General features: G+C 35.7%; 39 protein-coding genes and 3 pseudogenes. 27 read left to right on the top strand and 15 right to left on the bottom strand.

All coding sequences use genetic code 11. From position 1 onward, the window contains the following. Window positions 1–287 precede the first annotated feature (287 nt). Window positions 288–476, top strand: a complete 189-nt coding sequence (gene psbZ, locus IGQ45_09675; protein ID MBF2057472.1) for a photosystem II reaction center protein PsbZ — start codon at window positions 288–290, stop codon at window positions 474–476. A gap of 121 nt (window positions 477–597) precedes the next feature. Continuing rightward, the gene (locus tag IGQ45_09670) at window positions 598–1,080 is read left to right on the top strand and encodes a 6,7-dimethyl-8-ribityllumazine synthase (GenBank protein MBF2057471.1); all 483 of its coding nucleotides are present in this window, start codon (window positions 598–600) and stop codon (window positions 1,078–1,080) included. Window positions 1,081–1,301: 221 nt separating this feature from the next. Here the strand turns inward: IGQ45_09670 and IGQ45_09665 are convergent, their stop codons facing one another. After that, window positions 1,302–1,661, bottom strand: a complete 360-nt coding sequence (locus tag IGQ45_09665; GenBank protein ID MBF2057470.1) for a DUF1823 family protein — start codon at window positions 1,659–1,661, stop codon at window positions 1,302–1,304. A gap of 66 nt (window positions 1,662–1,727) precedes the next feature. Between IGQ45_09665 and IGQ45_09660 the strand changes: the two are divergent. Both IGQ45_09660 and IGQ45_09655 read left to right on the top strand, forming a co-directional pair. Further along, window positions 1,728–1,865 (top strand): annotated as a pseudogene (locus IGQ45_09660) (agmatinase). Between the two features lie 115 nt (window positions 1,866–1,980). Next, a pseudogene (locus tag IGQ45_09655) lies at window positions 1,981–2,055 on the top strand (hydrogenase accessory protein HypB). A gap of 419 nt (window positions 2,056–2,474) precedes the next feature. On the opposite strand, the gene IGQ45_09650 reads toward IGQ45_09655, so the two are convergent. After that, window positions 2,475–3,467, bottom strand: a complete 993-nt coding sequence (locus IGQ45_09650) for a DnaJ domain-containing protein (GenBank protein MBF2057469.1) — start codon at window positions 3,465–3,467, stop codon at window positions 2,475–2,477. Window positions 3,468–3,965: 498 nt separating this feature from the next. On the opposite strand from IGQ45_09650, the gene IGQ45_09645 reads away from it, so the two are divergent. Then, on the top strand, window positions 3,966–5,084 hold the full coding sequence (locus IGQ45_09645; GenBank protein ID MBF2057468.1) for an FAD-dependent oxidoreductase: 1,119 nt from the start codon (window positions 3,966–3,968) through the stop codon (window positions 5,082–5,084). A gap of 516 nt (window positions 5,085–5,600) precedes the next feature. On the opposite strand, the gene IGQ45_09640 is transcribed toward IGQ45_09645, so the two are convergent. Further along, window positions 5,601–6,389 (bottom strand): glutathione S-transferase family protein, encoded by a 789-nt coding sequence (locus IGQ45_09640; protein MBF2057467.1) that lies wholly within the window; start codon window positions 6,387–6,389, stop codon window positions 5,601–5,603. A 79-nt stretch (window positions 6,390–6,468) separates the two neighbouring features. Further along, complete coding sequence (locus tag IGQ45_09635) at window positions 6,469–6,930, bottom strand: DUF29 domain-containing protein (protein MBF2057466.1); 462 nt, start codon at window positions 6,928–6,930, stop codon at window positions 6,469–6,471. A gap of 149 nt (window positions 6,931–7,079) precedes the next feature. Here IGQ45_09635 and sufB point away from each other — a divergent pair, with 149 nt between their 5' ends. After that, window positions 7,080–8,519 carry a Fe-S cluster assembly protein SufB gene (sufB, locus tag IGQ45_09630; protein ID MBF2057465.1) on the top strand — a complete coding sequence of 480 codons (1,440 nt, stop codon included), beginning with the start codon at window positions 7,080–7,082 and terminating at the stop codon, window positions 8,517–8,519. A gap of 139 nt (window positions 8,520–8,658) precedes the next feature. Beyond that, window positions 8,659–8,805: pseudogene (locus IGQ45_09625) on the top strand (IS607 family transposase). A gap of 80 nt (window positions 8,806–8,885) precedes the next feature. Here IGQ45_09625 and rimK read toward each other — a convergent pair. Continuing rightward, window positions 8,886–9,788 carry a 30S ribosomal protein S6--L-glutamate ligase gene (gene rimK, locus IGQ45_09620; GenBank protein MBF2057464.1) on the bottom strand — a complete coding sequence of 301 codons (903 nt, stop codon included), beginning with the start codon at window positions 9,786–9,788 and terminating at the stop codon, window positions 8,886–8,888. A 195-nt stretch (window positions 9,789–9,983) separates the two neighbouring features. Here rimK and IGQ45_09615 point away from each other — a divergent pair, with 195 nt between their 5' ends. From IGQ45_09615 to IGQ45_09585, 7 genes are all read left to right on the top strand, one after another. Further along, the gene (locus tag IGQ45_09615) at window positions 9,984–12,245 is read left to right on the top strand and encodes a copper-translocating P-type ATPase (GenBank protein MBF2057463.1); all 2,262 of its coding nucleotides are present in this window, start codon (window positions 9,984–9,986) and stop codon (window positions 12,243–12,245) included. Window positions 12,246–12,448: 203 nt separating this feature from the next. Beyond that, a complete protein-coding gene (locus tag IGQ45_09610) occupies window positions 12,449–14,350 on the top strand; it encodes an AAA family ATPase (protein MBF2057462.1) in 1,902 nt (633 codons plus the stop codon). Between the two features lie 95 nt (window positions 14,351–14,445). Continuing rightward, window positions 14,446–15,189, top strand: a complete 744-nt coding sequence (gene fabG, locus IGQ45_09605; GenBank protein MBF2057461.1) for a 3-oxoacyl-[acyl-carrier-protein] reductase — start codon at window positions 14,446–14,448, stop codon at window positions 15,187–15,189. Window positions 15,190–15,379: 190 nt separating this feature from the next. Further along, window positions 15,380–20,368 carry an AMP-binding protein gene (locus IGQ45_09600; GenBank protein MBF2057460.1) on the top strand — a complete coding sequence of 1,663 codons (4,989 nt, stop codon included), beginning with the start codon at window positions 15,380–15,382 and terminating at the stop codon, window positions 20,366–20,368. A 347-nt stretch (window positions 20,369–20,715) separates the two neighbouring features. Then, complete coding sequence (locus tag IGQ45_09595; GenBank protein ID MBF2057459.1) at window positions 20,716–22,314, top strand: 2,3-bisphosphoglycerate-independent phosphoglycerate mutase; 1,599 nt, start codon at window positions 20,716–20,718, stop codon at window positions 22,312–22,314. A gap of 180 nt (window positions 22,315–22,494) precedes the next feature. Then, window positions 22,495–24,015, top strand: coding sequence for a cryptochrome/photolyase family protein (locus IGQ45_09590; GenBank protein ID MBF2057458.1), 1,521 nt, complete (start codon window positions 22,495–22,497; stop codon window positions 24,013–24,015). 299 nt (window positions 24,016–24,314) lie between these two features. Continuing rightward, window positions 24,315–25,688 (top strand): NAD(P)/FAD-dependent oxidoreductase, encoded by a 1,374-nt coding sequence (locus IGQ45_09585; protein ID MBF2057457.1) that lies wholly within the window; start codon window positions 24,315–24,317, stop codon window positions 25,686–25,688. Window positions 25,689–25,793: 105 nt separating this feature from the next. Here IGQ45_09585 and IGQ45_09580 read toward each other — a convergent pair whose 3' ends face one another. The 3 genes from IGQ45_09580 to IGQ45_09570 form a co-directional block, all read right to left on the bottom strand. Beyond that, window positions 25,794–27,008: a DUF790 family protein gene (locus IGQ45_09580; protein MBF2057456.1), complete on the bottom strand. Its 1,215-nt coding sequence runs from the start codon at window positions 27,006–27,008 to the stop codon at window positions 25,794–25,796. A gap of 128 nt (window positions 27,009–27,136) precedes the next feature. Continuing rightward, window positions 27,137–27,358 carry a DNA cytosine methyltransferase gene (locus IGQ45_09575; protein MBF2057455.1) on the bottom strand — a complete coding sequence of 74 codons (222 nt, stop codon included), beginning with the start codon at window positions 27,356–27,358 and terminating at the stop codon, window positions 27,137–27,139. Between the two features lie 307 nt (window positions 27,359–27,665). Beyond that, on the bottom strand, window positions 27,666–27,875 hold the full coding sequence (locus tag IGQ45_09570) for an AbrB/MazE/SpoVT family DNA-binding domain-containing protein (GenBank protein ID MBF2057454.1): 210 nt from the start codon (window positions 27,873–27,875) through the stop codon (window positions 27,666–27,668). A gap of 205 nt (window positions 27,876–28,080) precedes the next feature. Between IGQ45_09570 and IGQ45_09565 the strand changes: the two genes are divergently transcribed. From IGQ45_09565 to IGQ45_09550, 4 genes are all read left to right on the top strand, one after another. Continuing rightward, a complete protein-coding gene (locus IGQ45_09565) occupies window positions 28,081–29,040 on the top strand; it encodes an orange carotenoid-binding protein (GenBank protein ID MBF2057453.1) in 960 nt (319 codons plus the stop codon). Between the two features lie 167 nt (window positions 29,041–29,207). Continuing rightward, on the top strand, window positions 29,208–29,540 hold the full coding sequence (locus tag IGQ45_09560) for a hypothetical protein (GenBank protein MBF2057452.1): 333 nt from the start codon (window positions 29,208–29,210) through the stop codon (window positions 29,538–29,540). A gap of 522 nt (window positions 29,541–30,062) precedes the next feature. Next, complete coding sequence (locus tag IGQ45_09555; protein ID MBF2057451.1) at window positions 30,063–31,193, top strand: beta-ketoacyl-ACP synthase; 1,131 nt, start codon at window positions 30,063–30,065, stop codon at window positions 31,191–31,193. 296 nt (window positions 31,194–31,489) lie between these two features. Then, window positions 31,490–32,398: a zinc ABC transporter substrate-binding protein gene (locus IGQ45_09550; GenBank protein ID MBF2057450.1), complete on the top strand. Its 909-nt coding sequence runs from the start codon at window positions 31,490–31,492 to the stop codon at window positions 32,396–32,398. 435 nt (window positions 32,399–32,833) lie between these two features. On the opposite strand, the gene IGQ45_09545 is transcribed toward IGQ45_09550, so the two are convergent. Together IGQ45_09545 and plsX are read right to left on the bottom strand one after the other, a co-directional pair. After that, window positions 32,834–33,829, bottom strand: coding sequence for a ketoacyl-ACP synthase III (locus IGQ45_09545; protein ID MBF2057449.1), 996 nt, complete (start codon window positions 33,827–33,829; stop codon window positions 32,834–32,836). A 52-nt stretch (window positions 33,830–33,881) separates the two neighbouring features. Beyond that, on the bottom strand, window positions 33,882–34,946 hold the full coding sequence (plsX, locus tag IGQ45_09540) for a phosphate acyltransferase PlsX (protein ID MBF2057448.1): 1,065 nt from the start codon (window positions 34,944–34,946) through the stop codon (window positions 33,882–33,884). 708 nt (window positions 34,947–35,654) lie between these two features. On the opposite strand from plsX, the gene IGQ45_09535 reads away from it, so the two are divergent. From IGQ45_09535 to IGQ45_09525, 3 genes are all read left to right on the top strand, one after another. Continuing rightward, entirely contained in the window at window positions 35,655–35,879 is a 225-nt protein-coding gene (locus tag IGQ45_09535) for a hypothetical protein (GenBank protein MBF2057447.1), read from the top strand. Window positions 35,880–36,291: 412 nt separating this feature from the next. Beyond that, on the top strand, window positions 36,292–39,267 hold the full coding sequence (locus IGQ45_09530) for a hybrid sensor histidine kinase/response regulator (GenBank protein ID MBF2057446.1): 2,976 nt from the start codon (window positions 36,292–36,294) through the stop codon (window positions 39,265–39,267). Between the two features lie 378 nt (window positions 39,268–39,645). Next, a complete protein-coding gene (locus IGQ45_09525) occupies window positions 39,646–40,938 on the top strand; it encodes a response regulator (GenBank protein MBF2057445.1) in 1,293 nt (430 codons plus the stop codon). 418 nt (window positions 40,939–41,356) lie between these two features. On the opposite strand, the gene IGQ45_09520 is transcribed toward IGQ45_09525, so the two are convergent. Continuing rightward, window positions 41,357–43,516 (bottom strand): RNA-binding transcriptional accessory protein, encoded by a 2,160-nt coding sequence (locus IGQ45_09520; protein ID MBF2057444.1) that lies wholly within the window; start codon window positions 43,514–43,516, stop codon window positions 41,357–41,359. 452 nt (window positions 43,517–43,968) lie between these two features. Here IGQ45_09520 and IGQ45_09515 point away from each other — a divergent pair, with 452 nt between their 5' ends. Beyond that, on the top strand, window positions 43,969–45,450 hold the full coding sequence (locus IGQ45_09515; GenBank protein ID MBF2057443.1) for a DNA helicase: 1,482 nt from the start codon (window positions 43,969–43,971) through the stop codon (window positions 45,448–45,450). 341 nt (window positions 45,451–45,791) lie between these two features. Beyond that, complete coding sequence (locus tag IGQ45_09510) at window positions 45,792–46,517, top strand: FHA domain-containing protein (GenBank protein ID MBF2057442.1); 726 nt, start codon at window positions 45,792–45,794, stop codon at window positions 46,515–46,517. A gap of 232 nt (window positions 46,518–46,749) precedes the next feature. Here IGQ45_09510 and IGQ45_09505 read toward each other — a convergent pair whose 3' ends face one another. Beyond that, window positions 46,750–48,390 (bottom strand): CocE/NonD family hydrolase, encoded by a 1,641-nt coding sequence (locus tag IGQ45_09505; GenBank protein ID MBF2057441.1) that lies wholly within the window; start codon window positions 48,388–48,390, stop codon window positions 46,750–46,752. 377 nt (window positions 48,391–48,767) lie between these two features. On the opposite strand from IGQ45_09505, the gene IGQ45_09500 reads away from it, so the two are divergent. Beyond that, a complete protein-coding gene (locus IGQ45_09500) occupies window positions 48,768–49,034 on the top strand; it encodes a hypothetical protein (protein ID MBF2057440.1) in 267 nt (88 codons plus the stop codon). A gap of 409 nt (window positions 49,035–49,443) precedes the next feature. Here the strand turns inward: IGQ45_09500 and IGQ45_09495 are convergent, their stop codons facing one another. Then, a complete protein-coding gene (locus IGQ45_09495; GenBank protein MBF2057439.1) occupies window positions 49,444–50,100 on the bottom strand; it encodes a ComF family protein in 657 nt (218 codons plus the stop codon). A gap of 213 nt (window positions 50,101–50,313) precedes the next feature. Beyond that, on the bottom strand, window positions 50,314–51,381 hold the full coding sequence (gene lpxD, locus IGQ45_09490) for a UDP-3-O-(3-hydroxymyristoyl)glucosamine N-acyltransferase (GenBank protein MBF2057438.1): 1,068 nt from the start codon (window positions 51,379–51,381) through the stop codon (window positions 50,314–50,316). Between the two features lie 10 nt (window positions 51,382–51,391). Here lpxD and IGQ45_09485 point away from each other — a divergent pair, with 10 nt between their 5' ends. Continuing rightward, window positions 51,392–51,967 carry a TerD family protein gene (locus IGQ45_09485; protein MBF2057437.1) on the top strand — a complete coding sequence of 192 codons (576 nt, stop codon included), beginning with the start codon at window positions 51,392–51,394 and terminating at the stop codon, window positions 51,965–51,967. A 446-nt stretch (window positions 51,968–52,413) separates the two neighbouring features. Here the strand turns inward: IGQ45_09485 and gnd are convergent, their stop codons facing one another. Continuing rightward, complete coding sequence (gene gnd / locus IGQ45_09480) at window positions 52,414–53,835, bottom strand: decarboxylating NADP(+)-dependent phosphogluconate dehydrogenase (GenBank protein ID MBF2057436.1); 1,422 nt, start codon at window positions 53,833–53,835, stop codon at window positions 52,414–52,416. A gap of 363 nt (window positions 53,836–54,198) precedes the next feature. On the opposite strand from gnd, the gene ilvN reads away from it, so the two are divergent. Continuing rightward, the gene (gene ilvN / locus IGQ45_09475) at window positions 54,199–54,717 is read left to right on the top strand and encodes an acetolactate synthase small subunit (protein ID MBF2057435.1); all 519 of its coding nucleotides are present in this window, start codon (window positions 54,199–54,201) and stop codon (window positions 54,715–54,717) included. A gap of 3 nt (window positions 54,718–54,720) precedes the next feature. Then, complete coding sequence (locus IGQ45_09470; protein MBF2057434.1) at window positions 54,721–55,761, top strand: HlyC/CorC family transporter; 1,041 nt, start codon at window positions 54,721–54,723, stop codon at window positions 55,759–55,761. The last annotated feature ends 61 nt before the right edge of the window (window positions 55,762–55,822 follow it).

Here is a 55,822-nt window from a genome sequence, read left to right as displayed (position 1 = left end):
CGATTTTTTTGTTGGTTCGTTTACATCCCCCGTTGATTTCAGTGGGTATTTTTTTTGTTGAGAAATTCAACGGGGGTCTTTCACTCACATTTCAAGATAATATACCCTTTCTTGAGGCTTCTATTATGTCTTAACCCTTACGAATCAACATTTCTGAATTATTCAGCAAACCCTATTTAAAAATTTATAATCGTCGAGGGTTTGCTGTACAGAATGACCCAAATTACCCTAAACTAATCTAAGATAGATTGTTTAGTAAAAATATTTATATTCAAGGAGATAAAAAAATGGGAGTTATTTTCCAACTACTTTTAACAGCACTTGTGCTTTTTTCATTTATTATGATCGTTTATGTTCCTGTCGCCTACGCCTCTCCCCAAAATTGGCAACAGTCCAAATCATTACTCTATATTGGTTCAGGCATTTGGGTTGCCCTAGTGTTAGCCGTAGCAGTACTTAACTTTTTTGTAGTTTAAAATCAACTATTTGTAACAAAAGTTAATATTTGTTACTATCAAGAAAGCAGAAAAAAAGAAGAAAGGGCTTATCATTAAGCCCTGTTTTGAAACCAGAAAAAACATTTTGATTACATAAGATATGGCAGTTTTTGAAGGAAATTTCACAGAAGATATAACAAGTTTACGATTTGCCCTCGTCATTGGGCGCTTTAACGATTTAATCACCAATAAATTATTAACTGCCTGTCAAGACTGCTTAAAAAGACACGGTGTAGATGTGAACCCAGACGGAGAACAAGTGGACTATGCTTGGGTGCCGGGTAGTTTTGAAATTCCCCTCGTCACCCGAAAACTGGCAGAAAGTAAACGTTATGACGCTATAATTTGTCTAGGAGCAATAATCCGAGGTGACACTCCCCATTTTGACTACGTTGCCAATGAAGTTGCGAAAGGAGTTGCTGCCACTGCCACCCAAACGGGAGTGCCTGTTATTTTTGGTGTTTTGACGACAGATACTATGCAACAGGCTTTAGAAAGGGCTGGTATTAAGAGTAATCACGGTTGGGGTTATGCTATGAATGCCATTGAAATGGCAACCCTTATGAAAAAAATTAAAAATTAATAAGTAAAGAGTTTTTAATTGGTAGGCAATGGGTTTAAACCCATTGTTATCAGTGCTTTTGTCGTGAATTTTTTTGATTTTCAAACCGAAATTATTGATACAAATGAGCCATTTATGAAAAATAATATTTGGCTTAAATCTTTGATTTATAAGCATTTCACCTACAACCTGACACCCGAAACCTGAAACCTCCCCTCACCAAAATACTTTTTCAGCAACCCTTAGTTATGATCATGGAGATAACTTAATAACCAACTAGCCACAGTAGCGCGCCTCGTCTCCCTTGGACTAAATTCGCCAATTTTATAACCCTTAAATCCCAAATCCTCTTTGAGTAACTGCTTATTTTCTTTTGGAATAGAGCGAGTTAGTTTTACAGTGGGAGGACGATTAGCGATAAAATCAGGGGGTTGAGGGTATTCAGCGCGCCAAGAATCCTCCACGTTGGAATTATCCCAGCGCCCTTCACCGTCGTCATAACGATAACCGAGATAATACCATACCAATTGATTAACCGTAGCATCATCAATTTCCTGATTTAAAATTGCCCAAATAGTATTTTTATCCAGAGGTGGTAACATCCCATTAACTCTAATTTGTTCATCGTCAATTATCCATTGTCAATTATCCATTGTCAATTACTTTTAAGTATTAAAGATCGCACCATTTCCACCTTTTCCAGAGGTGAATTGCCCCACTACGCAGGAATTAATACATTTCTCAAAGCGCCCTACCTCGAAGACGTGAAAAAGGTCGGGGAATACGATGTGGCCATTGTCGGTGTACATTTGTGATACCATGGCGCACCTCGTCGTATCAGGACAATTACCTCGTAAGACTAAACCAGACTATATCCATGAAGAAGCCCAAGTGGTGGATGAGCCTTGGAGTTAGCATATTATGCACCAAACCTTTGACGTTGCCTTAGAAATCAACTTACTTCATGCTAATCAGGAGGGCGCTGATCACAATAGAGCGCAGGGATTAGACATTTGGTTTGATTGGCTACATTCTCAAGTTCAGAAATCAGTGACAATAGCTCAATAATTGTTATCAATATCTTCCATTTCTCTAGGTAGATAAAACAGGGTTTAACTTTACAAACCAATCAATCCTAACATCTCCATACTTGTCGCAACAGTTACAAAAAATAAGTCAAATTTCTTATTTTTCAAGAATTTTAACCAAAAACTCTAACATTACCATTTAAAAATATGAAACTGCCTTCGCATTTATCCTATATAATATCTTTTTTTATCACCCTTAGCCTTGTTGTCGCTTGTAGCAACCCTGCCAGTAATATTCAAACCGCTAATCAAGGGGAAGCAGCTAACTAACAACTAACCAACTAGCCAGATGCGAATAGCTTACTTTTGGGTAAGTTGTTCGCATTTTTAGTTTATAAAAAAGTTTAAAGCCAAATTATCAATTTGAGAGGAGTTACGGTTATTATTTTGAGAATCATTACCTAATCTAGCTACGGCAAAGGCAAAAGAAAGAATTAACATCACAGGAATTAATATTTGCCATTGGTAGAGAGAAGTATTTTTCTTGGAGATTGGATTATTATAGTTATTGACACGATACTGACGGGGTAACGGTGAAGGGCGCTGGTATTTTCTCCCTTTACGCACTACCATATTATCTTCATAGTTACCCATAAAAGAGTTATTTTCTTCCACTATTTCGATATTTTCCTGTACAGAATAATTATTTTCTTCCATCGTTTCGATATTTTCCTGTACAGAATAATTATTTTCTTTCACCGTTTCGATGTTTTCCTTTACAGAATAATTATTTTCTTTCACCGTTTCGATGTTTTCCTTTACAGAATAATTATTTTCTTTCACCGTTTCGATGTTTTCCTTTACAGAATAATTATTTTCTTTCACCGTTTCGATGTTTTCATCAACAAAAGAAATATTCTCCTTTCTGTATTTAATATTTTCAGCAGTAGCTAAATCTGCCCTAGCGCGTATCTCAAAACCTTGTTTTTCCAAAACTGCGGCGCGATAATAATAAGCATTTAGAAAATCAGGATTAATTTTAATAGCTTTCGTAAAATAAAAAATCGCTTCCTGCCAATGTTCATCTTCCGCTTCCAGCGCCCCTAACCGATAAAATAAATCAGCCTTACTTTCCTTCGTCGAATCAATAAAAATTTCTGTTTCTATAGAACCGTTATTTTCTAAATTAGCTTTAATGTGATCATAAGCATTAGTAATCTCTTGAAATTTCGCTTCAGCTTCCCTTTGTTGCTGAGGACTTTGCTCTGCATAATCAGGGTGATATTTTTTCGCTAACTGACGATAAGCCTTTTTAACTTGATCTAGGTCAGCATTAATATCCACCCCCAAAATTTTATAATACTTATCAATATGTGCCATAGTTGACAATCATTTGTGAGAGTTTTTTCTATTTTAACAACATTAATAAATAAGTAAGCAAAATTAATCGAGTATTTCATTATCAATGTAGAAACTTTGCATCCAACGCCAAGTATTAAGACGAGTATCTAAACCATGTATTCTTTTATTGATTTATTCATTTTAGGTGTTGAATTTTTCAACATCAATTTTTATTTCTAAACGATTAAGAACATCTATTAAGTTTACTTCAATTGTTTGACTCATGATAATATTTAATTAATTAAGAAAAGTAATCAATAGTTGATCCTATGCTGACTTTCCTAGTCTATATTTTTCCAAGTCTACGGTGGAGGGTGCTGGATTTAAGTAATAAGTAAGAAGTAAAAAGTAAGAGATTTTAAGGTGGGGTAAAAGGCGCTATAATTTAGGATGTAATGAATTACACAGAACCAATAATATCTTGTTCTATGAATTGAACTAAGACCATTTTAAAATTTACATTTGCCTTTTTTATTTATGAATAAATTAGTTTTATTAGGGGGGGGGCATAGTCATGTAGTCGCTCTAAAATTATGGTATCAAAAACCCTTAGAAAATATCGAAATAATTTTAATTAGTGATGTAGAAAAAACTCCTTATTCGGGAATGTTACCAGCGCACCTCGCCAATTATTACACTTTTGATGAAACTCATATTAATCTAGTAAAATTGGCTAAAAAATATGGTTTTAAATTAATTATTGATACTGTGATTAATATTGATGCTATTAATCAACAAGTTATTGTTAAATCTGGACAAAAAATTAACTATAATTTACTATCTATTGATATTGGCTGTACACCAGAAAAAAGTCATATTATGATCGCAGATAATTGTGCTATTCCGGCTAAACCAGTGCCACAGTTACTGCAAAAATGGCAAGAAATTATTAATTATTGTCAAAAAAATCCTACTCAAAAGCTAATTATTAATATTGTGGGGGGGGGCGCTGGGGGAGTAGAATTAGCTTTAAATATGCACCATCGCTTTAATCAAATTACTGATAATTTTAGTATTAATTTACTAACAAAAGGAGATAAGTTAGTAAAAATTCATAATGATTATGCTAGTTATAAATTAACTGAAACTTTACGAGAAAAGAGAATTAATATTTATTTTAATAGTGAAGTAAATAGTATTTTTGCTGACCATATTACTACAACATCAGGCTTAGTTCTATCTTGCAATTATACATTTTTAGTAACTAATGGGGTGGGGGCGCAATGGCTCAAACAAACTGATATTACCACCGATGAAAAAGGGTTTATTTTAATTAAAGATACCCTGCAAAGTATTTCCCACAGTAATATTTTTGCCACTGGTGATATTGCCACTATGGTTAATTATTCCTATCCTAAAGCGGGAGTATTTGCCGTCAGACAAGGAAAATCCCTTGCTCAAAATTGGCGTAATTGGTGGCAAAATAAGCCTTTAAAATCTGACCAGCCTCAATCTCTTTATCTCAGTTTAATTGGTTTGGGGGGGCGGAGGGCGCTGATGATTTGGGGATATTTAGGGTTTGATTCTCCTTTACTATGGTATTGGAAAGAATTTTTGGATCGGCGATTTATTCGTGTTTATTCTGATTCCAGATAAGGTCACTTTCTGGTAGTCTTTCATAAAAAGATTCTATTTTCGCCTTATACCCACTATGTAGGGTTTGCTGAATAAATCAAAACCCTCTTAAAACAAAGGTTTCAAGCATAGCTGTAAAAGTGTTGGGTATCGGGTGTTAGGTATTAGGTTTGAAAATTACACCTGAAACCAGCAACCTGAAGCCTGAAACCTTACCATTGCACTTTTTCGGCAACCCCTATGTAATGAATTATATCAAGTCAGCATACTTAGTTCTCTCCTGTTTTTAAAGGGGATTTAGGGAGATTGTCTTTTGCCTAATCTTCACCATAATTGCTTTGACACTCTCCACGAATAAATTCGGGGGATTCTAACTTCTGCCACCCAACTTATCAATTAAGCTCTCGCTCAACTGACAGAGGGTAATAATATGTCGCAATTAAAAACCCACCATTGATGATTTATACAACCATCACTAATGATGGATTACTTTACCCGTTTCAATCTCAACCCAATACCTAACACTTGTCCCCATATTTATTCGATTTCGATGGATGTCGGTTTATTCTCGTCTTTAGTTTGATTAGGTGATTTAGACGGAGAAGCTGGTTGACGATATTCGCTATAAATACGATCTCGCCAAGCAAAGAAAGGCTCATAACTGCTATTATCGGCTAAACCCGGAATACCTTTACCTTGTAGGTTGACGGGCGCTTCAAAATATTGAATGTCAGGAAATTTAATGATGGTAGTTAAAGCAGCTACGGTTAAATCAGCTAAAGTAGGCTCATCTCCAATTAGATAAGGTTGATTTTGTAAAATTAAGGTTAAAGCTTCTAGGTTCTGTTTTAAGCCTTTCTCTGCTTTTTTGAACACTTCAGCGCCCAACCCCCCTAATAACTCTGCAGGAATTGCACCTAAAGCGGTTTTCAATAAATCTGGAGTATCACTGGGTAAAAAGGAAGTACGGAAGTTAGGATATTGATTCAGCGCCCCTAAAAATGCCTTGCGCCCTTTCATGCCCAATGATTCATCTGCCCATTCTTCCATTAATAGACATCTACCTCTTGCCACTGCATCGCTAGGTATAAGTGGTTTTTCGGGATATTTACGATCTAAATATAGAGCAATTTCGGTGGAATCAGCAATGACAGTCTCACCATCTTTTAATACTGGCACTTGTCTTTGTCCTGAAATTTTGAATACTTCTAATTGTCCAAGACCGGGAGTAACTTCGATTTTTTTATATTCTAATCCTTTGTAATCGAGGATTAAACGGACTTTTTCGGAAAACTGAGATAGTTCAAACTGGTATAGTTCTAACATGACAAGACCTAATACTTAATAAAAGTTAACAACTATACTTTAACATACCTCTTGAGAATCTCGAATAATACTGATAAGGTTACGGAAGCCAATTTTCATCTAAAATCTGTGCTAAATCAGCCAGAGGAGTTTTGGGAAAAGTATTAAGAGGTAATTTGGAGCGATCTGAAGCAATTTTTGCTCCGTTTTGATAAGATTCCTCAAAAATATCTTGAAGATATGATTTTAAACTGGGACTATCTTTTAAAAGTCTTTTAATTTGTAGTCGAAAATTACGAATTTCTCCTTGCCAATGACCTTGATTTTTTTCTCTTTCTAATTCCCAATAAGATAGTTTTAGTAGATGCTCACATAGTCTTATCAATAAACTTTCTAATTTTCTTTTGTCTCTGCGACTCAAGTCTAATACCTCTTCAATTAAGTTATCCAAATCTAAATGAGTAAAATTTTTTGTTTCTAATTTTTTAACGGTTTCTAACACCCAAAGATTATAGTCAGTATCGTATAAATTTTTTGTTTCAGTTTTTAATTGAGCTACCATATATTCAATTCCTACCGAAGTGATAATCTTCATTGTAATTTTTTTTGTTGAAAACTGAGATTATAGTGAACAAAATCCTTTACAATGGACTTTAGCAACCAAAATGTTGTTAAACTATCTAGTAGTGAGTATAGAAAAAGAAATTTAATATGAGCGCCACCGTAAAAACTCTAGTCAATCAACCCTATAAATACGGTTTTATCACCGATATTGAAACCGATAGCATTCCCAAAGGTTTAAGTGAAGATGTCGTGCGATTAATTTCGGCGAAAAAAAACGAACCAGAATTTATGTTAGAGTTTCGCCTCAAAGCATATCGTCAATGGTTGAAAATGACTGAACCAGAGTGGGCTCATGTGGATTATCCTACCATTGATTATCAAAATATTATCTATTATTCTGCTCCTAAACAAAAGAAAGAAAAGTTAAAAAGTTTAGATGACGTTGATCCTACTTTATTAGAAACTTTTGAAAAATTGGGCATTTCTCTTTCCGAGCAAAAAAGATTAAGTAATGTTGCGGTAGATGCCATTTTTGATAGTGTTTCTATTGGTACTACTTTTAAGGAAAAATTAGCAGAAGATGGTGTGATTTTTTGTTCCATTTCCGAAGCCTTAGAAGAACATCCCTATTTAGTACAAAAATATTTAGGCTCTGTTGTACCTACTGCGGATAATTATTTTGCAGCGCTAAATTCGGCGGTATTTAGTGATGGTTCATTTGTATTTATCCCGAAAGGGGTAAAATGTCCTATGGAATTGTCCACTTATTTCCGCATTAATAACGGTGATACCGGGCAGTTTGAACGCACTTTAATCGTGGCGGAGGAGGGCGCTTCTGTTAGTTACCTAGAAGGTTGTACAGCACCTATGTACGACAGCAATCAGCTCCATGCTGCGGTGGTGGAGTTAGTGGCTTTAGACAATGCGGACATTAAATATTCTACAGTACAAAATTGGTACGCTGGAGATGAAAAAGGCAAGGGCGGTATTTATAATTTTGTGACGAAGCGCGGTTTATGTAAGGGAGTTAACTCCAAAATTTCTTGGACTCAAGTAGAAACTGGCTCGGCGATTACTTGGAAGTATCCTAGTTGTGTGTTAGTGGGTGATAATTCTGTGGGTGAGTTTTACTCAATCGCTTTGACTAATAATATGCAACAAGCTGATACGGGTACGAAAATGATTCATATCGGCAAAAATACCCGTAGTACGATTATTTCTAAAGGTATTTCGGCTGGTAACTCGAAAAATAGTTATCGTGGTTTAGTCAAAATGGGTAATAAGGCGAAGGGCGCTCGTAATTATTCTCAATGTGATTCTATGTTAATTGGAGATAATGCACAAGCCAATACTTTTCCTTATATCCAAGTGGATAATAATACCGCAACCTTAGAGCATGAGGCATCCACTTCTAAAATTGGCGAAGATCAACTGTTCTATTTTGCCCAACGGGGTATTGCGGAAGAAGATGCCATTTCTATGTTAGTAAGTGGTTTTTGTAAGGATGTTTTAAATGAGTTGCCCATGGAATTTGCGGCGGAAGCTGACAAGTTGCTTAGTTTGAAGTTGGAGGGCGCTGTGGGTTAATTTTCTTTATAACTTTCGGGTGGGCAATATCCACCCTAAGTCATGAACATGGGCATAATTTTGATAGTTGAAAAAATACATTAGTAAACTATAAAATTATGATTTAAACAATGATAGTATTAAGTGACAAAAGACAATTTTATCTCCATCAGAAGAAATGGTTGAAGATATACTCGCCATCCTCCACTGCTTCTCTAGCAGATTGTACGGACTCCGAAAATACAAGACTCAGATCCAAAAAGATACAAATTTATCCGAGTCTCGAATTGAAGAAAATGTGGAATAAATGGATGAGTGATAAAAAGACTAGATTTTGTTGGGTTTAGTTACTTCAACCCAACATACAAAGTATTGATTTTTTAATCCCTAAACAGGAATACGGTCTTTTATTTTAGTATCTACATTTTTTTCAATAAATTCAATGATTTTATCAGCCACGTCAACTCCAGTGGCTTTTTCAATACCTTCTAAACCGGGAGAAGAATTAACCTCCATTACCACAGGTCCATGATTGGATCGTAGCAGATCAACTCCAGCAATTCTTAAACCCATTGCCTTGGCTGAACGAATGGCTGTACTTCTTTCTTCGGGGGTGAGTTTGATTTTCTCAGCTTTTCCGCCACGATGAAGATTAGAGCGAAATTCTCCTTCTGGTCCTTGTCTTTTCATGGCAGCTACGACTTTATTTCCTACCACAAAACAACGAATATCAGCGCCCCCCGCCTCTTTTATAAACTCTTGCACGAGAATATTCGCATTTAGTCCTCGAAATGCCTGTATAACAGATTTTGCCGCTTGATAGGTTTCCGCTAAAACTACGCCGATACCTTGAGTACCTTCTAATAATTTAATCACAAGAGGAGCGCCCCCCACCGTTTCAATTAAACCGTCAATATCTTCCGTATCATGGGCAAAGCCTGTCACAGGTAAACCGATACCTTCTTTGGCTAAAATCTGCACACAACGTAACTTGTCACGAGAGCGAGAAATAGCTTGAGATTCATTGGCGCTGAATACTCCCATCACCTCAAACTGTCTAACTACTGCCATACCATAAAAAGTTTTGGAAGCACCGATGCGAGGGATAACAGCATCAAAATTTTCTAGGACTTTACTACCATATACCACCGAAGGCTTATGGGAAGTAATATTCATGTAACATCTCAGGTAGTTGACTACTTTGATTTCATGACCTCTTTGTTGTCCTGCCTCTCTTATTCTTCGGGTAGAATAAAGGTTACTATCTTGAGACAAGATGGCAATTTTCATCAAGCATTCCTCTTGGTTATTAATAACATTGTTTATTGTTCATTATTCCCGTTAAATTGTCCATTATTTTTTGGGCGTTGGTGAAAAATTGCAATGGTGAGAGTGATAAATTATGAATTATGAATTATGAATTATGAATTATGAATTATGAATGATTAACTATCAATTATCAATTATCAATTTAATGAATTAGTCATGGCACAAAAAATACTAGAAAAAGAACGATTCAAATTAAAAGGCATGAGTTGTGCAGGATGCGCTAATAGTATTCAAAATGCCATCGGTAAAGTTAATGGGGTAGAAGAATCTCTAGTTAATTTTGCTATGGCTGAAGCTACGGTGACTTATAATCCCCAAAAAACCACCCATCAAGCCATTATTGATGCGGTGAAGGGCGCTGGTTATCATGCTTTTGTATTACCACCAGAAGGGTTAAACCCTGAAGATGAAGCGAGGGAAAGTAAACGGGAAGAAAAGGCATTGTTAAGACGTTTTCAGTTTGGCGCCCTCATCAGCAGTTTTTTGATCATCACTTCCTTACCGATGATGACGGGTTTAAATATTCCGTTTATTCCCATGTGGTCACATCATCCTATTTTACAATTAATTTTAACTACCCCCGTGTTATTTTGGTCAGGGCGATCCTTTTGGCGAGGGGCGCTTAATTCCTTGCGCCATGGTAGTGCTACTATGGACACTTTAGTATCTTTGGGGACGGGCGCTGCTTACTTTTATTCAATTGTAATTACTTTTTTCCCTCAACTGGTGGCAAATGTAGAAGGTTTTGATGGCATGGTTTACTATGAAACTGCTTCAGTTATCATCACTTTACTACTGTTGGGGCGTTTACTAGAACATCGCGCCAAGCGTCAAACATCAGAAGCTATCACCAAATTACTACAGTTAGGAGCAAAAACCGCTAGAGTTATCAAAAATGGGCAACCTCAAGATATTCCCATGGAAGAGGTAATGGTGGATGATATTATTGTCGTGCGCCCGGGTGAAAAAATCCCTGTGGATGGGGTAATTATTGACGGGGAATCTTCCCTTGATGAAAGTATGGTGACGGGAGAATCTGAACCTGTCAAACGTGGCATTGGTGATGAGGTAATCGGTGCGACTATTAATCAAAGAGGTAGTTTTCAATTTCGCGCCACGAGAGTTGGTAAAGATACGGTATTGGCACAAATTGTGGAGTTGGTGAAACAGGCGCAGGGTAGCAAAGCGCCCATCCAAAAATTAGCGGATCAAATTACCAGTTGGTTTGTACCAGTAGTGATGGTTATCGCTTTAATTACTTTCCTTGGGTGGTGGTTAATCGGCAATAATTTTACCCTTGCTTTAGTGGCTTCGGTGACTGTTTTAATTATCGCTTGTCCTTGCGCTTTAGGGTTAGCTACTCCCACATCAATTATGGTGGGTACTGGATTAGGGGCTAGTCATGGTATTTTGGTGAAGGGCGCTGATAGTTTGGAGTTGGCACATCGTCTCAAAACTATTGTTTTAGATAAAACTGGCACTTTAACGGTAGGGAAGCCAGTGGTAACGAATTTTATCACGGTAAAAGGCACAGCGCACGAAGCCGAGGTTTTAAGATTAATGGCTAGTTTAGAACAAAATTCAGAACATCCTTTGGCACAAGCTATGGTTGATTATGCCCAACAACAGGAAATTAAACCCACTGCCACGGTAAGTAATTTTGAATCGGTGTCGGGTTGTGGGGTAAAAGGTAATGTTGACGGTAAATTAGTTCATATTGGTACGCAAAAATGGTTCAATGAATTGGGTATTAATACCACTGCTTTAGAGAAAATTTGCCCTGCGGATGTGTTTAGCAAAACTAACGCTTGGATTGCCATTGACAATGAAATTGAGGGGTTAGGGGCGCTGTCTGATGCTCTCAAACCCACATCTCTCGAAGCGGTAAAACAGTTACAAAAACAAGGTTTAGAAGTCATCATGTTAACCGGTGACAATTATCAAACCGCCGAAAAGATCGCCTCTGAAGTGGGTATAAGACGTTTTTACGCTGGAGTGCGCCCGGCGGACAAAACTGACAAAATTAAGGAAATACAGGCACAAACGAGGCATCTCGTCGGGATGGTGGGCGATGGCATCAATGATGCTCCGGCTTTAGCTCAAGCGGATGTGGGTTTTGCCATTGGCACTGGTACAGATGTTGCCATTGCTTCTAGTGATATTACTTTAATTTCGGGGGATTTGCGTACTATTTCCAGCGCCCTTCGCCTCAGTAAAGCAACCATGAATAATATTAAACAAAATCTCTTTTTCGCTTATATTTATAACGTTATTGGTATTCCCGTGGCGGCTGGAGTGTTTTATCCTTTCTTTGGTTTACTACTAAATCCGATGATGGCGGGGGGCGCTATGGCTTTTAGTTCTGTATCAGTAGTGACAAACGCGCTACGGTTAAGAAAATTGAAAATTGATCAGTAAAGTTTGTTTACAGCGCATTTCAAATGAATAAACCACGTTTTTTGTGTCTCGCCTCGATGCGCAAAGACGCAAAGATAGTATTTGTAATAATCCAAAGTGTGGTTTAAGGAAATGAAAACTGCTGTAAGTAAGTTAATTCAATTCTGCATATTTTTGCTCATCTTTTCTGATATGTAAATAGAAACCTTGAGTCTGATAAAACTATGGCACAATTATTTCCTTCTTTAGAACAATTCCCTAATCTTCGTCAAAAACCAACGGAAGGAGAATTACATTTAATCAATTTTTTGGTTGATAATTTTGATGATTCCTATGAAATCTATTTTCAACCTTTTCTTAATGGCGATCGCCCTGATATTGTTTTGATGAGGAAAAATTCAGGAGTGATAATTATTGAGGTTAAAGATTGGCATTTAAAACACTATAGACTTAATCACAAAAAACAATGGGAAGTCACTCAAAATGGGCATGATTGGCACGGTATAAAATCACCTATTGATCAGGCTTTAGCCTATAAACAAAACCTTTATGACTTACATATTGAGAATTTATTAGAAAAAAATATCAGAGAGCCAAAATATTGGGCAATTGTAACTTGTGCCGTCTATTTTCACTGTGCAAATGAAGCAGAGATCAATGATTTTTTAACCGCTAACTTCCAAGAAGAAAAAGGATATTTAAAATTTTTAAATCATCAAATAATTTTAGGTCATGATTCTTTAACAAAACAAAATTTTAATAATATATTTTACAAATATTATTTCAGTCGTAAATCAAAATATTTTGACGAGGAATTATATAACAATTTTAAACGTCATTTACAACCCCCCTATCATACAAAAGAAGAAGGAAAAGAATTAAATTATAGCCCTAAACAACAAGAATTAATCATTAGCAAAAGTGGTCAGCAAAAGGCGAAGGGCGCTGCTGGTTCTGGCAAAACTTGTGTATTAGCTAAAAGGGCAGTAAATGCTTTAAAAAGAATAGAAAATGACTATTTTCATCAACCAAAAATAATCATACTTACATACAATATTACTCTTAAAAATTATATCCATGATCGAATTAGTGAAGTGAGGGAAGATTTTAATTGGGGCAATTTTTATATTACCAATTACCATGATTTTATTACTCAAGAATTAAATAACTTAGGGATAAAAATAGAAATTCCTGATGATTTTGATAATTGGGATAGTGAAAGTCGCTCAAAATATTTTGAAACGAATTATTATAGTAATGTTGATTTATTTAATAAAAATATAAAGAAAATTAATCAATATCCTGTAATTTTTATAGATGAAATTCAAGATTATAAAAAAGAATGGGTAGAAATAATAAAAAAGATTTATTTACAAGAAAACGGAGAGTATGTAGTTTTTGGAGATGAAAAACAAAATGTTTATGAAAGAAAAATGGAAGAAGATAAAAAACCTTATACAGGAATCGGAGGTGCTTGGAATTTATTAAAACAGTCTTTTCGTTTACCATCAAATATTGCTAGTTTAGCGAGTAATTTTCAACAGGAATTTTTTGTGAATAAATATGAAATCGAGAAAGTCGAAGTTACTGACAATAATTTATTTTCTTCCCAAGAACATATTGAGTATATTTCTATGTTTACATTCTCCATCGAAGAGATAGTTAATTTGATAAAAAAACAGGTAGATAAACATAATATCCATCCTAATGATATTTGTATTCAAGGCTCAAAAGTTGAAGTTTTAAGAGCCATAGATTACTATTTTAGAAATAATCAAAAACTAAAGACAACTACCATGTTTGAAACTCAAGAAATGTATAAAAATTTAGCAAATAGTAATAAAAATCAATTAAAAATTGTTATTGAACAAATAAGAAAAAATAAAAAATACAACTTTTGGATGAATAGTGGTAACACTAAATTCTCAACAATTCACAGTTTTAAAGGTTGGGAAGTTGATACTTTATTTTTATTAATTGAAAAAGAATCAAAAGATGATCGTTTTATGACTGATGAATTAATTTATACTGCCATTACTCGTTGCCGTCACAGGTTATTTATTATAGATTTAGATGCTACCCGTTATGGGAAGTTTTTTGAATCTTTTTTATCATTAACTTATTAGACATCTCCAAAAGATAATATTTTTTCACAGTATTTCCGTTGATAAATGAGTAATTTAAGATAAACTAATCCATGCAGTATGAAAGATACAAAGACATGGAAAAGAGATTAAAAGGTCAAGTAGCGATAATTACAGGGGCATCAAGAGGTATTGGGAAAGCCAGCGCCCTTGCCCTAGCAGAAGAAGGGGCAAAAGTAGTGGTAAACTATGCTAGTAATAGTCAGTCAGCAGAAGCAGTAGTCAAAGAAATCACTGAAGCTGGGGGAGAAGCTATTGCCATCCAAGCTGATGTTTCCCAAGGGGAAGCGGTGGATAATTTAATCAAAGAAACTATCAAAACATGGGGCAAAATTGATATATTGATCAATAATGCAGGAATTACGAGGGATACTTTACTATTGCGCATGAAGTTGGAAGACTGGCAAAAGGTAATTGATTTAAACTTGACGGGGGTTTTTCTCTGTTGTAAAGCCGTGAGTAAAACTATGTTAAAGCAGAGAAGCGGTAAAATTATTAATATATCGTCAGTAGCAGGGCAAATGGGGAATCCCGGACAAGCCAATTATAGCGCCGCTAAAGCCGGAGTGATTGGTTTAACCAAAACCCTCGCTAAAGAATTTGCACCTCGTGGAGTTACTGTCAATGCTGTAGCGCCCGGTTTTATTGAAACTGATATGACAAGTGGATTACAAGCAGAAGAAATCTTGAAAATGATTCCCCTCGGGCGCTATGGTAAACCAGAAGAAGTTGCTTCTATGATTCTTTTTCTTTGTGCGTCGGAGGGCGCTGATTACATCACAGGGCAAGTGTTTAACGTTGATGGCGGTATGGTAATGTAATTAATAATTGATAATTAATTATTTTCTCACTACCCATTACCTAAAATCTCCCTTTCTCCCCTTCCCCCTCTGCTTCCCCTGCTTCCAAACCAGCGCCCTCCACCGAATATGGTATGATCTATAAATTCACCATTGTGAATTGTAAAAGATTGTTACATAATTATACAAACACTTAATAATTTCGATATACATGGGATACGTTAGATACTCTAGTTTCGTCAATCTTCTGCAAGAACGTGCAATTTCGCACCCCAACCATGTAGTATTTACATTTCTGGGAGATGGTGAAACAGAGTCTAATTCCTTGACATATCAGCAATTAGACCAACAGGCAAAAGCCATCGCTTCTTATCTGCAAGAGCATAACGCTATAGGGGCAAGGGCGCTGTTACTATATCAACCGGGCTTAGAATTTGTCAGCGCCTTTCTCGGTTGTCTTTACGCTGGAGTCATTGCCACTCCTGCTTATCCTCCCCGTGCCAATCGCTCTTATACTCGTTTGGCTACCATTATCAATGATGCCCAAGCGCACTTCGCCCTCACCACAGAAGCAGTAAAAAATAAAATTGAGCAGAAATTAACTAAAAATAATGCTATTATTGTAATACCTACTGATATAATACCTATATCCTTGGCAAAATCATGGCAACCTCTACAAATTACCGCCGATGATACTGCCTTCCTACAATATACTAGCGGTTCGACGGGCGCTCCCAAAGGGGTTATCGTTAGTCATGGTAATTTGATTCACAATTCTCAATTAATTAAAGACTTTTTTGAGCATGAAGCTAATTGTCGAGTAGCCACATGGCTTCCCCCCTATCATGATATGGGCTTAATTGGTGGAATTTTACAACCAATTTACTCTCGTCTTAATGCCATCATGCTTCCCCCCGTTACCTTTCTCCAGCGCCCCATTCGTTGGCTACGCGCTATCAGTAAGTATAAAATAAATACCAGTGGAGGTCCTAATTTTGCTTATGAAATGTGCGTTAATTCTGTCACAGCAAAGCAAAAAAAAGATTTAGATTTGAGTAGCTGGAATGTAGCTTTTAGCGGTGCAGAGCCTGTAAGGGCAGAAACTTTAGCAAAATTTAGTGATTATTTTGCCGATTGTGGCTTTAATCCCCAAGCCTTTTATCCCTGTTATGGCATGGCGGAAACTACCCTCATTGTTTCTGGTAGTAATAAACATCAATCTCCTACTGTTAAGAAAATTTCTGCTTCTGCTTTGCAAGATAACCGCATTAGTTTTAACCCCGATGATGAGGATAGTCAACAAGTAGTAAGTAGTGGGAAAGTTGCCACTGATTTTGATTGTCTCATTGTCAATCCTAATACACTGCTGGAGGGCGCTGAAAATACTGTTGGAGAAATTTGGTTAAAAGGAAAAAGCGTTACTCAAGGTTACTGGCATAAACCTGAATTAACCCAAAATATCTTTTTTGCTAAAACCGAAGATGGAGAAAATCAAGGTTATTTGCGCACTGGTGATTTAGGTTTTATTAGTAATGGAGAATTATTTGTTACAGGAAGATTAAAAGATTTAATTATTATCAGAGGTAGAAATCATTATCCCCAAGATATAGAGGAAACCGTTGGCAATTGTCATGAAGCTATTAACTCGGAAAGTGGTGCTAGTTTTGCCATCGAAAAAAATGAGCAAGAAGAATTAGTAGTTGTATTTGAAGTAAAAAGAACTTTTTTACAAAGAATTAATCAAGATGAAAAACTAACTAATGAAATATTTAATAGCATTCGTCAAGCTATCGCTGAAAATCACGAATTACAAATTTATAGTATCGTTTTAATTCGCCCCGGTAGTCTTCCCAAAACATCTAGCGGCAAAATCGCGCGCTATGCCTGTCGTCAAGAATTTCTCGCCGATAACTTAGCCGTAGTTAATCAATGGAATTTAACCTCAGGTTTAAGCAGAAAAAATAATTTTCAACAAGATAATTTGCAATTTTCAAAACATCTAAACCAAGAAAATAAACAATTTAAAAATATTGTAAATTGGTTAAAAGATAACCTTGCTAAAAGATTAAATATAAATCCGCAACAAATCAATATCAGACAGCCTTTTGTAAATTATGGGCTTGATTCTGTTCAAGCTGTACAACTTACTGCTGACCTTGAAGACTATTTAGAAGTCAAATTAGCGCCCACCCTCGCTTATGATTATCCTGACATTGAGAGCTTAACAAATTATTTAATAGGCAATAAAAGTGAGGTTATTTTAACAGAAGAAAAAAAAGAAACCAGCGCCCTCCACCGTCAGCAAATGGCAATCGTGGGGGTAGCTTGTCGCTTCCCTAATGCTAATAATCATGATGAATATTGGGATTTGTTATCAAAACAAAAATTAGCTGTTAAAAAAACTTATCTGCACCCAGCATCAGAAAGTTGGGGGGGATACATAGAAGATTATGATAAATTTGATGCACAATTTTTTGGCATATCACCAAGAGAAGCAGAAAATATCGATCCGCAACAACGGTTATTATTAGAGGTAGCCTATGAAGCCTTAGAAGATGCCAATATCAGCTTAGAAAAAATTGCAGGTAGTAAAACTGGGGTATTTATTGGTATCAGTAGCCAAGACTATGCGCAGTTGCAAATGAAACACGGTTGGGAAGTAAATGTTTATTCAGGCACAAGTAACTCTAGCGCCATTGCTTCTAATCGTATCTCTTATAGCTTTAATTTAACAGGTCCTTCATTAAGTGTCGATACCGCTTGTTCATCATCTTTAGTTGCCATACACTTAGCAGTAAATAGCCTCAGAAATAGTGAATGTGATACCGCTATCGTGGGGGGAGTTAATTTGATTTTGTTACCCGAATTAACGGAAACTTTCCAAAAAGCAGGAATGATGGCAGAAGATGGTAGATGTAAAACCTTTAGTGAAGATGCTGACGGTTATGTTAGGGGTGAAGGTTGTGGGGTGGTTATCCTTAAACCAGTAGAAAAAGCCATAGAAGATGGAGATAATATTTGGGGAGTAATTTATGGTAGCGCCATTAATCAGGATGGGCGCAGTAATGGCTTAACGGCGCCTTCGGGGAAAGCGCAACAGCAGGTTATTCAATCCGCATGGCAAAACGCTTCTATTACCCCTGATAAAATTAATTATATCGAAACTCATGGCACGGGAACGCCTTTAGGTGATCCCATTGAAGTTAATTCTTTAAGTGCTTTATTTCCTGTGATTCCTGCTGATGATGTTTTGATGCATTCCCAAAATTCTCATAGGAATACAGAAAAAAATCAAGGGAATGTTTTAGATAGTGATAAGCAAGGGAATGTTGTGGGCGATGATAAACAAGAAGATAAATTGACAGAAAAAGAGAATATTTGTTGGATTGGTAGCGCGAAAACAAATATAGGGCATTTAGAAGCGGCGGCTGGCATAGCAGGGTTAATTAAAACGCTGTTAATGTTGCGTCATAATACCATACCACCGATTATTAATTTTTCTCGTCTCAATCCTTATATTAACTTAACTGATAGTCGTTTAAAAATTGCTACAGAAATGGTTAAATGGCATTCTAATTCCCCTCGTTTTGCAGGTGTTAGTTCTTTTGGTTTCGGTGGCACTAATGCCCATGTTATTGTAGGAGATATGATATTGTCAGGCAATAGGCAAGAGGCAAAAGGCAATGATTTAGACAAAAGGCAAGATGTTAATTTTAGTAGTCAAGAGGTAACAGGGGAGAATGAAGAAAATAACCCTCCTGATTCTCTCCTTGAAAGGGGGGAGGTTAGAGAAAATATTCATAAATCATACTTGCTAACATTGTCAGCAACAACTCCATTAGCCTTAAAAGACTTAGTTACAAAATATCTTGATTATTTAGAGACAAAAACCGATGATGACATAGGTAATATTTGTTATACCACGCAACAAGGGCGCACTCCCTTTCCTCAGCGCGCGTCAGTGGTAGCTAATAGTATTGCTGATTTGCGAGAAAATTTAAGTAATCTATCTATCCCTGAAAATAGTCAGACGATTAGTAATAAAGAGATAGTCTTTTTATTTACAGGACAAGGATCACAATATCACGGCATGGGCGCTGGATTATATCAAACCTGCGCCAGTTTTCGAGATACTGTCAATTATTGTAGTGAAGTTTTAAAACAATATTTAGATATTCCTCTCACAGAGGTAATTTTTCAGGAAGACAAAAAAGATTTACTCAATCAAACTATTTATACTCAATCAGCTATTTTTGTTATTGAATATGCTTTGGCGAAATTATGGCTATCTTGGGGTATCAAACCTAGCTTAATGATAGGGCATAGTATCGGGGAATATGTCGCTGCCACTTTAGCCGGAGTTTTTAGCTTAGAAGATGCTTTAAAATTAGTTGCCCACCGTGGCAAGTTAATGCAACAATTACCTCTAAACGGTGGCATGGTATGTTTATTCACTAATATTCTTCAAGTGAATGAATTAATTAAACATACAAATTTAGCTTTAGAAGTCTCTGCCATTAATAGTGATAATAATATTGTGGTGTCTGGTTTATTGGAAGATTTAGAGATATTAGAAAGTAAAGCCAGTTTAGCAAGTATTAAATATCGTCGTTTGAAAGTGTCTCATGGTTTTCATTCTTCTTTAATGCAACCGATACTAGAAGATTTCCGTAAAATTGCTAGTGAAATTACTTACTATCCCGCTGATAATCATATTATTTCTAATGTTACCGCAACGGTGGAGGGCGCCCTCCTCACCACCCCTGATTATTGGGTGCAACATATCATTAAACCTGTTAGATTTGCAGAAAGTATTGAAATATTAAAACAACAAGGCTATCAAATCTTTTTAGAAATCGGTGCGAAACCAACTTTATTAGCAATGACAAGATTAATTATTGAAAATCAAGCCAATGATTATCTTTGGTTGCCGAGTTTGCGTAAAAATGAATCTGATTGGCAAATGTTGCTTACCAGCCTAGGCAGTCTCTATCAGCAAGGCATTAGCATTAATTGGCATGGTTTTCATCAAGATGACGTTAATTTAACTAAAGTTTCTTTACCTAACTATGCTTGGCAACATCAAAGTTATTGGCATGGGGAAAACTATCGAGGCTTACTTAACAATCCCAGTGATAATTGGTTATACGAGATTACTTGGGAAAAAGATACTAATTTTGCTATAACTATTGATAATTAGGTGTTGCTGAAAAAGTCTTTCGATGACGATAGGTGTTAGGCATGAGGTGTCAGGTTTCAGGTTAAAGAAAGAAAAATCAAGGTTTTGAAGCGTTATATTTTCAACAAAAACACAAGTGTATTGTGAATAATTAGATTTGAAATGCTCAATCTTAAGTCAAAATTGCCAAAAATGTACACTTTTTTGTAAATTGTGTCTAAATCTTTGATTTTAATAGCTTTCCGATTTATTCAGGAGACCCTAAGTAGTGAAAACATGACCAAAAAATGTTCACCATTAACTGTTTGAATGTTATTATCAAGGGGCAGATTCACAGACAATCAATATAGAGAAGACTAGAAAGTATTATGAGTAAAGGGATAGTTTCTCCAGTAGTTTTAGTTATATTAGATGGGTGGGGTTATCGAGAAAATGAGAGAGCAAATGCCATCGCTTTAGGCAAAACCCCAGTAATGGATAGTTTAACGAAAGTATATCCTTATACCCTAATCAATGCTTCTGGGAAGGCTGTGGGCTTACCCCAAGGGCAAATGGGTAATTCGGAAGTAGGACATTTAAATATTGGTGCAGGTAGGGTAGTGCCTCAAGAATTGGTGAGAATTTCCGATGCGGTGGAAGATGGTTCAATTTTTAGTAATCCTGCCCTTGAGTCAGTATGTCAAGATGTCATAAAATCCCAAGGTAAGTTGCATTTAATTGGTTTATGCTCTGATGGTGGTGTCCATTCCCATGTCGATCATCTTCTCGGTTTATTAGACATGGCTAAAATACAGGGCATTAGTGATGTCTGTGTTCATGTTATCACTGATGGTCGTGATACCAACCCCACTGATGGTATTAACTATATAAAAGTCATTCAAGAGCATATCAGTAAAATAGGTATCGGTAAAATTGTTACGGTTTGCGGGCGCTATTATGCCATGGACAGAGATAGGCGCTGGGATCGTACGGAAAAAGCCTATAATCTTTACACTCAGGATGGAGAAATTGACGGTAGAGATATAATTCAAGTTGTGACGGATTCTTATGAGCAAAATATTAATGATGAATTTATCGAACCAACTCGCATTGCGGAGGGCGCTGTAAAGCCAGAAGATGGGGTAATATTTTATAATTTTCGACCAGACCGCGCCCGTCAGTTGTGTTACGCTTTGACTATGCCCGATTTTTCAGGATTTAAGCGAGAATTGATTACACCCCTTCACTTTACTACTTTCACTCAATACGATCCTAATTTACCTGTAAAAGTTGCTTTTGAGCCTGAAACGTTAACCAACTTACTAGGGGAAGTGATTGCCAAAGCTGGTTTAAAACAGTTTCGCACTTCAGAAACGGAAAAATATCCCCATGTTACCTATTTTTTCAATGGCGGTTTAGAGCAACCTTATGAGGGAGAAGATCGTCAATTAGTACAAAGCCCCATGGTTTCTACCTATGATAAAGCGCCCGCCATGTCAGCAATAGAATTAACGCAAATTGCCTCAGAAGCTATCACCAAAGGAGTTTATTCTTTTGTGGTGTTAAACTATGCTAATCCTGATATGGTAGGGCATACAGGAATGTTGGATAAAGCCATCGAAGCCATTGAAACCGTAGATACTTGTCTAGGTAAATTATTAGCTAGTGTTAATCAAGTTAGTGGTACAGTGATTATTACGGCGGATCATGGTAATGCTGAGTATATGAGTGATGAGGAAAATAATCCTTGGACAGCGCACACCACCAATCAAGTACCATTTATCCTTATTGAAGGGGAAAAACGAAAAATACCGGGTCACGGCGGTGAAGTTCAGTTGAGAGAAAATGGTAAACTGGCGGATATTGCCCCCACCATTTTAGAAATTTTACAGCTACCTCAACCCCGTGAAATGACTGGACAATCTTTGATTAGTAAGGCGGAATATGATGTTAAAATTAGTCGTACCCCTGTGAGTATTTCTATGTAGGGGTTGCTGAAAAAGTATATTGGGTGTTGGTAGGGAAGAGGGAAAACAGAATTATTAAATAATAATCCATAAACTTTTAACTTTTATTTTGCTGTAAGTCTTATTCAGTAATAATTATAAGCATTGTTTTTTATTAATTTATCATAACCACTGTAGAATAACCATTATTTTGAGTAAAAAATGACTGTTGGAATTTGGCTTTTAGGAGACCAATTAAATAAAAATAATTCTGCTTTATCGAGTTGTATAACAGCAAAAAAAGATACAGTTATTTTATTAATTGAATCATTAAATCTAGCGCCCCTCACCGTTTACCATGCCCAAAAATTGACCTTAATTTGGTCAGCAATGCGTCATTTTGCTGAAGATTTACGCAGTGAGGGATGGCGAGTTACTTATGCCATTAACGATGATACTGAAATGGTTTTTCAGCAGTGGATTAAGGATAATCAAATTGATGAATTAAAACTTATTAATTCTAGTGATAGGGGAGGGGCGCTGGATTTTCAACAGACAGTCAATAATACTAATTTTACGGGTAAAATTAATTACTATCATAACGATAACTTTCTTTGGCAAAAAGATGATTTTGAAGAATGGGCAAAGGGCAGAAAAAAGTTAATTTTAGAAGACTTTTATCGCCTCAGTCGTAAAAAATTTAATATTTTATTAGAAAATGAAAAAACTCCAGTAGGAGGAAAATGGAATTTAGATCAAGAAAACCGTAAACCACCGAAAAAAAATATTATCACTCCTCCTGTTTTAACTTTTTCTCCTGATCAAATTACCACTGAAGTTATGCAAAAAGTGGCTAAAATGTCAAGTAATACCTATGGCAATTTAAATAACTTTAATTGGGCAGTTACTCGTCAAGACGCATTGAAAGTATTAGATCACTTTATCGCCCATCGTTTAAAAGAATTCGGAACTTATCAAGATGCCATGATAACGAATGAAGAATTTATGTGGCATGGTTTAATTTCTCCTTATATAAATATTGGTTTATTGCAACCATTAGAAGTAATAAAAGCTGTGGAAAATGCTTATTATAATAGTGAAGAAATTCCCTTAAATTCAGCAGAAGGTTTTATTCGTCAGGTGTTGGGGTGGCGAGAATATATGCACGGTATTTATCATCATGTGAATGATGATTATGGGGAATTAAATTACTTTAACCACCAGCGCCCTCTACCAGAGTTTTTTTGGAATAATAGTAAAACGGACATGAATTGTTTAAAACAAGTGTTAAAACAAACAGAAAATACTGGTTATGCGCATCATATTCAACGGTTGATGATTTTAAGTAACTATGGTTTGATTGCCGGAATTTCTCCCCAAGCACTAAAAAGCTGGTTTCATAGCGCCTTTATTGATGCTTACGATTGGGTAATGCAAACAAATGTACTAGGAATGGGACAATTTGCTGACGGGGGTATTTTAGCATCAAAACCTTACGCATCTTCGGCAAATTATGTCAATAAAATGAGCGATTATTGTAAAAATTGTCGTTATAATTATAAAGAAAGAAGTACAGAAAATGCTTGTCCTTTTAATTATTTATATTGGGATTTTTTAGGTAGAAATGAGGAAAAATTACGCTCTCAAGGGCGCATGAATTTAGTTTTAAAACATCTCGAAAAAATTACCCCAGAGGAATGGCAAAAGATGCGACAAAACAGCGCCCTTCACCTTAATTTATAATTGCTCAATTACTTTAGGTATGATAAATTATTGCTTGTTAAAAAGAGATTATGAATTATGAAATAATCATTTCCTTTACCCTTTTAACTCATTGTTATATCAAGTTTGCTTGACCACTTACAAATTAGTAATATCAACATCTTAGTTCAATTTATTGAACGATTTCCTCGTTAGCCGTGTAATTCATTACACGGTGGGTAAATTACGAAGATATAATGTTTTATAAAAGATTACCCGAATATGATATTAATTATTGTTAATTATTCATTACTATTTAGCAAACTTCTATTTAAAAGTACATGATTTTAAAATATGATTTAATTATTATTGGCATAAATTTGACCCTGATCAAAAAAGCCCAAATAATGGCAAAAAAAGGAGCAAGAATAGCTATTATTTCCCCAGTTATGTTAGATAGTAGTGAGATAGATCAATATATTTTTCAATATTTGCAACCAACATTATTTGATTTAAAAAACTTTGATCAACGTCAAGAAATATTATTAGAATATAAATCAATTTTAGTTAATAACTATTTAGCTACATTATCAGAATTAGGTATTCATTTTATAAATGAATCATTTACTTTCATTAAAGATAAAAAAAAATTAACCATTACAACAAATCATCATATCTTACAAGCTAAATCTTATTTATTAGCTGACTTACCATATCAAACTAAATTATCCTCTCAGTTTAATTTTAGTGAACAAAAATATTTAACAATATGGGATATATTTAACTATAAAAATCTCGATTTACTAGGCAATAAATTAGTTATTATTGGTAGTGATATAATTGCTATTAATTTGGCAGAAATTTTAGTTAAAAAAGGCAAAAATGTTACTTTATTAACCCCTAATAGCAATTTTTTACCAGCAGAAGATGATGATATTTCCTATGCGCTAGAATGTCGGCGAGGGGCGCTGGGTATTAAAATTGTGAAGAATTCCCCTCTAACTCAAATTAAAAATATCGAAAATATAACTTGGTTACAAATAGGAGATTATGCCGTAGAAACAGAGCAAATTATTATTACTGAAGATTGTTTAACTAAAGATTTTAATTTAGATAAATTAGGCTTAAATCACTTAAAAATTAACAATCATAATGAAAGAATAATGGTTAATAGTAAACTGCAAACTAGCGAACCATCTATTTATGTTTGTGGTAGTATGTTAGGCGGTTATAACTGTGATAATTTAACAGATTATGAAGCTAATATCGCTATTGATAACTGCTTATTTTTACCTATCAATCAAGTTGATTATACTTCCATAACATACCAACTCAATACCAATCCTAAAATTCATCATGTAGGCTTAACAGAATCTCAAGGAAAATCTAATTACGCTGGGGATATTCAAGTATTAAAAGTTAATTTTAATGAGAATAACGATAATTATTTATCCAACCAGACAGGATTAGTCAAATTAATTCTTGCCAGTAATCATCTTATTTTAGGTTGTCATACATACGGATTAAATCAACCAGATTTAATTAATATTATTAGCCTGATGATAAAAGAAAAGAAAAAAATTACTTATTTGTTTAACTATAATTTTAGAGAACCAATTTTAAGAGATATAGTCATCAATATTGAAAACCAATGGTTAATCAATAATCAAAAAAATATTAATTGGGAAACTTGGTTGATTTGGACAAGAATTTAAATATTTGGTCATAAAAAATAGTATTTTTTCATCCTATATCTGTCTTCTATTAAAAATCTTCTCGATATCTAACCCAGTAATAATAAAATTAATTTTTATCAAACTTTAACTAATAACCTTTAATACATCTTGGGGTTGAAGTTTTTGTTTAAACCAAACAATTTTATTAGGTAATTCATTAAAATTCACTCCAGCTTTAGCAAGGTTTAAGCGCTCAGAAATCGCTAAAACTAAATTATCCTTTTCTACTTTTTGAACTTGATAAAATTTCTTTTGTAAATATTTTGGACTCCAATAACCAACAATTTCTAACAAAAATTCTCTACCATCGGGATGAATAATACGAAAATCGGGAATCATCACACTACCCGGCACAGGCAATAAATCAACTTCCCTTTCTAATCGCCATAGTGTCTCTAATTTTGCCCAACTTCGAGCAAAAGACTCCTCCAAAAGACTATCATAAGTAGTATTAATATTATAATGACTAACCAAGCCACAACTATCATCGAGATGAAAATGTAAAGTCTTATTTCCCTTGCCATAATTATCCTTGAGAGATAATTTTGCTTGTAAACTCCACTTTCTCACATGAAGTAAAGCTGGAATCATTTTGGCTAAAGCTAAACCATAACGCGTGCTACTCTTGAAAAGACTGGTCGGACCATCTATATTAATAGTAAATCCTGTATCAGCATCTCCCTCAATGTAAGTCATTAAATCAAATAACTTGAGATAACGAAATAATTGCTTATACTCTCCCGGTTGGTTACGATGGGCATGGATAATAATTTCACTAGCACGATAAAAAATTCCTTGCACTTGCGATAAATTATAACGATGAATAAGAGTTTCTGGTTGCGGTGACTCAAATTCTGTCAAAATTCTATTTTCCTGTAAATCAGCGTATAAACCTTGCTCAATTTCGGGCATAAATACTTCTCGATTTAACTCTTCACTAAGTTTCTGGGCGACTTTTTCGAGGAGAATTGGTTTATTTTCTGGAATCGGTAACGATTGGGAAGCATAACTAAAAACTTTTTCCCTTAATTTTGATGGCATCAAAGGGCTAACTATTTCAAATTGACTGAAATGGTTTTTGAGGAGGTGCGCTAATCCTCTTTTGATGCGATAATCAGGGCTATCTCCTTCTAATTCTTTTAGCTTTTCGTCAACATAGCCTTGAGTTTTGCCAATACAAGTTTGAAAACAGTCAATTTGCTCACAGGCTAAAAATAAGTTAGATTTACTGAGGGCTAGTTTTTTAGGGATAATAGTTTGACTATCATAACGGTGAATTAATAAATCAGTTTTAAGCATTTTTCTTCAGAGGTTTTGTCTCGCAAAGTTGCTAAGGTTTTATTTAAGAAATTTAAGAGAAAAAGAAAGTTTTGAGATATTTTTTATTCTATCTTTTTTCAAGATGTTAAACACATTAATTCTGATATTTAAGTCTTTATGAAGCATTGCTTTAAAGTACTTTGTATTAAGAATTTAATTACATTGACTACCACACTATTGTCGAATTGCTTATAGGCGATATTTTTATTATTGCTAATGATAAAATTATCAGGAAAACCCATGATTCTAGCGCACTCCCTCGGTGCTAATTTACGGATTTTGTTATTAACTAAATAGATGCCAGTTTTAGCGCCCTTCACCACATCCACCTTATACTTTGTCTTATATACTTGATATTAACTTGCACACAATCATCAAAGTAAGAACAGTGAAAAGTAATCTTATTTCCCCCCCTACAAAAATTCGATGGTTTTAGCTGAAAGTATAAATGGAAGCTAAAAAGGTAATATTAGTAACTTGATGGTAGTGATATTGATTTTGTGGACGCATCAATGCTGAATTAGAGTAAACCCTTATCCCTTAAACCATTAGCACCCCCATATTCGCTGATTTGCTCTTGATGAATCATTGTAACTAAATCCAGGGATAACCAATGAATATTCACTTTGCTAACTCTCATAAAGCATTGCAATATTGTTTCATTACCTCTCGTGCGGTGTCCATTTCTTCTTCAAATTCAGGATTATAAGGGGTAATTTTAAAGCCGTTAGAGGTAGGAGTAAGATAAAGATGATCGCCTTTTTTTATGTGCATTTTGGCTAATACTTCTTTGGGTAATACAACCCCTGTGGAATCACCGATGGTAGTTACCTTGAGTTTTAACATCATCTCATTCTAAAATTTATTAGAAACAACATTATAATCTTTTAAAAACTTGAAAAGTATTTCTCGCTAGTAAATATGATAGATTTCAGCTTACCATGATTTCCTCACTCATTATTGTCGCATAATCCACACCTTGAGCTTAAACTTTTCTTTACAAAATGACAGTAAGATGTTTACAGAAATTTAAAAACAACGAGGTAACAATATGCCTTTTACCATTGATTCAGCTCGTACCATTTTCCCACAAACCCTAGCGGCGGATGTTGTACCAGCAACCATTGCCAGATTTTCTCAGTTAAATGCAGAAGATCAATTAGCCTTAATTTGGTTTGCATACTTAGAAATGGGTAAAACCATTACCATTGCAGCGCCCGGTGCCGCTAGTATGGTATTAGCTGAATCAACCCTCAACGAAATCAAAACCATGACACCGCAACAACAGTCACAGGTAATGTGTGATTTAGCCAACCGTGCAGATACCCCTATCGGTCGTACTTATGCAGTCTGGAGTGCTAACATCAAATTAGGTTTTTGGTATCAACTCGGTAAATTTATGGAAGAGGGTTTTGTAGCGCCCATCCCCCCCAGTTATCAGTTATCAGCCAATGCTAACGCCGTTTTAGACGCCATCAAAAAATTAGAATCAGGACAACAAATCACCGTATTGCGTAACGCCGTAGTGGATATGGGTTATGATGTCAATAAACTAGGTAACGTTACCCGAATTTCCGAACCAGTAGCGCCCCCCAAAGAAGTTTCCCAACGTAGTAAAGTTACTATTCCTGGCATCAGTAATCAAACTGTCTTAGACTACATGGATAACTTAAATGCTAACGACTTCGATACCCTGATCGAGTTATTCATGGCAGATGGTGCATTACAACCTCCTTTCAAGCGCCCCATTGTCGGTAAAGAAAGCATCTTACGTTTCTTCAAAGAAGAATGCCAAAACCTCAAACTAATCCCCCAACAAGGAATTATTGAACCTGCTGATGATGGTTATACTCAAATTAAAGTAACAGGAAAAGTGCAAACCCCTTGGTTTGGTGGTAACGTGGGCATGGATATTGCTTGGCGCTTCCTTCTTAACCCTGATAATAAAATCTTCTTTGTCGCTATTGACTTATTAGCATCTCCCAAAGAATTACTAAACTTAATTCGTTAATCATCCTTTACGGCGATGCACTGCCCACCGTAATTTTCAAAAATTAAATTAAAAAAAAGAGTTTTTCTCGAAAGAAAAACTCTTTTTTTTGCGGTTTACCGAAAGATATTGATATTATATAGTAATCTTCAAAATTTCTTATATATCTATCTAATTCATAACCAATTATGTCCACAACAGTTACCCATACAGGATGGAATCCTCTTGAAATACAAATCAGTCATCAAGTTTTGCAAAAAGCCTATGGGCGCGAAACAGCAACTTTAATGGCAGAAGTTAAAAATCAGACTGATAATATGACAAATATTGAGCAATTATGGCAAGTGCATGATCTTTTAAGTGCCAAGCGCCATGATCTCGATGGTAAATATGATAATCGAGAAAGTATGTTAGTCTTTACTTTTGCTCAATTATTAAAGGAAGGTTGGATTAGTTTAGAAGAGTTAAACGGTTTAGATTCTGGCAAGTTAGCGAAAATTTCTTCTTTGTCAAAAATGTAAAAAAGAGCATTTTTAAAATTTACCCTCACCCCTAACTCCTCTCCCACAGGAGAGGGCGGGGCTGTTTCATCGTAGCAAAGTAAAATGGGCTATAATCTTTAGCCTATAAGTATCAGAGAGTTTTTTGCTCTTGACATTTTAGTTATTATTTAAAAATTTTGAGAAAATCTTTTTTCATCAAAAACAATCAAAACTGATTACTTTTTACTTGTTATATCAAGTTCGGATAATTAGTTACAAATAGATTATCTCTCCGCACTTTATCCACCGTGTAATGAATTACACGGAACCAATAGGTTTACGTTCAATAAATTGAACTAAGATATTGATCTCACTAATTTGTAAGTGATCGCGCAGCGGCAGCCTTCGGCTGATCAAACGGACTTGATATTACTTATTATTTTGTCTCAACTAAAAATTTTAGAATGAAACAGCCCTGCATAAGTGAGGGAAGTAATATTTTCTAATAGTCAAGCAAATAAAAAATTAATTTTGCCTGAAAACTTCCTAAAATATTAACTAATGAGTCAAGAAAAAATTTTAGTTACAGGTATAGGGATATTATCTTGCTTAGGAGATAAACAACAAACATGGGAAGCCCTAAGTTTAGGGAAATGTGGGCTAAAATTGCAACAACCTTTTGATTTCCTTCCCCCTTTACCCCTTGGCTTAATTAACAAAAACCCCAGCGCCCTCCACCCCATCACCGACAGGGTAATAAAAGCCACCTTAAAAGATGCCCAAATCAGCGCCCCTCAACCAGATATGGGCGTGGTAATTGGTTCGAGTCGAGGTTGTCAGGGAAACTGGGAAACTATGGCACAAACTTGGTTAGCAGAAAGGAAAATTAAGGGTAATTGGTTAACTAATTTACCTTCTCAACCGGCACAAATGGCGGCGCACTTCCTGCAAACCAGCGCCCCTGTGTTAGCGCCCATGACGGCTTGTGCCACGGGATTAACGGCTGTTGCCCAAGGCTACGAGTTAATCAAACGGGGTTACTGTCAGAGAGTAATTGCTGGGGCGGTGGAAGCGCCCATCACCCCATTAACTATGGTGGGATTTCGTCAACTAAAAGCCCTCAGTCGTAACGGTTGTTATCCTTTCGCTTCTTGTCGAGACGGCATGGCATTGGCTGAGGGAGGGGCGCTGTTAATATTAGAAACGGAAACTTCTGCCAAACAACGACAGGCTAAAGTTTACGGGGAAATTATCGGTTGGGGTTTAACCTGTGATGCTAAGGAAATGACAGCGCCCGAAGCCTCAGCAGATTCAGCTTTATGGGCGATTAAACACAGTTTACGCCATGGTAATGTAAACATAACAGATATTGATCACATTCAAACCCATGGTACGGGAACAGTTTTAAATGATGCTAGAGAGGCTCTATTGATTAGTAAATCTTTTCCTCAGCAACCTTATATTAATCACCTCAAAGGCTCACTAGGTCACTGTTTGGGAGGTTCAGGGGCGCTGAGTTTAGCTTTAACTCTCATGTCTTTACAACAACAAACATTATTGCCTAATCATAACCATGGTGATTATGACCTTAATTGGGTGAATAAGGTGGAGGGCGCTGATTTTCACTATTCTCTCTGTTTTAGTTTTGGTTTTGGGGGACAAAATGCCGTAATTGCTGTTAAACGTTGCTGAATTTAGGTAAGGTTTTGAGTAATGAGTAAAAAGTAAAGTTGAGTTCAATTTATTGAACGTGATACTGTTGGTTCCGTGTAATTCATTACACGGTGGGGTGACGCTTTCAGGTTAAGCATTGAGGAAGTAAGCAAAACTTAATAGACATCTCCCACAATAGCTATTTTAAGGGTTAAAGCCTGTAAGGGTTGAATAATATTCAACCCCTACGAGCTAATCAAAAATAATTTATGGAGAGGTCTAAGGTAACAACAACAACGATAATGATACGATTATGAAAATTTTATTGATTAATTATGAAAAATTGGCAAAAAACATTAATAAAAATCAGCGCCCTCACCCTATTATTAAGCGGATGTGGCAGTGTCAATAATCAATCTTCAGATAAACCTCAAGTAGTGTCCACCACAACGATTATTGGAGATTTAACCGCACAAATAGCAGGGGATGAAATTAACCATAGCAGTATTTTAAAAGCAGGAGAAGACCCTCATATTTACGAGCCAGTACCGCAGGATAATATTATCTTAGAAGAAGCTGATCTAATTATCTATAACGGTTATAACCTTGAGCCTAATCTCATTAAGCAAATTTACGCTACAGTGAAGGTCGCTGAAACCTTGGCGGTGGGTGAAGTAGTTAAACCTCTTGATTTTGAATATGAGGGACAAAAAGCGCCCGATCCTCATGTTTGGGGCGATGTGAGTAATGTTAAGATAATGGCGGAAGCCATTAGGGATGAATTGATCGAACTTTACCCCGTAGGAGAAGAAACCTTCCGTAATAATACCAGCTCCCTCCTCACCGAATTAAGCAACCTTGATGAGTGGATTAAAACAGAAATTGGGCAAATTCCCCCCGATGATAGAAAATTAGTAACTACCCATGACGCATTTCAATATTATGCCAATGCCTACGGTTTAGAAATTCCCGGCACATTGATTGGCATTAGTACAGAAGAACAACCCAGCGCCCTCACCCTGCGTAATTTAGTAGAAACCATCAAAGCTACCAATATTAAAGCTATTTTTGCGGAAACTACCATCAATCCAGCATTGATAACCACTGTGGCACGGGAAGCCGGAGTAAAATTAGCTAATCGAGAACTTTATGCCGATTCGGTGGGCGCTGAAGGAAGCGATGCTGACACTTATATCAAAATGATGAAAACCAATACTACTACCATCGTAGAAGCCTTAAAGTAATCTTGTTGCTTCCGTGTAATTCATTAGACATCTCCATAAATTATTTTTTATTGTCTCGTAGGGGTTGAATATGATTCAACCCTTACAGGCTTCAGCCCTTAAAATAGCTATTATTGGAGAAGTCTATTACACAGTGAGGTAAAGTGCGAAGATAGAATATTGAGATCACTCATTAGGGTCTGCTGAATAAATCAAAACCCTTGTCAAATAAAAGTTTAAAGTCTATTCTACATAACAAAAAGTGTCATAAATTGACTTTTTTCTCTAAAAATACTCTATTTTTTCCATCCGAATCAAAAATAATTGATACAAATGAGCAATTTATAAAAAGTAACTATTTGGCTAAAGTCTTTAATTTATCAGCATTCTACCTGAAACCTGACACCTGAAGCCTGATACCTCCCCTCACCAAAATACTTTTTCAGCACCATCTAATTATCCCCAGCGCACGATTCCAGCACCCCAACTTAAACCAGCCCCAAAACCAGACATAGCTAAAATGTCTCCCTTTTTAATTTTGCCTTCCTGTCTTGCCTCATCAAGGGCAAGGGGAATAGAAGCAGCAGAAGTATTACCATAACGATGCAAATTACTAATAATTTTCTGTGAAGGAATACTTAAACGATCTGCCACCCCTTGAATAATTCTTTGATTAGCTTGATGGAGAATGAGCCAATCAATATCATCAGTGGTCAAATTGGCTCGAAACAACGCCTTTTCGATCACTTCTGGCACTCTATTCACTGCAAAACGATAAACCTCTCGACCATTCATGGTAATACAGTTAAAACCACCCTGATTAATGGCTTTATCCTCCCCAATCACTTTATGTTCTCCACTGTAGGCAAGATTAAGATTATTATTGAGTAAACCATTACTACACATCTCAAAACCCAGTAAATTATCCCTCTCATCACTCCCACGACACACCACAGCGCCCGCCCCATCACCAAATAATACACAGGTAGTACGATCAGACCAATCTACCCAACGGGATAAACAATCAGCACCAATCACCAAGACATTTTTATACACACCAGTACGAATGTATTGGGAAGCGGTGACAAGGGCAAACACAAACCCCGAACAGGCAGCAGTTAAATCAAAGGCTACCGCACGAGTTGCACCCAATAAACCCTGTACCTGTGCCGCGCTACCAAACAAATCATCAGGGGTAGAAGTGGCTAAAATGATCAAATCCACTTCATCGGGGGTAATCCCCCCATCGGCTAAGGCTAATGCCCCAGCCTGGGCTGCCAATTCACTTAAACTAAGATTATGAGCGATACGGCGCTCTTTAATACCCGTGCGAGATTGAATCCAATCATCAGAAGTATCGACTATTTTGCTTAAATCTTCATTACTAATGACTTGGGGGGCAACAGCCGAACCACTTCCTATTATTGTAATGCCCTTGCTTATATTCAAAATAGACGACTCCTTACCAAACTGCAATGATTTATCTCCTGTTTTTTGATGATGATTAATTTTTTTGACCTTCTACCGCAACGGAGGGCGCTTGATTAATCTGAATTGATTTCGTTTCCTGATAATTACGAATACGCTCCACAATTTCATGATCAATCGCTTCCTTCGCTACCCTAATGGCATTAAAGATGGAGGGCGCTTGGGAGCTACCATGACTAATGATACATACTGCTGGTACACCCAGTAATAATGCCCCTCCGTGTTCAGCATGATCAATTCTTTGTTTAATTCTTTTTAAATTGGGCTTGAGAATTGCTGAACCAATTTTCCCTCTTACCCCAAAAGGCAATTCTTCCTTAACAATTTGAATCATGATTTCCCCTACTGCTTCCGCAAATTTCAGTAGTACATTTCCCACAAAACCATCACAAACAATCACATCAAAATCCCCTGATAAAACATCCCTACCCTCGGCGTTACCGATAAATGGAATAGCTGGGTTATCCATCAATAACTTGTAAGTTTCTTTTGCCAACTCATTACCCTTGGTAGCTTCTTCGCCGATATTCACCAACCCAACTTTCGGTTCTTCAACTTCGAGAACATATTTACTATAAATAGTTCCCATGAGGGCAAACTGTTCTAAATATTTTGGTTTACAGTCCACATTAGCGCCCACATCCAAAACAATAACAGACTTATTAGCGTACATAGTGGGAAAAACTGCGCCAATAGCTGGACGATCAATGCCCTTAATACGCCCCAAACTAAGAGAAGCGGCCGCCATGGCAGCGCCCGAATGACCTGCAGAAACAACTCCCTGCGCCCTTCCCTCTTTAACTAATTTCATAGCGACATTGATAGAGGCTTGGGGTTTACGACGCACACCAGTTAAGGCTCCTTCGTCCATAGACACAACCCCTTCAGAAGGGACAATTTCAATATTATCTAGCCCTCCTTCGTGGTGATCTAACTCCGCCTGAATCGTGTTAGCATCTCCCACTAATAAAATGTCGATGTCTAATTCTGCTGCCGCTCGGATTGCACCAGCGACGATTACTCCGGGCTCTTTGTCTCCGCCCATTGCATCCACTGCTATTTTCGCGCGTGTTACTGCCATTGCTCAGTTTATTTGGGTTAAAATCTTCAAAATTATATCACGTCTTGCCTACCATCACCGTTACCGATGAATGAAGGGTCAAAGTTTTTTCTTATTTATCAGCATCATAGCTTAAAAAGGGCAACAAATAGTTATGAATTATGAATTATGAGTTATGAGTTATGAATTATAATCATCTCCCTTTCTACCTAGGGGGTTTTCAAAATCGAAGAAAAATTGCATTTTTCTTAGTCGCTTTAGCTGACACTTAGACAAGCTCAGTGCATCGCTTTTGCTATTAGCGTAATGGAGATTTATTGCAAAGGGATTTATTGGCTTAAACCCATATCCCACAATGAAATAAATTTCATTGCTAATAGCTTAACTCTACGCGCATTGAGTTTTTTTAATCAAAAAATCAATATTTCAAATATTAATTGATTAATTATTAGTTAAAGTATATAGAAAAATCTTTTTTCATCAAAAAGAATCAAAACTTATTACTTTTTACTTGTTACTTATTACTTTTTACTTGTTGCTTACTACTTTGTCTCAACTAAAAATTTGAGAATGAAAACGCCCTGCCTTCCTCCGCTCCCTCTGCTTCCCCATGGGAGAACCGAACCAATTAATACGGATAGCACCCATAAATATATTTGTCAACTCGTTGCAATAAAAATTTACATAAGTTAATATAGAAATGTCGTCAAGCAAAGGAGCTTGAAAAACATGGCAATCTTAATAGCATTATTTGTAATCGGTTGGTTAGCGGTATCTTTAATCGGCACTCAAGCCTATTTCAGAGGAGAACAAACTAAAACCATTCACGAACGTAATTGGAACTCTGATTCTTTCGATCTTTTGGCTCAATCTTTCACGGGGAATGATACCGATTATTTAGTGCGTGTACCGGCTTTCACTACGGATGCTTCTCGTGTCAATCAATGTCGTTAACAGGAAGTTTTCAAGAAAATAAAATCTTTAATTTGGGAAATAGCTGAGGTGAGATTTTTTCTCATCTTTTTTTTGTTTAACCTCTTGACGAAAAAAAAAACAGTTGTTATATTAGATTTATTGAAATTATATTTCTTACCGTTCAGGAATAAAGGAGGTGATGCCCATGGTTGATAGTATTAGTAAAACTTTGGGTTCTCTTTTCGGCAATGGTGAATTAAGCGCTGGGGCTATTCTTTAATTATTAAAGTTTCTTCCAGTAATTACATCTAAACTGATTAGAGAATCCGAAATTATAGATATAAAAAAAGCCCTTAGATAATCTCTAGGGGTTTTTTCATGGAATCATTACCATATAGAATATGGTAAGGTGAAAATCTTTTTTTGCTCACTATCTCTTACTCAATCAATCATGGATCAACAACAAATAAAAATGAATTTTCTTGATGAGGCAGAAGATTGCTTCCATGCCGTTGAATCAAGTATATTAAATATTAGCTCTACCAGTGCTGATTCTAGCAAGTTAGATATGGCTTTGCGCGCTACTCATTCGGTTAAGGGGGGCGCCGGAATGATGGGCTTTATGATGTTGAGTGAAGTTGCCCATGGTTTGGAAGATTTTTTTAAGATTCTTAGGGTTCGTTATCATGATACTACCATCGATGTACAGGTAGAAACTCTTTTGTTACAAGGGGTAGATCAGATGCGCTCCATTGCTGATTGTTACCGTCAAGGTTTGGAAACCATACCGCCGGAATTTTCTTTTACTACTGAGCTTATTTTTACAGAATTACGACAATATTTGGGTGAATTACAGCAAGAAGATGAAAATTTTTTGTTACATCAAGAGGATGTTAGCGCTGATTTAGTTTTATTTGAGGAAGGTATCGAGGGAATTATTAATAATTTTGCCACAGAAATTGACACGGTGGAGGGCGCTGGGTTGTTGATGGCGTTACAATCCACTTGCGAACAACTTTTGATATGTGGGCAAATGGCTGATTTAAGTCCTTTTATTGAGCTTTGTTTATCCATTCAAATGCAAAGTTTTAATTTGGAAGGGGAAGTATTACAAAATTTTTGTGGGGAAGCATTAAAAGTTTGGCGCCGTTGTCAAGCATTAGTTATGCGTGGCAGTGTGGATAAGTTACCGAATAATTTTGAGTTTTTCTTTACAGCTAGTGATGATATTTCTCTATTTAGTGATAATGATACTGAGTCAATAACTAATACTGTTGATGATTTTGAAAATAATGTTAATCAGTCTCTGGATAATGTTGCATCTTTAAGTGGTGCTTTTGATGAGATTCCTTCAGAGTTTGCGGAGTTGGCTAGTGAGTCGAGTTGGGATAGTAATGATATTGAGTCTTTAAGTGTTGCTTTTGATGAGATTCCTTCAGAGTTTGCGGAGTTTGCTGGTGAGTCGAGTTGGGATAATAATGATATTGAGTCTTTAAGTGATGCTTTTAATAATCTTTCTACTGATATTGAAAAAGTAGCACAGGAATTGGCAGAGGAAACCAGCGCCCGTCACCCCAAAAAAGCGCCCGTCACCGCCAATCAATATCAAACGGTGAGAGTTTCAGCGCAACAATTACAACAATTAAACAACCTATTTGGTAAATTAGTTTTAGAACGAAATCGAGTTAACTTACGCCTCGAACAATTACAGCGCTTTTCTCAATTAATGAATCAACGGATGGAAAAATTAGAAGACTCTAACCAAGAGTTACGCCGTTGGTATGATAAGTCTTCTGTAGCTGGAATGGTAGGTTTACAAAGCGCCCTCAGAGGTGGTTTAAATGAGCAATTTGACGCTTTAGAATTGGATCGTTATACTGATATTCACTTGATTTCCCAAGGGCAAATAGAAACCATTATACAGTTAAAAGAGGTAAAAGAAGATATTAACCTCGGCTTACAAGAAATTAATCAAGGTATCCAAGAATTAAATCAAACTATACGGGCGCTACAAAATAACATGACACGCATCCAAATGCGCCCTTTCAGCGACTTAGTAAAAAGTTTTCCCCGTCTGATTCGGGATTTGAGCCTACAATATGGCAAACAAGTTACCCTCAAAATTAGTGGAGATAATACTTTATTAGATCGCACTTTGATTGAATCTTTGCAGTCTCCCATGATTCATCTTATCCGCAATGCTTTTGATCATGGTATCGAATCTCCCGAAATTCGTCAAAGTAACGGTAAACCAACTATGGGTAATATTACCATCAGCGCCCTCAACCGAGGCACAAAAACTATCATTACCATTGAAGATGATGGGCAGGGTATTAATTTAGGGAAAATTAAGCAACGGTTAATGGGGATGGGTAAATCATCTTTGGAAATTGATTTCATGTCTCAAAATGAAGTCATCAACAGTATTTTTGCCCCCGGTTTTACCACCGCCGACAAAGTAACTGAGCTTTCCGGACGTGGTGTTGGTATGGATGTAGTACGAAGTAACTTAGAAGACATTGGCGGAGATATTCAGGTGAAAACTGCCATGGGTAAAGGTACAACTTTTACTCTCAGTGTGCCTTTTAATTCCTCTATTTTGCGAGTGATGATTGTGGAAAGTGGTGGGACATTTTTAGCTATTCCCGTTAACAGTGTGCGAGAGGTAAGGGTAATTCATCAAGGGGATAATTCCACTGTATCGTGGCAACAGCAGGAGTTATCGGTTATACCCCTGACAGAAATTTTATCATTCAATCGACCTTTTCAACCTGTGCCTATGGCTGGAAATCCGATTATTAATCAGTCGGTGGTAATTATTGTCGGTGAAGGTGAGGGGTTAGGGGCGCTGGAAGTAGAGCGTTTTTGGGGCGAACAAGAAGTGACTATTCGTCCCATTGAATCCTATATCCCTTTACCAACAGGGTTTATCAGCTCTTTAATTCTCGGTGATGGTCGAGTTTTACCTTTAGTTGATCCAGTTGCTTTAATTCAAAATACCTATGAAAATAGTAATGATTTACTATTTTCTTCATTACCTTTTACACCTTCAGTTAATCGTAGCATTTTGATTGTAGATGATTCCATCAATATTCGCCGTTATTTAGCTTCTACTTTAGAAAAAGCTGGTTATTTGGTGGAAGAAGCGAAGGATGGGCAAGAGGCGGTTAATAAATTGTTAGGTGGTTTGGCAGTGGAAGCGGTGATTTGTGACATTGAAATGCCTAATTTAGATGGTTATGGGGTGTTAGAAGAAATTAAGGGAAGACGAGAGTTTGATTCTTTACCAATTATTATGTTAACCTCTCGCAGTAATGAAAAACATCGTCAAATCGCTTTTAATTTAGGTGCTACTGACTATTTTTCTAAACCTTATAATGAACAAGAATTATTAACAAGAATCTCCACAATTATTCCACAATTATAATTTAATCTTTCATTATAATGATTAGGTTGGTAATTATAACGAATTATTAATCAATTATTATAAATTATTAACTAATAATAAAAAATTGTTAATGTAAAAGTGATGCATCGTATCAAATGGTAAATTGTTTGTGGTGATGTTAACGAGTAAAAAGGGCAAAAGGTAAGGGGAAAGGTAAATAAAAAAATAGCTTAAACTACCGTGTTTCTTTCCCCACGTCTTAAAAGACGGAATTTTAAACCCTTTACTATTCAATAATTTTTTATACATTATCAACACAAATTAAAACTAATCAAGAATAGACTTAAAAAAGTTATTTTTTGATTTATAACAAATATACTTATTTTCTATAAATTTTAATTAATATAAAACAAAATTATGAATCAAGATTCAATAGCCATTAAAAATTTAACTAAATATGAGCAAACCAAACAAACAGGTTTATGGGAATTTCGTCATAATTCTGTGGTGTGGGATATTTATTTTATTGAGGGTAAAATTCACCATGCCCAGCATAATCTACAATCTCTCGATACCCTCAAAAGTCTTTTATTTTCTCTCAATTTAACTAAAATTGATTTCAACTCTATTCCCCGTCTTCCCGCCGGAGAAAAATTCCCTTTGTTGTGGATAATTAACCAATTAGTAACTTATAAGTCTCTCAGTCGCATTCAATCAATTATTTTATTAAGACAGTTAACCCAAGATGCCTTGGAGTCTTACTTATGTTGTGTCAACGGTGAAGGGCGCTTTATTAGTAACTTTGACTTACCAGAAAGAATGCCTATTATCATGGAAACTCGTTGGAATACCAGCACATTGGTTAAATTCTCGGTAGATAAATTAAAGCAATGGCAAAAACTGCAACCTTTTATTAAATCACCTCACCAGCGCCCTTCTTGCAAGGATTTAAGTTTGCTAGAAAAACCCATATCGGGGGGAAATTTATCTCCACAAATGCTAGAAAAATTAGCAGGAATGATGAAAGGTTTAAGTTTACGAAGTATCAGTGTAATGCTAAAACAAGATGAAACTAAATTAGCACAATTACTATTACCTTATATTAAACATCAAGTAATTACTATTTATCCGCCCAAATCTCCTTTAGATAAATTACCCATTATTCTTCGTGCTAATGATTTTATTCCCTCAACCCAAATATTAAAAGCTCAAATTGATTCTATTTCTGTAGTTAATCGTGAAGATATTAACAGATATAATCCAGTATTAAACACTGTTAACAATGAAAAAAAATCAAATGTATTTAGTAACATTAGTACCAATAAAAGTAACTATAAAATAGTTTGTATTGATGATAGCGAAGTAATGTTAAATACGATAAAAGAATATTTGGCAAGTGAGCAATACGAAATTTCAACTGTACCAAATCCTATGCAATCTTTACCCACATTGTTTGCTAGTAAGCCCAATTTAATTTTATTAGATTTATCAATGCCTAATATTAATGGTAATCGTTTATGTAAAATTTTGCGAGGTAGTCCTACTTTTAAAAATGTTCCTATCGTCATTGTCAGTGGTAATACTAATTTATTAAGTATGGAAAAAATTAAAGAATTTGGTGCTAATAATTACTTAGCAAAACCATTTACCAAAGAGCAATTATTAGAAATGGTTACACAGTATTTAACTGTCGCCCAAAAAGTATCATAATCGTTTTTGAAAATAATTATAATTGCTTATACTCCTCTTTTTTTGCAGTTCAAAAAAAAAAGTAAAAAAGATGAAAAACCTAACTTTTAAGGAATAATTAGGGGTTGCTGAAAAAGTGGTGTTGTTAGGGGAGTGGGAAGTGGATAGTGAAAAGGCTGATCAATTAAAGACTTTAGCATAACTGAATACTGTGATAAATTCTGACTTTGTATTAAAAATTGTCGATTAGTGACAAGAAAATACTGCATTTTCTCTAAAAAAAACCCTACTTTTGGCGCTTTTTTGGGTTTTTATGATGCTAAAAATCTTTATTTGATAAGATTTTTGATTTATTCAGCAAACCCTAATTAACTCCATTTATTTTCTCGTTAAGCAACTTCTTGTTAGCTTGCTGATTGTTTTACAATATTTCATTAGTCTAAACTATAGGATTAATATCTTTTCGAGATAAACTAATTCGTTTTAATTTCTCATTAACTTCTAAAATCCTGACTTTTATGACTTCTCCCACTTTGACGACTTCGGTAGTATCTTGCACAAATCGGTCAGCTAGTTGGGATATATGTACTAATCCATCTTGGTGGACACCAATATCTACAAATGCACCAAAGTTGACAACATTTGTCACCACCCCTTCTAATATCATGCCTTCTTTTAAGTCGCTAATTTCTTTTATGTCATCCCGAAAACTAGCATAACTAAATTCGGCGCGAGGGTCTCGTCCGGGTTTTGCTAATTCGCTGACAATATCTTGTAAGGTGGGTAAACCGATTTGGTCATTAATATAACGCTCTAAAGGGATATTTTTTATTAAAGGACTGATTTTGTCAATTTGTTTTAATGGTAAGTTTAAATCTTGGGCAATTTCTGCCACAATTGGATAACTTTCGGGATGCACTGCGGTATTATCAAGGGGATTTTGTCCGTCACGAATGCGTAAAAATCCGGCGCACTGTTCAAAGGTTTTTGCACCTAATTTCGATACTTTTAGTAATTCTTTTCTTGTTTTAAATGCTCCTTTTTGATCTCGATAATTAACAATATTATTGGCAATAGTGGGATTTATTCCTGAGACAAAAACTAATAGTTGTGGTGAGGCTGTATTAAGGTCAACTCCGACATAATTAACGCAACTTTCCACTGTTTGAGATAGTTTTTCTTGGAGTAGTTTTTGATCTACATCATGTTGATATTGTCCGACACCGATAGATTTAGGATCGATTTTTACTAATTCTGCTAAAGGGTCTTGCAATCTTCTGGCGATACTCACAGCGCCCCTCACCGTTAAATCAAGGTTGGGAAATTCAGCAATAGCCACGTCACTAGCGGAGTAAATGGAAGCGCCCGATTCGTTAACCATTACTTTTACAGGGGGAGATGCTAAATCACGGAGGAGGGCGCTGATAAATTCATCGGTTTCTCGTCCTGCGGTACCGTTACCAATGGCAATCAATTTTATGTTATGCTTCTGAATAAGATTTTTAATGGTATTCGCACTAATAGCTCTTTTTTCTGCTCCAGTGTGAGGAAAAATGGTGGTATAGTCGAGAAATTGTCCAGTTTCCGATACTATGGCTACTTTACACCCCGTGCGAAAACCCGGATCAATGCCCATGGTTGGTTGCATTCCTGCGGGGGGCGATAGTAATAATTGACGTAAATTCGCCTCAAAAGTTTTGATAGATTCTTGATCCGCCCAGGCTTTTTTTTCTGATCTAATTTCTCTAATTAGGCTAGGTTTTAATAGTCTTTTAAAGCTATCTTCAATGATATTCTGATAGATTTCTCTGATAGATTTGTCTTTGGTTTTTATAATTTTATAGATGAGATAATTAATGATTTCTTCTTGGTCAAAATCAAGGTCAAAACTAATAATTTTCTCATTTTCTCCTCTAAATAAAGCGAGAAGATTATGAGGGGCAATTTTAGTTAGATCAATAGAAAAATTGCGATACATTTCATACTTTGTTGTGCCTTCGGGATAATCTTTTTTGATTTTGGCAATAATTAGACTATTTTTACCAAGAAATTCTCGAATATAAGCCCTAAATTGGGCATTTTCAGCGATTTCCTCGGCGATAATATCCCCAGCGCCCGTCACCGCATCTTCTACAGTTTGCACCTCCTCAGAAAGATATTTTTGCGCTTCTTTAATCACTGATAATCCCTGAGATTTAGGGTTATTTTGAATTTTTAGCCACTCAGCCAAAGGATTTAAACCACGTTGGAGGGCGCTGGTGGCACGACTGCGCCGTTTGGGCTTGTAAGGTAAATAAAGGTCTTCGAGATCATTTTTTAGTAAACAAGCCTCTATTTGTAGCTTTAAACTGTCATGGAGTTTATTTTGAGAAGCAATAGCATCAATGATAAATTGTTTTCTTTGCTCTAATTCTTGTAAATAAGCAAAACGATCGGCAATGGCTCTTAATTGGATTTCGTTGAGGGAGGAGGTGCGCTCTTTTCGATAACGAGCTATAAAAGGAATAGTACAGCCTTCTTGTAATAATTCTAAGGAGGCTTTAATACTATGAAGATTAATATTTAATTCATGGGCAATAATAGCGGCAATATCAAACATAATTACAATTAGTGAAAAGGGCAAGGAGCGAAAGTAAATTTAAAGATAGGTTACACTAGAATATTTTTTGTTTAAGTTTTGTTTGAAAGACAGAGTTTTAAACCTTTTATTTTTGAATAATTTTCAGTTAAATTCTTTCTTTATTAAAGATAGTAAGGAAAAATAGTAATATCTCCTGAGTTATTTTAGAATACTATCATAATTTTCAATAGCTTATTTTTTTAAACATCAAAAATACTATATTCTTTATTTCTACTAATAATTTATCACACTTAAAGTAATATGACAATATTAAATGAATTATGGCAATTAAATTATTTAATATTGCAAAAAATAAGAGGTAAAAGAGATGGTATCTTCGATATTTGTTTCTAATAATTAATTTTTACTAACGATTGAGAATGGTTATAGAATCTATATAATTAGAATATTATACAAAACTTAAATTGATAATGTTAGAAGTTGAAGTTCATAGACAATTAAGAGCGATTTTAAGCAATTCTAATAATAATTGGGTGCATCATCTGACGATGGCAAGAATGATAGCTCGTGGCTTGAGGTTAGGGCGCTGTACCATGATTCAAACAGGAGTTAATTATCAAACTTATTACCCAAGTTTTTTAACCCCTGCTTTGCTTTCATCGGAACGAATAATTGTTGTTACAAATGAAGAAAAACAAAACCAATTAATTAATGATCATATTCCCCGTTTAATGGAAGTTATACCTATTCGCAAAAAAATAATTAGCGAACAAATTAATTTTAATCAAGATCAATTACTTTTTTTAAATTCTCAATTTTGGTTAGAAAATATTGAACAATTTACTGATGATATTCCTACCATTATTGATGAAGCAGAAAAATTACCAGACTCTATTAATAATATTTTAACTATCACTATTACTCAAGAAGATTTAGACATTATTTTAAAAGATAATTCTAATTATCATCTTTTAATTGAAAGGAATTTTGAACATCTATCTCAAATTATTAATAATCATCCTATTAACCCATATAATCGTTATCTACTAGAATATAGAGAAAAAAAATTATTAGTAGATTTGCTCAAATTTTTATCAGCTAATGGAAAAATAAGTGTCAAAATAATTAATTTTTTAAAGCAATTATTAGATTCTCAGTATTATGTTAACTATGTAGAAACTGGTCATAATCAGAAACAATTCATTTTAAAATCTTCTCCTTTAAATATCAATCAAGAATTTAAAGATATTTTAAGACAAAAAAAATTAATTTTAATTGCTAATTATCTAGCGCCCGACAAACAAGCTAAAGATTATGGAGAATTATTAGGCATCAAAACAGAAGACTATACCTGTTTAAAATTTTCACCCCATACGCCTAATGAGATTATAAAATTATATCTTCCTGAAAAATGTCCTTTTCCCAATGAACCGCAATTTAAAGATAGTATTAGTAAGGAAATAAGCGCCCTTGTGGCTAGTATAAAAATTAATCATCAACCAATTGTTATTATTATTGAAGATGTGCCATTACAAGCTCAAATTACCACATATTTAGCATCACAATTTGGCTCAAGAGTGAAATTAAATGAAATCAATTTTGCTAACAATATAATTTTAGTCTGTAGTTTAAATTTTTGGCAAGAATATCAAGAAAAAATTACTCCACCCCAATTATTAATTATGCCAACTTTGCCCATTCCTTCATTAGAAAATCCTCTCATTAGTGCTCAAGTTAGCTACTATAAACAACAAAAAAAAGATTGGTTTCGTTTATATTTATTACCCCATGCTATTCGTAATTTACAACAATTAACGGTAGGATTACGAAAAAATCAAGGGGTTTTAGCCTTACTCGATAATCGTGTTAATTATCGTAGCTATGGGCAAAAAGTTTTACAGGCACTTGAACCTTACGCTAAGATTAATTATATTGACGTTGATTATAGATAAATATGTATAAAAGGGAAAAGGTAAATTTAAAGATAGCTGGAATACTATGAAATTTGCTCACGTCTAATTGAGTTTTGATGATGGATAATTAAAGAGTTTAATTTATTAAACGGCATTACGGTAGCCGTGAAATTTATTGCACGGCGATGAAGGGCGCTAGTCTTATGATTGTAAGATGGAGTAAGGGTTGCTTTTTTTGTTTTTAATCCTTAAAAATTCTTAATATTTATGAGGATGTGATTTATTCAGTAAACCGTAATTATCACTAAATTAAATTTTCATCAAAATCTAAAGACTGCAAATATTTTTCTAAAAAATAGCTTTTATTTTAAAATAAAATTATGAAAATGATTACTTGTCATCAATGTGGACACCAAAATCAAGACTATAGTAAATATTGTGATAATTGTGGGATAACAATTTCACCTTTGACTGAATCCAGCGCCCTTCACCCCACCCCAGAAATCGAAAAAACAGAATTAGATATCGGTTTAATATTCAAGCCAAAAAGTAAAAAGATAGCGCCCTCCGTCGATGAAAATGCACCCACTGATTTAGATAATTCCTTAGACAAAATTGCTCAAATCGAAATAGAAAAGCAAAAAGCAGTTATCGCTGAAAGTAAACAAACTAGCCATTATTTAGCCAATAATATTAACCTTAATAATGAGCCAACAATTATGGAGGATTTATCAACAAAAATCAACTCAGAAGCGACAGTTTTAGAAACTACTCCAGCTAGTTTTAATCTCATTCATGAAACTAGCCAAAAAGTTTTTATCATACCTCTCAATCAACCGATTATAACTGTTGGTCGTGTCAATGATGAGTATAAAATTGATGTGGATTTATCCCCTTTACCCCATAGCGATGTTATTTCTCGCCGTCATTTTTATTTATATGTTAGCTCTGAAGGTTGTTATATTGAGGATGCAGGAAGTGCTAATGGTACATTTCTTAACAATCAGAAACTTAAAAAAGGGGGAAGGGCGCTGGTAAAATCAGGGGATAGCCTAATTTTAGGGCGCAATAATCAACTTAAATTTACTTTTCAAATGATTAATTAGGGTGTCTTGAATAATTTAGACAATATCAAGTAATTTACCCACCGTGTAATGAATTATATCAAGTTCGGATAATCACTTATAAAACAAAGTCTGTATTTTGAGTTTTCAGCAGATATTTAATTGTAACTATTTAAGCGAACCTGATATTACACGGCTAATAGTATCTCGTTCAATAAATTGAACTAAGATTATTAATCATCCATTGTCAATTTGTCTTCACGACACCACTTTTTCAGCGCACTCCATCAACTTTTAAACGAGAAGGGTAATTTTTTCCTGATAAAACGGTTAAAGTAAGAGTTTGATTGTCTAAGTCAAAATTATCTGATAAATGAGGATTTCCCTGATTCAAGTTAAAGGCAGGAAAAGCGCTACTACTAATACTCAAATTCAGCGCTCTTCCCCGTTTTATTTCATAACAGGTTGGTTGTAATTTAAAAGTTACTTTTGTTGATGTTTGCTGATGATTTTTCACTCTTTTATAACCTTGAGTGAAATTATAAATTGTGTCATCTTCTCTTACCTCTGATAATACCGCATTAATATCAAAAGTTTCTCTTTCACATATCACATATAATTCAATTTCTACGTCACCCATAATCGTTAAATCTGTGGTGAAGGGCGCTGAAGTATAGGTAAGAATATCACTGCGATTATTTAACTCTCTCCTTTCAAAACTTCCTGCATTACTACTATAATGCCCTCCTAAACTCGGTGACGGGCGCCAAAAATCATTAACTATAGTATCTTCTGAATTTTCAATATTTTCTATATTATCATTGATTAATTTTCCGTCATCATCTCTAATATTAGCTAATCCTGTACTGTTTAAGTAAAAGTTTATATTATTTTGACCATCAAACTTTTCTGCAAATATATATTTATTCGCTCCCATGACAAATAATTTAATATTTTTAGGAATTAAATCAGTATTTTTTTTACCCTTTAAATAATAATCGAACCATTGAATTTGAATTTCATTAATATCATTATTAGCATTAGTTGAGTAAAACTGACTACCTCTTTTATTACCCCAAGGCAAATGCGCCCAAGGTCCAATAATTAAACTTTGTTGAAAATGACTTTTTTTAGTCATTTTTTGATATAAATTCATTGTCCCGCGCAAATAATTATCAAACCAACCGCCGATATGTAACATTGGTAAATCCACATTTTCAAAATAATTAGAAGGAGATAATTGTTGCCAATAGTCGTCATTTTCTGAATGTTTTAACCATTGATAATAAAAATTACTAGGGCAGTATTTCCGCAACACTTCTTCCACCTGAGAAGGAATATATCGATCAGGAAGATTTCGAGAGGCAAAATAAAGGATAGAATAAGCGTGTAAATCTTGTTTGAGGCGCGCTGTTTCGGCGCTGAGTTGTAGCGCCCATGCTAAATTCAATTCACGACAAAAAGCACCATTTTCATACGCCCAATCTGAGTATAAATCATAGGCAACCATTGCTGGGCAGATGGTTTTCAGCGCCCCTCCCCCACTAATAGCGCAGTATAACTGAGTCATACCTTGATAAGAAAAACCATACATTCCCACTTCACCCGTACTACCATTCAGATTACTTAACCATTGCAAAGTATCTTCCCCGTCGGCAATTTCGTGGCTAAATAATTCAAATTCTCCACCCGAATCGCCTCTACCTCTTACGTCTTGAATCACAACAATATAACCCTGTTGGGCATACCAACGGGGGTGCGCATATACTACGGTGGAGGCAATGGCCCTACCATAAGGCTGACGCATCAATAGTATGGGTAATTTTTCGGTGGTTTGAGGGCGATAAATGTCGGCAACAAGGTTGACACCGTCACGGGTTTTGATGGTAGCTGTTTCTTTGCTGATGGAATACATAGGGAATGAATTATGAATTATGAGTTATGAATTATGAATTATTATTTTCCTTGCTTTCTCAACTTTTTCGCCACATCTTAGACACTTAACCCAGGGAATGAATTATGAATTATGAGTTATGAATTATGAATTATTATTTCCCTTGCTTTCTCAACTTTTTCGCCACATCTTAGACACTTAACCCAGGGAATGAATTATGAATTATGAGTTATGAATTATGAATTATTATTTCCCTTGCTTTCTCAACTTTTTCGCCACATCTTAGACACTTAACCCACAATTTCTAGTCAAATATACTGAAATTTATTAAGTTATGATACTTGGGTGAAGGGCGCTGGGTATCCTATGATAACAATGTTAATTTCTGTGGTGAAATTATGAGCGCAATGAATAAATTTGTTGGTAATGTTACCAGCCTTACTGGTTATGGTTTATTTTATTTACTAAAAATAAGCCCACTTTTATTAATTGTTTTTATCGGTTTTGGCGATAAGTTTTTACCGACACCTTTCAAGGAAACAAGTTTTAATACTCGTAGTGCCATAACTAATGTTTTATCCGCAGAAAAAAAACCAGATCATCTCAAGAATACAAAATATAATAACAAGCGCACTGATCAAATTGTTGATGAGCTTTCTAAATAAGGTTTGCTAAATAAATCAAAACCCTTTTAAAACAAAAGTTTTAAGCAAAATATATAGTCGTTTTAAATAGCAATGAGACACTTTTCTCTTAATAAGAGTAGTCGCAAAGTGTCAAGTGGCGAGGCACACCCCACCCTACAAAATTTTTCAATTTGTCTCAATCTTAATTTAAATGACTATAACTCAAAAAAAGTGCCAAAAATAATCTTTTTTCTCCAAAAAATCTACATTTTTGATCCCCAAATAAAAAGTTATTGATAAAAAAAAGGAAGTTATAAAAAAATAATTATTTGGCTTAACTCTTTAATTTATAAGAATTTTACCTGAAACCTGACACCCGACACCTGACACCTCCCCTCACCAAAATACTTTTTCAGAAACCCCAAAATAATATTAGCAGTAAAATAACCTATCGACTAGATGCCAGCGCCCCTAACCCTTGTACTTTAATCTGTAAAGTATGTAAAACTTTAATGGCTTCTTCTACGGTTGTGCCTGTGGTATAAATATCATCAATAATAATCACCTCAGAAAGACGATTAAAACGGTGATAATCTTTGCCGATGGTGAAAGCCTGATGAATATTGGCTTGTCTTTGACTGGGAGTTAAACTAAACATAGCTTCGGTATTTTTCACCCGTGATAAGAGGTGGGGAAGATGAGGAAAACCAGTAATTTCGCAGAAACCATCGGCGATTAATTCTGCTTGATTAAAACCTCTAATTTTTATTTTTTTAGGATGTAGTGGAATAGGAACTACGGTATATTTTTCTATTAATTTATTTTTGTAAAAATTTAACCACAGTTTTCCTAAATAAGTACCTAATAATTTCGCTAATTCTGGTTTATTATTATACTTTAAATCGGTAATTGCTCTTTTTAAATAGCCATCATATTTTCCCCATATTATAATTTGATAATCTTTAATTTTTATAATACATTCCTTTAAATCTCTTTGCTCACTTTTAATTTTTTGTTCACAATAATTACAGATGATTTGCGGTGAAGGGCGCTGGCATAGAGGGCAATTTTTTTGTAAAAAAAAAGATAAAAATTGATTAATCATTGTCTTATTTAGGGTTTACTAAAAAAAGTATTTTGGTGAGGGGAGATGTCGGGGCAGTTAGTTTGCATTTAAGTTTACTGGTGGAGGTAGGCAAGAGGCAACAGGTCAGCGTTTGAGTTATTTTTAAGACTTAGTATAAACGGTAATTTAAATGCGTCTTAGCTAGGTTTGAAAATTACACCTGAAACCTGCAACCTAAAGCCTGAAACCTACTCAGCTTTTAACTTTGCCCTTTTCCCTTTGCCCTTTTTCTAATTGACGAAAAAACTTATACATTTCAGGAAAATATTTAGTCATGGCAGAGACTTTTAAATATAAATGGTGAGGCAGGGAAGGAGTGCCAGAAACCACATCCCCCGCTTTGACATTATGGGTGATACCCGTTTGTGCCGTTGCCGTAGCGCCATCACCAATTACCGCCTGATTAGCAATACCCACTTGCCCCGCTAAAATGACTCGATTACCAATTTTCACCCCTCCAGCTAACCCCACTTGCCCCGCAAAAGCACAATTAGCACCAATTTGACAATTATGCCCGATGTGGACTAAATTGTCTAACTTCGTGTTTTTACCAAGGCGCGTGTCACCAATGGCAGGGCGATCTATTGTACTATTACAGCCAATTTCTACCCCATCTTCGAGGATAACGCAACCGGTTTGGGGCATCTTATACCAACCGTCAGGAATTGGCACAAAACCAAAACCCTCAGCGCCCACCACCGCCCCACTATGAATAACGCAATTAGCACCTATTTGCGTCCGTTCATGGATGGTACAATTACTATGAAGGACAGTACCATTACCGATGATGCAATCAGGGTAAATGACCACGTTAGGATGGATACAGACATCATCGCCGATTTTAACCCCTTTTTCGATAACCACATTAGCACCAATGGAAACGTTTTCCCCTACTATGACACCGTCAGCGAGGAGGGCGCTGAGATGAATTTGCGGTGAAGGTTTATAGGGTTGATAAAATAAATTGAGAGTTTTGGCGAAAATGAGACGAGGATAACTCGAACTTAACCAAGCAATGCCCCTTTCAGTCGCTTCCGCTTGTAATTCCTGATCTAATGGTAAAATCAACGCAGAAGCGGTAGTTTCTGTTACCATTTTCTTATACTTATCCCCTTCGATATAGCTAAGGCTGAGGGCGCTGGTGGGGTTGTTACTTGCTTCGATAGGTACAATCACCGTAATATCTGGGTTAATCTCCGGGTGAGAAGTTAAGCTGTGGGCTTCAGGGGATAAATGGGCAACAAGATCACTAAATTTCATAGGTTAAATTATGGGTATTTCACTACAAAAAGGACAAAGAATTTCATTATCTAAAATTGCCCCCAGTTTGGTGGCAGGTTTCATCGGTTTGGGTTGGGATGTCAATGCTACGGATACGGGCGCTGATTTTGACCTCGATGTTTCCGTATTCTTACTAGGTGATAATGAAAAACTCCTATCCGACAAACATTTTATCTTTTACAATAATCTTATTAGCCCCGATGCGGATCAATCTGTCAAACTTTTGGGAGATAATCGCACCGGAGAAGGGGAAGGCGACGACGAGGGTTTAATTGTTGACTTGAGAAAAGTACCAACGGAAGTAAAAAAAATTGTCGTCACGGTGACTGTTTATGAAGCTGACAAGAGAAAGCAGAATTTCGGACAGGTAAGAAATGCTTATTTTCGTCTTGTGGATGTACAAACCAAGGAAGAAGTCTTGCGATATGATTTGAGCGAAGATTTTTCAGTGGAAACGGCAGTAATCATGGCGGAAGTTTATAATCAAGGTGGTGAATGGCGCGTTAATGCTGTTGGTTCAGGTTTTCAAGGGGGATTACAGACGCTTTTAGACCGTTACAATTAGATTTGGAAAGGGGGTGTTTTCAAAGTCAGGATCAAAATTGATTTGTTTTTGACAAGAAGACAATATAAGGATGATCCCCCCCAACCCCCCTTAAAAAGGGGGGAGATTCAGGGAGACAGGAGGATTTTTTACTATTAATTGATTTATTAGTAGTTAAAAACCTCTGAATTTCAGATTATTGGCTAGTTTGAGAAACTAACATTTTTGAGAATGAAAACGCCCTGCTTCTCAAGGGGGGAGATTCAGGGAGAAAGGGAAGATTTTTTCTATTAATTGATTTATTGGTAGTTAAAAACTTCTGTACTTAATACCCTTAGCTAGTTTCAGAATTTGACATTTTTGAGAATGAAAACGCCCTGCTTTGGAAAGGGGGGGAAAGGGAGGTAATAATTCATAATTCATAATTCATAATTTATTTAACCCTTGCCCCTTGCCCTTTTGATTAATTAGCCTTGCATCCATTCCGTATGGAAAAATTCACCTTTTGGTTTATCTGTACGCTCATAGGTGTGGGCGCCGAAATAATCTCTTTGTGCCTGAGTGAGATTTTGAGGGAGACGGGCGCTTCTGTAGCTATCAAAGTAATCAAGAGAAGCACTAAAAGCAGGAATAGGAATACCTGTCTGATTAGCCATTACTACCACATCACGCCACGCCTGTTGACGATCTAAAATACTTTGTTTAAACTCAGGTGCGAGTAATAAATTAGCTAAATCAGGGTTGTCGGTGAAAGCCTTGTTAATTTTGTTTAAAAATCCAGCTCTGATAATACAACCGCCTTTCCAAATTCGGGCAACTTCGGGTAAATTGATATTGAAATTGTATTCTCTGGAAGCCTCAGCAATTAAAGCCATACCTTGCGCATAAGAACACATTTTGGAGCAATACAGCGCGTCTCGCACTTTATCAATAAAACTGGTTTTATCCCCATCAAAAGCGGTAGTAACGCCTGTTAACTGAGTAGAAGCTACAACTCGTTCATCTTTTAAGCTAGAAAGCACCCGCGCATTAACCGCAGCGTAAATAGTGGGAATAGGTACACCTAACTGTAAAGAACTTACCACAGTCCAGCGCCCGGTGCCTTTTTGCCCAGCAGTATCCATAATCAAATCAATTAAATGTTGCCCTGTTTCTTCGTCTTTTTTGGAAAAAATATCAGCGGTAATTTCAATCAAAAAGGAATTTAACTCATCGGTAGTATCCCATTGTTTAAAAACTTGATGTAATTCGTCATTACTCAACCCGACACCATTTTTCAATAAATCGTAGGCTTCGGCAATCAACTGCATATCACCGTATTCAATGCCATTATGTACCATTTTGACATAATGCCCAGCGCCCCCCGGACCAATATAAGTCACACAAGGACCATCATCCACCTGAGCGGCGATTTTCGTTAAAATCGGTTCTAACTTCTCATAGGCGCTTTGTGTACCACCCGGCATCAAAGAAGGACCCTTGAGGGCGCCCTCCTCACCACCACTGACACCCATACCGACAAAACCTAAACCAGTGGCTTCTAACTCCTTAGTGCGTCTTTCGGTGTCTTCATAAAGAGAATTACCACCATCGATGATCATATCACCTTCTTCTAATAACGGTTTTAACTGTTGGATTACCGCATCAACGGGGCTACCAGCTTTTACCATAATCAGAATTTGGCGCGGGCGCTCTAAACTTTGCACAAATTCTTCCACACTATAGGCAGGTTTAATATCTTTCCCCTGCGCTCCAGTTGCCATGAAATTCTCGGTTTTGTCAGGGCTACGGTTATAAACAGCAACAGGAAAACCCCTACTTTCCACATTGAGGGCGAGATTTTCACCCATTACCGCTAAACCAATAACACCAAAGTTTCTGCTACTCATAAAATATCGCTTGTAAATTGCTAACAACTACAGGTTAACTCGATATTTTTAATTCTTATCAAAAAATTTTATTAAATTTGCCAAGAGGGGTATTTAGGGGTTGCTGAAAAAGGTGAGTAGGTTTCAGGCTTCAGGTTGCAGGTTTCAGGTGTAATTTTCAAACCTAATACCTAATACCCGATACCTGACACCTTTACAGCTATGCTTAAAACCTTGATTTGACAAAAGTTTTGATTTATTCAGCAGAGCCTAATTATTAATTATTAATTATTCATTATTCATTATCAATTGTTCATTATTGATAGTTTAGGTAAAATATTGAAGATGTCTGTAGTTTATGATCAACAATTATTAACACCAAGAATGAAGCATACCATTTCTGTCCTTGTGGAAGATGAAGCAGGAGTTTTGACCAGAATCGCCGGGTTATTCGCTAGACGTGGCTATAACATTGAAAGTTTAGCGGTAGGACCCACAGAACAAGTAGGCATCTCTCGTATTATTATGGTAGTACCCGGAGATGAAGACACCATCGAACAATTAACCAAACAACTTCACAAGTTAATTAATGTGATCAAAGTTACGGATATTACCATGATCCCTTCTGTGGAAAGGGAATTGATGTTAGTCAAGGTCAGCACCAATAGCTCCACCCGTGGGGAAGTATTACAAATTGCTCAAGTTTTTCGGGCTAGGGTGGTGGATATCGCTGAAGATAGTTTAACCTTAGAAGTAGTGGGAGACCCGGGCAAAATGGTAGCAATTATTTCTATGGTTAATAAATTTGGCATCAAAGAAATTTCTCGCACTGGTAAAATTGCCCTAACGAGGGAATCAGGAGTTAACACGGAGTATCTCAAATCATTGGAGACTAAAGTTTAAATAATGTTGACTCTTGCAGTCCTTACTCTCATTGTAATTCTCGGTTCGGCTTTTTGTTCCCTTTCCGAAACGGTGTTATTATCCGTGTCAGAGATTCGAGTTAGGCAATGGGCGCTGTCGAAAAAACCTTCTGCTTTAGCTTTATTAAAAATTAAGCAAAAAATTAATCGTCCTATTGCCACCATTGTTATTCTCAATAATATTTTTAATATTGTGGGTAGTATTCTTATTGGTGGTACTATTTCTCAACAGTTGGGTGAGCAATGGTTAGGAATATTTTCGGGAATTTTAACTTTTTTAATTATTATTTTTGCGGAAATTCTCCCCAAAACTCTTGGACAAAGATATGCTGATTCTTTATCCCTTTCCATTGCTTTACCTGTCAAGTATTTAACGATTACTTTTGTGCCTCTAGTGTGGTTACTAGAAAAAGTGATTCAACCTTTGACGAAGGGCGCTGTTTTACCTACTACTAATGAAACGGAAATTAAGTTTTTAACTCGCATCGGTAAAACGGAGGGAGTAATTGAAGCTGATGAAGCGGAAATGATTAACCGTGTTTTTCATCTTAATGATTTATCAGCAGTGGATTTAATGACACCTAGGGTTTTAATTACTTATCTTAAAGGTGATTTAACTCTGGAAGAATGTCAAGAAGCTATCATTAAATCTGAACACACCCGTATTTTAATTGTCCAAGATTCCATTGATGATGTCATTGGTATTGCCTTAAAACATGAGTTATTAACAGCTATTATTCAAGGTAAAAAATCAGAAAAAATTGCTGATTTGGCACGTCAAGCTAATTTTGTGCCTGAGATGATGCGCGCTGATTATCTTCTCAAAAATTTTCAAGACATTCGACAACATTTAATGGTGGTGAGTGATGAATATGGTGGAGTTGCTGGAGTTGTCTCTTTAGAAGATGTATTGGAGATTTTAACTGGGGATATTGTAGATGAAACTGATAAAACTATCAATTTACAGGAAATAGCGCGACGAAAAAGAGAACGTCTTTTAATATCAAAAGGATTGATTGAGTGAATTTTTGGCGTTGCATCATTGCGGGATGATATGCAATTTTCTGATAGGTTGAAACAACTGT

Source organism: Cyanobacterium sp. T60_A2020_053, assembly GCA_015272165.1.
Lineage (GTDB): Bacteria > Cyanobacteriota > Cyanobacteriia > Cyanobacteriales > Cyanobacteriaceae > Cyanobacterium.
This window is presented reverse-complemented; position numbering and strand designations above follow the sequence as displayed.

Coding starts and splice junctions, on each gene's coding strand:
- IGQ45_09590 (MBF2057458.1), top strand. CDS start 22,495: ATGACTGTTGGAATTTGGCTTTTAGGAGACCAATTAAATAAAAATAAT.
- IGQ45_09670 (MBF2057471.1), top strand. CDS start 598: ATGGCAGTTTTTGAAGGAAATTTCACAGAAGATATAACAAGTTTACGA.
- sufB (MBF2057465.1), top strand. CDS start 7,080: ATGAGCGCCACCGTAAAAACTCTAGTCAATCAACCCTATAAATACGGT.
- IGQ45_09665 (MBF2057470.1), bottom strand. CDS start 1,661: ATGTTACCACCTCTGGATAAAAATACTATTTGGGCAATTTTAAATCAG.
- IGQ45_09565 (MBF2057453.1), top strand. CDS start 28,081: ATGCCTTTTACCATTGATTCAGCTCGTACCATTTTCCCACAAACCCTA.
- IGQ45_09610 (MBF2057462.1), top strand. CDS start 12,449: ATGGCACAATTATTTCCTTCTTTAGAACAATTCCCTAATCTTCGTCAA.
- IGQ45_09635 (MBF2057466.1), bottom strand. CDS start 6,930: ATGGTAGCTCAATTAAAAACTGAAACAAAAAATTTATACGATACTGAC.
- IGQ45_09560 (MBF2057452.1), top strand. CDS start 29,208: ATGTCCACAACAGTTACCCATACAGGATGGAATCCTCTTGAAATACAA.
- IGQ45_09600 (MBF2057460.1), top strand. CDS start 15,380: ATGGGATACGTTAGATACTCTAGTTTCGTCAATCTTCTGCAAGAACGT.
- IGQ45_09555 (MBF2057451.1), top strand. CDS start 30,063: ATGAGTCAAGAAAAAATTTTAGTTACAGGTATAGGGATATTATCTTGC.
- IGQ45_09570 (MBF2057454.1), bottom strand. CDS start 27,875: ATGTTAAAACTCAAGGTAACTACCATCGGTGATTCCACAGGGGTTGTA.
- IGQ45_09595 (MBF2057459.1), top strand. CDS start 20,716: ATGAGTAAAGGGATAGTTTCTCCAGTAGTTTTAGTTATATTAGATGGG.
- IGQ45_09525 (MBF2057445.1), top strand. CDS start 39,646: ATGAATCAAGATTCAATAGCCATTAAAAATTTAACTAAATATGAGCAA.
- psbZ (MBF2057472.1), top strand. CDS start 288: ATGGGAGTTATTTTCCAACTACTTTTAACAGCACTTGTGCTTTTTTCA.
- IGQ45_09495 (MBF2057439.1), bottom strand. CDS start 50,100: ATGATTAATCAATTTTTATCTTTTTTTTTACAAAAAAATTGCCCTCTA.
- lpxD (MBF2057438.1), bottom strand. CDS start 51,381: ATGAAATTTAGTGATCTTGTTGCCCATTTATCCCCTGAAGCCCACAGC.
- IGQ45_09470 (MBF2057434.1), top strand. CDS start 54,721: ATGTTGACTCTTGCAGTCCTTACTCTCATTGTAATTCTCGGTTCGGCT.
- IGQ45_09485 (MBF2057437.1), top strand. CDS start 51,392: ATGGGTATTTCACTACAAAAAGGACAAAGAATTTCATTATCTAAAATT.
- IGQ45_09530 (MBF2057446.1), top strand. CDS start 36,292: ATGGATCAACAACAAATAAAAATGAATTTTCTTGATGAGGCAGAAGAT.
- IGQ45_09580 (MBF2057456.1), bottom strand. CDS start 27,008: ATGCTTAAAACTGATTTATTAATTCACCGTTATGATAGTCAAACTATT.
- IGQ45_09650 (MBF2057469.1), bottom strand. CDS start 3,467: ATGGCACATATTGATAAGTATTATAAAATTTTGGGGGTGGATATTAAT.
- gnd (MBF2057436.1), bottom strand. CDS start 53,835: ATGAGTAGCAGAAACTTTGGTGTTATTGGTTTAGCGGTAATGGGTGAA.
- plsX (MBF2057448.1), bottom strand. CDS start 34,946: ATGGCAGTAACACGCGCGAAAATAGCAGTGGATGCAATGGGCGGAGAC.
- IGQ45_09520 (MBF2057444.1), bottom strand. CDS start 43,516: ATGTTTGATATTGCCGCTATTATTGCCCATGAATTAAATATTAATCTT.
- IGQ45_09505 (MBF2057441.1), bottom strand. CDS start 48,390: ATGTATTCCATCAGCAAAGAAACAGCTACCATCAAAACCCGTGACGGT.
- rimK (MBF2057464.1), bottom strand. CDS start 9,788: ATGAAAATTGCCATCTTGTCTCAAGATAGTAACCTTTATTCTACCCGA.
- IGQ45_09550 (MBF2057450.1), top strand. CDS start 31,490: ATGAAAAATTGGCAAAAAACATTAATAAAAATCAGCGCCCTCACCCTA.
- IGQ45_09585 (MBF2057457.1), top strand. CDS start 24,315: ATGATTTTAAAATATGATTTAATTATTATTGGCATAAATTTGACCCTG.
- IGQ45_09500 (MBF2057440.1), top strand. CDS start 48,768: ATGAGCGCAATGAATAAATTTGTTGGTAATGTTACCAGCCTTACTGGT.
- fabG (MBF2057461.1), top strand. CDS start 14,446: ATGGAAAAGAGATTAAAAGGTCAAGTAGCGATAATTACAGGGGCATCA.
- IGQ45_09615 (MBF2057463.1), top strand. CDS start 9,984: ATGGCACAAAAAATACTAGAAAAAGAACGATTCAAATTAAAAGGCATG.
- ilvN (MBF2057435.1), top strand. CDS start 54,199: ATGAAGCATACCATTTCTGTCCTTGTGGAAGATGAAGCAGGAGTTTTG.
- IGQ45_09645 (MBF2057468.1), top strand. CDS start 3,966: ATGAATAAATTAGTTTTATTAGGGGGGGGGCATAGTCATGTAGTCGCT.
- IGQ45_09640 (MBF2057467.1), bottom strand. CDS start 6,389: ATGTTAGAACTATACCAGTTTGAACTATCTCAGTTTTCCGAAAAAGTC.
- IGQ45_09515 (MBF2057443.1), top strand. CDS start 43,969: ATGTTAGAAGTTGAAGTTCATAGACAATTAAGAGCGATTTTAAGCAAT.
- IGQ45_09510 (MBF2057442.1), top strand. CDS start 45,792: ATGAAAATGATTACTTGTCATCAATGTGGACACCAAAATCAAGACTAT.
- IGQ45_09535 (MBF2057447.1), top strand. CDS start 35,655: ATGGCAATCTTAATAGCATTATTTGTAATCGGTTGGTTAGCGGTATCT.